The 53,576-nt window shown below is 70.6% G+C and carries 66 protein-coding genes (2 of these 66 cut by a window edge); 36 read left to right on the forward strand and 30 right to left on the reverse strand.

The window, feature by feature from the left end; all coding sequences use genetic code 11:
- Together ACQP10_RS38095 and ACQP10_RS38100 are read left to right on the forward strand one after the other, a co-directional pair.
- Positions 1 to 132 carry the 3' portion of a hypothetical protein gene (locus ACQP10_RS38095; RefSeq protein ID WP_433542103.1) on the forward strand. The gene continues 54 nt to the left of window position 1, outside the view, so the window shows 132 of its 186 coding nt (coding positions 55–186); the start codon falls outside the window, past its left edge; it ends in the stop codon at positions 130 to 132.
- Positions 129 to 536 carry a hypothetical protein gene (locus ACQP10_RS38100; RefSeq protein ID WP_433542104.1) on the forward strand — a complete coding sequence of 136 codons (408 nt, stop codon included), beginning with the start codon at positions 129 to 131 and terminating at the stop codon, positions 534 to 536. The genes ACQP10_RS38095 and ACQP10_RS38100 overlap by 4 nt, the downstream gene beginning before the upstream one ends.
- A gap of 4 nt (positions 537 to 540) precedes the next feature.
- Here the strand turns inward: ACQP10_RS38100 and ACQP10_RS38105 are convergent, their stop codons facing one another.
- The 6 genes from ACQP10_RS38105 to ACQP10_RS38130 all read right to left on the reverse strand — a co-directional run bounded on the left by ACQP10_RS38105 (position 541) and on the right by ACQP10_RS38130 (position 5,476).
- Positions 541 to 960, reverse strand: a complete 420-nt coding sequence (locus ACQP10_RS38105) for a hypothetical protein (protein ID WP_433542105.1) — start codon at positions 958 to 960, stop codon at positions 541 to 543.
- A gap of 69 nt (positions 961 to 1,029) precedes the next feature.
- Positions 1,030 to 2,547, reverse strand: coding sequence for a hypothetical protein (locus ACQP10_RS38110; protein WP_433542106.1), 1,518 nt, complete (start codon positions 2,545 to 2,547; stop codon positions 1,030 to 1,032).
- A 490-nt stretch (positions 2,548 to 3,037) separates the two neighbouring features.
- The gene (locus ACQP10_RS38115) at positions 3,038 to 3,286 is read right to left on the reverse strand and encodes a WhiB family transcriptional regulator (protein WP_433542107.1); all 249 of its coding nucleotides are present in this window, start codon (positions 3,284 to 3,286) and stop codon (positions 3,038 to 3,040) included.
- The gene (locus ACQP10_RS38120) at positions 3,283 to 3,609 is read right to left on the reverse strand and encodes a WhiB family transcriptional regulator (protein WP_433542108.1); all 327 of its coding nucleotides are present in this window, start codon (positions 3,607 to 3,609) and stop codon (positions 3,283 to 3,285) included. The genes ACQP10_RS38115 and ACQP10_RS38120 overlap by 4 nt, the downstream gene beginning before the upstream one ends.
- Positions 3,606 to 4,214, reverse strand: coding sequence for a hypothetical protein (locus ACQP10_RS38125; RefSeq protein WP_433542109.1), 609 nt, complete (start codon positions 4,212 to 4,214; stop codon positions 3,606 to 3,608). The genes ACQP10_RS38120 and ACQP10_RS38125 overlap by 4 nt, the downstream gene beginning before the upstream one ends.
- Positions 4,211 to 5,476: an AAA family ATPase gene (locus tag ACQP10_RS38130; RefSeq protein ID WP_433542110.1), complete on the reverse strand. Its 1,266-nt coding sequence runs from the start codon at positions 5,474 to 5,476 to the stop codon at positions 4,211 to 4,213. Before ACQP10_RS38130 ends, ACQP10_RS38125 begins: the two co-directional genes overlap by 4 nt.
- Positions 5,477 to 5,875: 399 nt before the next feature.
- Here ACQP10_RS38130 and ACQP10_RS38135 point away from each other — a divergent pair, with 399 nt between their 5' ends.
- Entirely contained in the window at positions 5,876 to 6,385 is a 510-nt protein-coding gene (locus ACQP10_RS38135; protein ID WP_433541977.1) for a hypothetical protein, read from the forward strand.
- Positions 6,386 to 6,555: 170 nt separating this feature from the next.
- Here the strand turns inward: ACQP10_RS38135 and ACQP10_RS38140 are convergent, their stop codons facing one another.
- The 7 genes from ACQP10_RS38140 to ACQP10_RS38170 form a co-directional block, all read right to left on the reverse strand.
- Positions 6,556 to 6,972, reverse strand: coding sequence for a hypothetical protein (locus ACQP10_RS38140; protein ID WP_433541978.1), 417 nt, complete (start codon positions 6,970 to 6,972; stop codon positions 6,556 to 6,558).
- A gap of 148 nt (positions 6,973 to 7,120) precedes the next feature.
- Positions 7,121 to 7,483, reverse strand: coding sequence for a hypothetical protein (locus tag ACQP10_RS38145; RefSeq protein WP_433541979.1), 363 nt, complete (start codon positions 7,481 to 7,483; stop codon positions 7,121 to 7,123).
- A gap of 89 nt (positions 7,484 to 7,572) precedes the next feature.
- Positions 7,573 to 7,992 (reverse strand): hypothetical protein, encoded by a 420-nt coding sequence (locus tag ACQP10_RS38150; RefSeq protein ID WP_433541980.1) that lies wholly within the window; start codon positions 7,990 to 7,992, stop codon positions 7,573 to 7,575.
- A gap of 15 nt (positions 7,993 to 8,007) precedes the next feature.
- Positions 8,008 to 10,542 (reverse strand): fibronectin type III domain-containing protein, encoded by a 2,535-nt coding sequence (locus ACQP10_RS38155; RefSeq protein ID WP_433542112.1) that lies wholly within the window; start codon positions 10,540 to 10,542, stop codon positions 8,008 to 8,010.
- Between the two features lie 86 nt (positions 10,543 to 10,628).
- Positions 10,629 to 13,445 (reverse strand): fibronectin type III domain-containing protein, encoded by a 2,817-nt coding sequence (locus tag ACQP10_RS38160; protein ID WP_433541981.1) that lies wholly within the window; start codon positions 13,443 to 13,445, stop codon positions 10,629 to 10,631.
- Positions 13,446 to 13,523: 78 nt separating this feature from the next.
- Positions 13,524 to 15,794 (reverse strand): fibronectin type III domain-containing protein, encoded by a 2,271-nt coding sequence (locus ACQP10_RS38165; RefSeq protein ID WP_433541982.1) that lies wholly within the window; start codon positions 15,792 to 15,794, stop codon positions 13,524 to 13,526.
- An 11-nt stretch (positions 15,795 to 15,805) separates the two neighbouring features.
- A complete protein-coding gene (locus tag ACQP10_RS38170) occupies positions 15,806 to 21,055 on the reverse strand; it encodes a hypothetical protein (protein WP_433541983.1) in 5,250 nt (1,749 codons plus the stop codon).
- Between the two features lie 22 nt (positions 21,056 to 21,077).
- Here ACQP10_RS38170 and ACQP10_RS38175 point away from each other — a divergent pair, with 22 nt between their 5' ends.
- Genes ACQP10_RS38175 through ACQP10_RS38190 form a run of 4 tightly spaced genes read left to right on the forward strand, consistent with a single transcriptional unit; the run spans position 21,078 to position 23,581 of the window.
- On the forward strand, positions 21,078 to 21,491 hold the full coding sequence (locus ACQP10_RS38175; RefSeq protein ID WP_433541984.1) for a hypothetical protein: 414 nt from the start codon (positions 21,078 to 21,080) through the stop codon (positions 21,489 to 21,491).
- Complete coding sequence (locus ACQP10_RS38180; protein WP_433541985.1) at positions 21,488 to 21,826, forward strand: hypothetical protein; 339 nt, start codon at positions 21,488 to 21,490, stop codon at positions 21,824 to 21,826. Before ACQP10_RS38175 ends, ACQP10_RS38180 begins: the two co-directional genes overlap by 4 nt.
- An 11-nt stretch (positions 21,827 to 21,837) precedes the next feature.
- Positions 21,838 to 22,548, forward strand: a complete 711-nt coding sequence (locus ACQP10_RS38185; protein ID WP_433541986.1) for a hypothetical protein — start codon at positions 21,838 to 21,840, stop codon at positions 22,546 to 22,548.
- A 19-nt stretch (positions 22,549 to 22,567) separates the two neighbouring features.
- On the forward strand, positions 22,568 to 23,581 hold the full coding sequence (locus ACQP10_RS38190) for a hypothetical protein (RefSeq protein WP_433541987.1): 1,014 nt from the start codon (positions 22,568 to 22,570) through the stop codon (positions 23,579 to 23,581).
- Positions 23,582 to 23,624: 43 nt separating this feature from the next.
- Here the strand turns inward: ACQP10_RS38190 and ACQP10_RS38195 are convergent, their stop codons facing one another.
- The 3 genes from ACQP10_RS38195 to ACQP10_RS38205 all read right to left on the reverse strand — a co-directional run bounded on the left by ACQP10_RS38195 (position 23,625) and on the right by ACQP10_RS38205 (position 25,159).
- Positions 23,625 to 23,759, reverse strand: a complete 135-nt coding sequence (locus ACQP10_RS38195) for a hypothetical protein (protein ID WP_433541988.1) — start codon at positions 23,757 to 23,759, stop codon at positions 23,625 to 23,627.
- Between the two features lie 77 nt (positions 23,760 to 23,836).
- Complete coding sequence (locus ACQP10_RS38200) at positions 23,837 to 24,442, reverse strand: hypothetical protein (protein ID WP_433541989.1); 606 nt, start codon at positions 24,440 to 24,442, stop codon at positions 23,837 to 23,839.
- A 129-nt stretch (positions 24,443 to 24,571) separates the two neighbouring features.
- A complete protein-coding gene (locus ACQP10_RS38205) occupies positions 24,572 to 25,159 on the reverse strand; it encodes a hypothetical protein (RefSeq protein ID WP_433541990.1) in 588 nt (195 codons plus the stop codon).
- Positions 25,160 to 25,421: 262 nt separating this feature from the next.
- On the opposite strand from ACQP10_RS38205, the gene ACQP10_RS38210 reads away from it, so the two are divergent.
- From ACQP10_RS38210 to ACQP10_RS38290, 17 genes are all read left to right on the forward strand, one after another.
- Complete coding sequence (locus tag ACQP10_RS38210; protein ID WP_433541991.1) at positions 25,422 to 25,733, forward strand: hypothetical protein; 312 nt, start codon at positions 25,422 to 25,424, stop codon at positions 25,731 to 25,733.
- Between the two features lie 87 nt (positions 25,734 to 25,820).
- Positions 25,821 to 26,186: a hypothetical protein gene (locus ACQP10_RS38215; RefSeq protein WP_433541992.1), complete on the forward strand. Its 366-nt coding sequence runs from the start codon at positions 25,821 to 25,823 to the stop codon at positions 26,184 to 26,186.
- A gap of 98 nt (positions 26,187 to 26,284) precedes the next feature.
- On the forward strand, positions 26,285 to 26,581 hold the full coding sequence (locus ACQP10_RS38220; RefSeq protein WP_433541993.1) for a hypothetical protein: 297 nt from the start codon (positions 26,285 to 26,287) through the stop codon (positions 26,579 to 26,581).
- A gap of 38 nt (positions 26,582 to 26,619) precedes the next feature.
- Positions 26,620 to 26,859, forward strand: coding sequence for a hypothetical protein (locus ACQP10_RS38225; protein ID WP_433541994.1), 240 nt, complete (start codon positions 26,620 to 26,622; stop codon positions 26,857 to 26,859).
- Positions 26,860 to 26,923: 64 nt separating this feature from the next.
- Complete coding sequence (locus ACQP10_RS38230; RefSeq protein WP_433541995.1) at positions 26,924 to 27,382, forward strand: hypothetical protein; 459 nt, start codon at positions 26,924 to 26,926, stop codon at positions 27,380 to 27,382.
- A gap of 55 nt (positions 27,383 to 27,437) precedes the next feature.
- Positions 27,438 to 28,097, forward strand: a complete 660-nt coding sequence (locus ACQP10_RS38235) for an Lsr2 family DNA-binding protein (RefSeq protein WP_433541996.1) — start codon at positions 27,438 to 27,440, stop codon at positions 28,095 to 28,097.
- Positions 28,094 to 28,333, forward strand: a complete 240-nt coding sequence (locus ACQP10_RS38240) for a WhiB family transcriptional regulator (RefSeq protein WP_433541997.1) — start codon at positions 28,094 to 28,096, stop codon at positions 28,331 to 28,333. The genes ACQP10_RS38235 and ACQP10_RS38240 overlap by 4 nt, the downstream gene beginning before the upstream one ends.
- Before the next feature lie 87 nt (positions 28,334 to 28,420).
- Positions 28,421 to 29,323, forward strand: coding sequence for a hypothetical protein (locus ACQP10_RS38245; protein WP_433541998.1), 903 nt, complete (start codon positions 28,421 to 28,423; stop codon positions 29,321 to 29,323).
- Between the two features lie 89 nt (positions 29,324 to 29,412).
- Positions 29,413 to 30,714 carry a DUF6884 domain-containing protein gene (locus ACQP10_RS38250; protein WP_433541999.1) on the forward strand — a complete coding sequence of 434 codons (1,302 nt, stop codon included), beginning with the start codon at positions 29,413 to 29,415 and terminating at the stop codon, positions 30,712 to 30,714.
- A gap of 185 nt (positions 30,715 to 30,899) precedes the next feature.
- A complete protein-coding gene (locus ACQP10_RS38255) occupies positions 30,900 to 31,124 on the forward strand; it encodes a hypothetical protein (protein ID WP_433542000.1) in 225 nt (74 codons plus the stop codon).
- A gap of 27 nt (positions 31,125 to 31,151) precedes the next feature.
- Complete coding sequence (locus tag ACQP10_RS38260; protein ID WP_433542001.1) at positions 31,152 to 31,427, forward strand: hypothetical protein; 276 nt, start codon at positions 31,152 to 31,154, stop codon at positions 31,425 to 31,427.
- Complete coding sequence (locus ACQP10_RS38265) at positions 31,424 to 31,642, forward strand: hypothetical protein (protein ID WP_433542002.1); 219 nt, start codon at positions 31,424 to 31,426, stop codon at positions 31,640 to 31,642. Before ACQP10_RS38260 ends, ACQP10_RS38265 begins: the two co-directional genes overlap by 4 nt.
- Before the next feature lie 86 nt (positions 31,643 to 31,728).
- Entirely contained in the window at positions 31,729 to 32,199 is a 471-nt protein-coding gene (locus tag ACQP10_RS38270; protein ID WP_433542003.1) for a 6-pyruvoyl trahydropterin synthase family protein, read from the forward strand.
- The gene (locus ACQP10_RS38275) at positions 32,196 to 32,489 is read left to right on the forward strand and encodes a hypothetical protein (RefSeq protein ID WP_433542004.1); all 294 of its coding nucleotides are present in this window, start codon (positions 32,196 to 32,198) and stop codon (positions 32,487 to 32,489) included. The genes ACQP10_RS38270 and ACQP10_RS38275 overlap by 4 nt, the downstream gene beginning before the upstream one ends.
- Entirely contained in the window at positions 32,486 to 33,046 is a 561-nt protein-coding gene (locus ACQP10_RS38280; protein ID WP_433542005.1) for a helix-turn-helix domain-containing protein, read from the forward strand. The genes ACQP10_RS38275 and ACQP10_RS38280 overlap by 4 nt, the downstream gene beginning before the upstream one ends.
- A complete protein-coding gene (locus tag ACQP10_RS38285) occupies positions 33,043 to 33,597 on the forward strand; it encodes a helix-turn-helix domain-containing protein (RefSeq protein ID WP_433542006.1) in 555 nt (184 codons plus the stop codon). The genes ACQP10_RS38280 and ACQP10_RS38285 overlap by 4 nt, the downstream gene beginning before the upstream one ends.
- A 166-nt stretch (positions 33,598 to 33,763) precedes the next feature.
- Positions 33,764 to 34,756, forward strand: a complete 993-nt coding sequence (locus tag ACQP10_RS38290; protein WP_433542007.1) for a hypothetical protein — start codon at positions 33,764 to 33,766, stop codon at positions 34,754 to 34,756.
- Positions 34,757 to 34,839: 83 nt separating this feature from the next.
- Here the strand turns inward: ACQP10_RS38290 and ACQP10_RS38295 are convergent, their stop codons facing one another.
- From ACQP10_RS38295 to ACQP10_RS38325, 7 genes are all read right to left on the reverse strand, one after another.
- Complete coding sequence (locus ACQP10_RS38295; RefSeq protein ID WP_433542008.1) at positions 34,840 to 35,079, reverse strand: hypothetical protein; 240 nt, start codon at positions 35,077 to 35,079, stop codon at positions 34,840 to 34,842.
- Positions 35,079 to 35,576 carry a hypothetical protein gene (locus ACQP10_RS38300; RefSeq protein ID WP_433542009.1) on the reverse strand — a complete coding sequence of 166 codons (498 nt, stop codon included), beginning with the start codon at positions 35,574 to 35,576 and terminating at the stop codon, positions 35,079 to 35,081. Before ACQP10_RS38300 ends, ACQP10_RS38295 begins: the two co-directional genes overlap by 1 nt.
- Before the next feature lie 79 nt (positions 35,577 to 35,655).
- Positions 35,656 to 36,657 (reverse strand): hypothetical protein, encoded by a 1,002-nt coding sequence (locus ACQP10_RS38305; RefSeq protein ID WP_433542010.1) that lies wholly within the window; start codon positions 36,655 to 36,657, stop codon positions 35,656 to 35,658.
- Positions 36,658 to 36,811: 154 nt separating this feature from the next.
- A complete protein-coding gene (locus ACQP10_RS38310) occupies positions 36,812 to 37,177 on the reverse strand; it encodes a hypothetical protein (protein WP_433542011.1) in 366 nt (121 codons plus the stop codon).
- Positions 37,178 to 37,247: 70 nt separating this feature from the next.
- The gene (locus ACQP10_RS38315) at positions 37,248 to 37,544 is read right to left on the reverse strand and encodes a hypothetical protein (RefSeq protein WP_433542012.1); all 297 of its coding nucleotides are present in this window, start codon (positions 37,542 to 37,544) and stop codon (positions 37,248 to 37,250) included.
- A 92-nt stretch (positions 37,545 to 37,636) separates the two neighbouring features.
- Complete coding sequence (locus ACQP10_RS38320; RefSeq protein ID WP_433542013.1) at positions 37,637 to 38,539, reverse strand: hypothetical protein; 903 nt, start codon at positions 38,537 to 38,539, stop codon at positions 37,637 to 37,639.
- A gap of 158 nt (positions 38,540 to 38,697) precedes the next feature.
- Positions 38,698 to 39,009, reverse strand: a complete 312-nt coding sequence (locus ACQP10_RS38325; protein WP_433542014.1) for a hypothetical protein — start codon at positions 39,007 to 39,009, stop codon at positions 38,698 to 38,700.
- A gap of 143 nt (positions 39,010 to 39,152) precedes the next feature.
- On the opposite strand from ACQP10_RS38325, the gene ACQP10_RS38330 reads away from it, so the two are divergent.
- The 6 genes from ACQP10_RS38330 (at position 39,153) to ACQP10_RS38355 (ending at position 42,733) form a co-directional block, all read left to right on the forward strand.
- Complete coding sequence (locus ACQP10_RS38330; protein WP_433542015.1) at positions 39,153 to 39,338, forward strand: hypothetical protein; 186 nt, start codon at positions 39,153 to 39,155, stop codon at positions 39,336 to 39,338.
- 57 nt (positions 39,339 to 39,395) lie between these two features.
- A complete protein-coding gene (locus ACQP10_RS38335; protein WP_433542016.1) occupies positions 39,396 to 39,593 on the forward strand; it encodes a hypothetical protein in 198 nt (65 codons plus the stop codon).
- Between the two features lie 56 nt (positions 39,594 to 39,649).
- Positions 39,650 to 40,159 carry a hypothetical protein gene (locus ACQP10_RS38340; RefSeq protein WP_433542017.1) on the forward strand — a complete coding sequence of 170 codons (510 nt, stop codon included), beginning with the start codon at positions 39,650 to 39,652 and terminating at the stop codon, positions 40,157 to 40,159.
- A 99-nt stretch (positions 40,160 to 40,258) separates the two neighbouring features.
- A complete protein-coding gene (locus tag ACQP10_RS38345) occupies positions 40,259 to 40,978 on the forward strand; it encodes a hypothetical protein (protein ID WP_433542018.1) in 720 nt (239 codons plus the stop codon).
- A 28-nt stretch (positions 40,979 to 41,006) separates the two neighbouring features.
- Entirely contained in the window at positions 41,007 to 41,783 is a 777-nt protein-coding gene (locus ACQP10_RS38350) for a hypothetical protein (RefSeq protein WP_433542019.1), read from the forward strand.
- A 155-nt stretch (positions 41,784 to 41,938) separates the two neighbouring features.
- Positions 41,939 to 42,733 carry a peptidoglycan recognition protein family protein gene (locus tag ACQP10_RS38355; RefSeq protein WP_433542020.1) on the forward strand — a complete coding sequence of 265 codons (795 nt, stop codon included), beginning with the start codon at positions 41,939 to 41,941 and terminating at the stop codon, positions 42,731 to 42,733.
- 18 nt (positions 42,734 to 42,751) lie between these two features.
- Here the strand turns inward: ACQP10_RS38355 and ACQP10_RS38360 are convergent, their stop codons facing one another.
- The 4 genes from ACQP10_RS38360 to ACQP10_RS38375 are packed head-to-tail and all read right to left on the reverse strand — an operon-like array spanning position 42,752 to position 45,369.
- On the reverse strand, positions 42,752 to 43,297 hold the full coding sequence (locus ACQP10_RS38360) for a hypothetical protein (protein WP_433542021.1): 546 nt from the start codon (positions 43,295 to 43,297) through the stop codon (positions 42,752 to 42,754).
- Positions 43,298 to 43,302: 5 nt separating this feature from the next.
- Complete coding sequence (locus ACQP10_RS38365) at positions 43,303 to 44,391, reverse strand: MAB_1171c family putative transporter (RefSeq protein WP_433542022.1); 1,089 nt, start codon at positions 44,389 to 44,391, stop codon at positions 43,303 to 43,305.
- Between the two features lie 7 nt (positions 44,392 to 44,398).
- A complete protein-coding gene (locus tag ACQP10_RS38370) occupies positions 44,399 to 44,881 on the reverse strand; it encodes a hypothetical protein (protein ID WP_433542023.1) in 483 nt (160 codons plus the stop codon).
- Positions 44,882 to 44,919: 38 nt separating this feature from the next.
- Positions 44,920 to 45,369 carry a hypothetical protein gene (locus tag ACQP10_RS38375; protein WP_433542024.1) on the reverse strand — a complete coding sequence of 150 codons (450 nt, stop codon included), beginning with the start codon at positions 45,367 to 45,369 and terminating at the stop codon, positions 44,920 to 44,922.
- Between the two features lie 492 nt (positions 45,370 to 45,861).
- Between ACQP10_RS38375 and ACQP10_RS38380 the strand changes: the two genes are divergently transcribed.
- Positions 45,862 to 47,436: a hypothetical protein gene (locus tag ACQP10_RS38380; RefSeq protein ID WP_433542025.1), complete on the forward strand. Its 1,575-nt coding sequence runs from the start codon at positions 45,862 to 45,864 to the stop codon at positions 47,434 to 47,436.
- Entirely contained in the window at positions 47,433 to 47,675 is a 243-nt protein-coding gene (locus ACQP10_RS38385; RefSeq protein WP_433542026.1) for a hypothetical protein, read from the forward strand. Before ACQP10_RS38380 ends, ACQP10_RS38385 begins: the two co-directional genes overlap by 4 nt.
- Before the next feature lie 67 nt (positions 47,676 to 47,742).
- On the opposite strand, the gene ACQP10_RS38390 is transcribed toward ACQP10_RS38385, so the two are convergent.
- Together ACQP10_RS38390 and ACQP10_RS38395 are read right to left on the reverse strand one after the other, a co-directional pair.
- Positions 47,743 to 48,069 carry a hypothetical protein gene (locus ACQP10_RS38390; protein ID WP_433542027.1) on the reverse strand — a complete coding sequence of 109 codons (327 nt, stop codon included), beginning with the start codon at positions 48,067 to 48,069 and terminating at the stop codon, positions 47,743 to 47,745.
- Positions 48,070 to 48,134: 65 nt separating this feature from the next.
- Entirely contained in the window at positions 48,135 to 49,118 is a 984-nt protein-coding gene (locus ACQP10_RS38395; protein WP_433542028.1) for a hypothetical protein, read from the reverse strand.
- Positions 49,119 to 49,468: 350 nt separating this feature from the next.
- Here ACQP10_RS38395 and ACQP10_RS38400 point away from each other — a divergent pair, with 350 nt between their 5' ends.
- From ACQP10_RS38400 to ACQP10_RS38410, 3 genes are read left to right on the forward strand one after another with little or no spacing between them, the layout of a single operon-like run.
- Positions 49,469 to 50,179, forward strand: a complete 711-nt coding sequence (locus tag ACQP10_RS38400; protein ID WP_433542029.1) for a hypothetical protein — start codon at positions 49,469 to 49,471, stop codon at positions 50,177 to 50,179.
- A gap of 11 nt (positions 50,180 to 50,190) precedes the next feature.
- Positions 50,191 to 51,198: a tyrosine-type recombinase/integrase gene (locus ACQP10_RS38405; RefSeq protein ID WP_433542030.1), complete on the forward strand. Its 1,008-nt coding sequence runs from the start codon at positions 50,191 to 50,193 to the stop codon at positions 51,196 to 51,198.
- A gap of 53 nt (positions 51,199 to 51,251) precedes the next feature.
- The gene (locus tag ACQP10_RS38410; protein ID WP_433542031.1) at positions 51,252 to 51,974 is read left to right on the forward strand and encodes a hypothetical protein; all 723 of its coding nucleotides are present in this window, start codon (positions 51,252 to 51,254) and stop codon (positions 51,972 to 51,974) included.
- 133 nt (positions 51,975 to 52,107) lie between these two features.
- Here ACQP10_RS38410 and ACQP10_RS38415 read toward each other — a convergent pair whose 3' ends face one another.
- Positions 52,108 to 52,953 carry a ribonuclease HI gene (locus ACQP10_RS38415; protein WP_433542032.1) on the reverse strand — a complete coding sequence of 282 codons (846 nt, stop codon included), beginning with the start codon at positions 52,951 to 52,953 and terminating at the stop codon, positions 52,108 to 52,110.
- Positions 52,954 to 53,046: 93 nt separating this feature from the next.
- Here ACQP10_RS38415 and ACQP10_RS38420 point away from each other — a divergent pair, with 93 nt between their 5' ends.
- On the forward strand, positions 53,047 to 53,576 hold the 5' portion of the coding sequence (locus tag ACQP10_RS38420) for a hypothetical protein (protein ID WP_433542033.1). The gene runs 16 nt beyond the window's last position; only the first 530 of its 546 coding nucleotides appear in the window; its start codon is at positions 53,047 to 53,049; its stop codon lies off the right edge, out of view.

The raw sequence follows: 53,576 nt of genomic DNA on the forward strand, positions 1-53,576 counted from the left end.
ACCGACGAGCAGCGCGCCCGGAACCTCGCCCTGCTGCAGGAGATCATGGGCGGAGAGCCCAACGCCGCGATGCTCGACCTCGTCCGCCGGCGGGACGAGGAGTTCGCCGAACGCCGTAGCCACGCCGCGTGATCGGCCGCGTTCTCGACAGCAGCGCACTCACCGCCTGGGCGCGACGTACGTCGCCGTTCGTCGACGCCGTGGTGTGGTCGCGCGCCGAGCACAGCGGATACGTGGTGCCGATCGTCACCACCGCGCCCGCGCTGACCGCGGCGCTCGCCCAGCTTCCCGACGAGGCCGTGCCCATCCTGGATGCGCTGCTCGGCATGGAGATCGCCGTCGTTGAGCACCTGACGCCCGGCAGTGCGCCGGGCGTGGCCGCCGTCTTGAAGAAGGCCGGCCCGTACGCGCCCGAGCAGCTCACCGCGGCCAGCCTCGTGCACGCGGCCCGGCGGCGCGGGCTGCCTGTGGTCACGGCCAACCCATTCCCCTTGACGGCCCTCGATCCCGACGTGGAGATCGACCCTATCCCGTAGCCCATCAGGCGGGCGCGTTCTCCTCGACGACGCCCTGGTCCTCCTCATCGAGGAGGACCAGCTTCGCCAGCCGCAGCGTCTCCACCTCGAACCGGCCCGGGGCGGCGTCCTTCCAGAACACGCGGTCCGCGCCGGCCTCGCCCGGGGTGCGGCGCGGGCGTGGTGAGATCCACTGCCCCCGCTCCTCGGTGGCCTGGCCGGTCTCGGCGATCACGAGGTAGCCGGCGACCTTCTCCGCCGGCGGCGCGGCGATCGGCCAGGAGCGGCCGCACCGCGGGCAGAGCACGCCCGTCAGCTCCCGCACGCCGGTGCCCGTGAGGGCCTCGATGTGCTCGTAGTCGTGGCCGCGGGCCCGGCACTCCTGGCGGCCCAGCTCGGTGCGCGCCTGGGCGAGGGTGTAGGTGGGGTCGCTCTGCTCGATCATCGCGGGAGTCTCCTCGCTGGTAGGGGAGGACCGACACCGGTCACCTGCAGACCGGTGTCGGGCGCCGTCTCATGAGCTGGTGGTTGCCGCTGCGTCGCTGAGGACCTGGGCGACCAGGTCCTCGGCGGCGGTTTCACCGCGCTGGGGGTTTCGGGCCTGCTGGATGCGGGTGCTGTGGGTGCGCTGCAGCGGGATCGCCTCGCCGTCCTCGGTGCGGCACGGCTCACCTACGGGGGCGGCGCACCGGCCGATGGGGCAGATGATCGTCAAAGCCGCCTGAGCGGCCTTCAGACGCTCCGTGGGTGCCGGGCGGCGGAACCGGGCCAGAAGATCCTCAGTCTCCGCGCTGCGGGCCACTGGGGGCTTCTGGGCGGGCTTCGGCGCCGGGCGGGGAGCGTCCGGAACGTCGGCGGGGGCCGACAGCGCCTCAGCGACCGTCTGGGAGTCCGCGCGAGGCCTCGGCACGGACGGCGCGGCGGCCGGAGCGGGCGCCGGGGGAGAACCCCCACCGTCCACCGCGGAGGCCCGGGGGGTGCGGGGCCGGGCGGCGCATGCCGTGCACGGCTCGCCGTCGTCCAGGCCGACGCCATCCTCGCACCGAACGTTGGCGCACTGGCGGCTCTGAAGCAGGGTGATGGCCAGCGCGACCCCGTCCGTGATCCGGCCGTGCGGGTTCAGCCGCTGCCAGCCCTCCCACCGCCGTTCGATCCGCTCGCACAGTTCGGCGATCGACCGGTTCCGAAGTTCGCGCTGCGCTACGGTCAGCACCTTGCCGGAGGCGTTGGTGCTGATGCGGGTCCGCACAGGTTCGGGGAGCATCTGGCACACCGTCAGCGCGGGGGAGCCCGCCGGGGCGTCGGGACGGTGGGGGTTCTCCCCGGAGGCAGGCTCCTGCCCGGTGGTGGCGGGTCCTCGTCGCAGGTTTGCCCTTCCGGCCGGAACGGCCGCGGCGTCCGGCTCCTTACGGTGCTGCACTCCGCCTACGGCGGGAGGAAACCCCTTTGTGTCTCTGTCATGTGTCTCTGTCTTGTTAAAGACGCCCGGAAAACCGGAATCCGGCGAACCGACGTCCGGGAAACCGGCGCCCGGAAAACCGGGGCCCGGAAACCTGTCTTCGGTGTCACCTGCGGATTCGTCGTCGATGTCGTCGATGGTGGCGGGGGTCGGCGGTGCGGGCTTGTCGAACCCGTCACCCGTGAGGCGACCGTCCTTGCGCTGCACCTTGAAGGTGCCGTCCTTCTGCTCGATCACGGTGACGGCGCCGCCGCCGGCTTCGGCCCACTGGGCGGCCCAGTCGGGCACGGGCTCCTCGCTGACCGCGGTGCCCATCTCCCACGTGCCGTCGCGGAGCTGGCGGCGCTCCAGCCGGTAGTATCCCTGCACGCCGAGCTCGCGCAGCGCGGTGCGGACGGCCTCGCGGCCTTCCTTGCCGTCAGCGGCGATCACCTCGGAACGCACGTCCCAGTCGTCGGGCATATCGAGCAGGTAGGCCAGGATGCCGCGGGCCCGGAAGCTCAGCCGCTTGTCGCGGATGGTGGACGAGGGGATCTGAACGAACCGGCTTTGACGCTTACGCAGCTTGCTCATGCGCTCATCACCAGGCGATTCGCGCCGTGGGAGGCGGTTTTTGCGGCGGGTGCCGGTATGGGTCTGCGGGCAGCGTTCGGTACGCTCACGGCGGTGGTCTCCTCATGGTGCTTAGCGGTGCGTGAGGTGGTCACCGTCCGGTCCAGCGTTGGCGCGCTGTTCCGGCGGCGCGGCGGCCTCGTGAGGGGCCGCCGTTTGTCGTTATGGGGTTGTTGATCACAACCTACTGCCGTTTGGCCCGGGGTATCACCATCGGCGTGAGCCGCCCAGCTGGGGCTGGTGGCGCGGGCCGTGTTGAGCATTGCACAGGTCCTATCGGTCGTGGGGCTTCCGATGCCCCGGGCGCGCGCCGTGTCCGTTGCGGTCGGACGCGGGCAGCGGGCCCGGGGGAGGCGGACCAAAGCACATGCGAAAGTTAACGTCCAACCAGCAAGATCATTAAGGGCGGGGTGGGAACCGTACGGCTCCCACCCCGCCCTGTTGTCCCTGGTCACGCGTCGTGCTTCCTCCGTGCCCGCTCCGTCTTGCCGCCCCACACGCCCGGCCAGTCGGACCCGTAGGCCAAGCAGTCCTCCCGCACCGGGCAGCCGTCGCAGATCCGGCGCACCTGAGGGGAGGGCCGCCCGCCCTCCTCGGGGAACCACGCATCACCGTCGGAGCCGACGCACGCCGCCCGGTCCATCCAGGTCAGTTCAGCGGCCCGGCCGAACAGCTCCTCGATCTGGAAGAAGGCGCTCATGCGGCCGCCTCCTGCTGCGTCTTGCGCTCAGCGACGCGGGCGTTCGAGGCGCGGCGCCTCCGCCGGCGGTTCTCCGCCCGCAGCTCCTCCTCGTTCATCCCGCCGCGGACCCCGTAGAAGTCCTTCGTGCTCAGCGCGTCGGCCAGGCACTCGGCACGGACCGGACACCGCTTGCAGATCCGCTTGGCCTTGGCCTCGTCGTACGTCGGCCGCCCGGCGTCGCCCTGCTGGGGTTCGTCGTCCTTGTAGAAGAGGTTGACGTCCTTGCCCTTGCAGCGGGCGCGCTCATCCCATGTCCGGGTGAGGAAGTCCTTCCGGCTCATGCCTGCTCGCCCTTCTCGATGCTCGGAGTCAGGCCCGGCAGCGCGACCGCCCCGGCGATGATGTCCATGGCGAGCTGCTCGATCCGCTCCGGCGCCAGAAGCTCGGCCATGAAGTCCTTGTCCAGGGACTTCGTCGGCGTCGGGTCTCCTTCGGAGACCGTCAGGCCGGGGACGGGCTCGCCGTACTTGTCGACCGCCGCCCCGACCTTGACGGCGTGCGCCTTCAACGCCGCCACCACGGCGGGGGCGAGGATCTCGATCGTGAGCACGTTGTGCCGGTAGTGCTCGCGCTCCTTCGCCCAGGCGATGAGCGCCGGGTGGTCGGGCTTGAGCGATGCCGTCTTCTTCGGCGCGTACATCTGCACGCGGCCGATGCGGTGGGGGCCGATGTACGCGCTCTCGCGATCCTCGACAGGCAGCAGCAGCGCGCCGTTCGCCGTGGTCGAGGTGAGGTGAGCGTCGCCGTAGGTGTACAGGGCCTTGGCCAGCTCCTCCAGGACGCGGCCGACCAGGTAGACGTGGCTGGCTCCAGCCCGGCCCAGGGCCGGGCCCGGGGCCGGGGCCCCCTGGACGGGGGCCCCGGTCGTCTCGTCGGGGGTGCTCATGCTCCGGCCTCCTGCGTCTCCTTGGCCAGCTTCACGGCCTGCTCAGCAGCACGAAGATGGGCCATGCGCGCCTTGTACTTCTCATACAGCTCGGAGCGCTCGGGCTCCCCAAGCTTGCGGGCGGCGATCGCGGCGCTGATGGTCTGGCCGACCGCGTTGAGCGCTGCGGCCGTGGGAGCGGCGTCGACCTTAGCGTTCAGCAAGGCGACGGTCGCCGGGTCGGAGACGATCACCTGCCGCGCCATGGCCAGCCGAGTGATCAGGTCACCGAGGGTTTCGTCCGCACGGTTCTCGTTGGTGATGATCACCCCGTGGAACGGCGTGGACTCCTCGTGCAGCTTGCGCAGCTGCTCCCAGCCGGTGGTCTCCAGCAGCGCCTCGTCGCGGATCTGCTCGGGGGAGCGGTCCGGCTTAGGCATGACCAGGTTCGGTACGGCGGTGTTGGCCGGGTCGAGCTCCATGAGGTTGAAGATCAGCCACTCCAAGTCCCAATCCGACTTGAGGATGGGCTGAGGGGCCTCCACGACCGCCTTGATGCTCTTGGCCGGGTCGGGGGAGCGCATACCGACGACCATGGGCCTCTTCTCGCGGTCGAGCCGCACCCAGCAGTTCGTCGAGTAGCCGAGACTCTTCTGGGTCTCCAGCGTGTACTCCTTCTCCTTGGTGGGCTGGCCCGCCCGGTCGGTGCCCGACACCCACTTGCCGCGTCCGGTCATCACGACGATGCCGGGGATCCGACGCAGCAGCGACACGAGGTTGGCATGCCGCTCGTTGGCGTCGTTCCAGTAGTTGCGGCCGGTGTCGATCTCGGCGTCAGGGTCCTCAGCGAGCTTCTTCTTGTTCGCCTTGCTGTTCAGGGCCCGGTTGTTGGCCCACATCGACAGCAGCCGCCACATCGCGGTCATCGAGTCGATGATCAGCAGGACGGGCTTGTCGCCGTTGGCGACGGCGTGCTCGGCGACCATGCGGACCATGTCGATCTTCGCCATGATGTCGCGGAACGACCCATCGTGTTCGATGATCTCGTAGTCCGCGCCGGGCACCTTGATGTACTCGTCCGAGTGTCCCTCGGCGAGGTCGAGAAAGAACGCCTGGCCGATCTTGTCGCTGCCCGACAGCTTGGCGCAGTGCCAGGTCTTTCCGGTGTACTCCGGCCCTTCGACGAGGATCAGCGGCCACGACGTCCTGCCGGTCGGGCGGCGGGTGGTGAACCCCTCAGGCCGCCACCGCTTCGCGGGGGCCTCAGTGGTGGTGCTGGTCACAGGGTGACTCCGATCTCCTGGGTAGAGCCGGGGTTGGGCCGCAATCCCTCACCCGGCGGTCGTACTGCCTGTGCCTTCGTGCGGGACGCGCGGGGCACGATAGGCCACATCCGCGCTAACCGCTCGAATATTACAGGTCATTTAGTAAGAGGGTAGTGGAAGACCGCCAGTAGGTCAACCAGCCCACCCGCCCGCCCGCTCTCCAAAAAACCAGCAGGTCAAAAGGGGTTGTACGGATACCGTGCAGAAGGAGGAGAGATAAGCCTTACGGATCGGCACGGAGATCTCTAACCTTGTGCCCGACGGAGGTTTTAAGCCCCGTAAGAAACCCAGCTACCAGGTTGCCACCCTCACCCGTTGGCTACGCACCCCACCGCGACGCCGAGGAGACCCATCCCGATGTCTGACCACCACCCTGACGACTTCGAGATCAGGCCCACCCCGTGCCTCACTGGCGGCCAAGCCGCCCACATCGGTGTCTCCAACGCCGCACTCACCCTGGCCGAACACTGCCTCATGCTGGTGCCCACCGCCGGCCACCGGCGCCGCGGAACCGCCGGCCTCACCGCCGCGGTGGTCCAGCTCCGCCGCATCCTCAACGAGCTCCAGGCGCGCGCCATCACCACCGACCTCCTCGACGGCGCCACCATGGCCGACATCGCCGGCGCCCTCGGCATGGACGAAGACCTCGCCTACTTCCAGCACGGTCACCTCGACTGGAACCACCTGGCCAACGACCCGCAAGCAGTGTGGGACGGCTTACGCCCCACCTGCGTCTCCCAGGTCCATGATTCCTGCGCCGCCGACCCCATCACCGCAGCCCGCCACCTCGACGAGCGCTACCGCAAGTACATCGACCCGCACGAGGCCGCGCCCGTCCCGCAGAACGCGGTGACCGCCGGTCTGTGACCCCCTGGCAATGAGAAAGGCCCGCCCCTCGCGCAGGTGCGGGCCTTTCAAGTTTCAGGAGGCGTGTGCGGGCGCTCGACCCGGATCAACGAGATTGCGGCTCTCCCCGGGGAGCGCCCTGCACACCATTGATACCCAGGAGGGAATCAATGCCCCCATGATGACACGGGTCAAACGATGCTGTGACCGCCGGCGCCCGAACCGGCGCTCGAACCGCCGCCCCCGCCCAGGTCCTCACCGTCGCCCTTCCGCGGCGCGACCACGTTGTAGCCGTAGGCGATCAGCGCCGCCAGGCCGGCCTGACCAGCAGCCAACCCCAGCGTCTTCAGGTCATCGCCCCCCGCGCTGACGACCGCCGCGCCACCGGCGACCACCACCGCCGACACCAGGTTCTGCCACCAGGAACGGCCCGCCCGGACCGGCGCCTCCGACAGGTTCGGCCCGCCGGCCGGACGCACCCGATGATGGAAGTACGCCAGCACCGCGGCGAGCGCCGCCTGACCACCGGCCAGGCCCAGCGCCCCCAGATCCGCGTTACCGCCCTGGCCCGCGGCCACGATCGCCGGGCCGCCCGCGATGACCGCCACCGACAGAGCGTTCTGAATCAGAGACCGGCCGGCGCGGATCCACGCCTCCGGAAGCCTCGGACTGCGGTGAACCATGGTTCCCCCTGTGAATCGATCGGACATGCGCCGTGCAGGGTGACCGGTTTTCCCGCTTACGTCTCCCTGGTGATCAACTGCCGCCGCCCAGCAGCTTGATGACCACGCCGACCACCACACCGAGCGTCGACACCCCGATGGCCACCCACGCCGAGAACCGCTTGGCCTGGTCGACGAGCGTCTGCGCTTTCGCCTGCTCGGCCGCCCGGCTCGTCTCGGCGGCCTGCAGACGCCTGTCGTGCTCCTCCAAGACCTCTGTCACCTTCCGGTGGTGCTCGGCTTCGGTCTTGGCCAGCTCCTCATGGCGCCGCTCGCCCTGCTTCAGCTCCAGCGCGATCACCGCGAGCTTGCCGTTGGTCTCGGTGAACCCGACCTCGACGATGCGCCGCACGTCGGCGAGCTGCCCCGCCAGCCCCGGCTGCTCCTGCTCGGCCACCCTGCACCCCCGCGCGTCCGGCCCTTGCTCTATCGAGGCGGCACCCTAGGCGTTTACGGAGATAGCGTCAGCCCGGGGCCACCAGCCGGCTACCGGTGCCACGCTCCGACCACCGCAATCGTCGCCGTCCCCGACGACACCTTGGCCTGCACCTCCACGACCTTCCGCGCCCCGAACGCCCACCCCTCCGCCAGGAACCCCTGCAACGTCACCGTCCCCGAGCTGGTCACGGTGGCCGCGGCGATCTGCGTTCCGTCCGCCCGTAGCTGCAGCTCACACCCCGTTCCCCCGGACACCGACACATCCACCGTCACCGAGCTGCCCGACCGGGGGAAGCTGGACCAGGCCATGCGGGTGAACGTCGTACTGGAGGTGCTGGTCGCGTCGGTGATGAAGAACACCGGCCGAACGCTGGCTTGCAGCTCCAGCGCCTTCACTCTCGCCTCCAGGGCCCGCACCAGCCCCGCCAGATCCAACGGCCGCAGATTGCCCGCGCTGTTGCCTGCCATCCCGCCCCCCTTCCCCTAGTCGACGGCGACGGTGTGCTCGCCGGTCGTGATCGTGATCAGCTCACCTTCAGCGGAGTCCGGCTCCACCCGCAGGCTGACGATCGTCATCGCCCGGTCCAGGCCGGCCGCACCGTCCGGCTTGGCCGGATACAGGTGGTCGCTGATCACGACCTGGGCGTTGCCGCCGAGCTCCCACTCCCACCACCGCACGTTCGGCGTCACCGCCAGCACGAACTCAAACAGCTGCTTCGGGCCCGCGGCCGCTGCGCTGGCCCGCTGCGTCTCGGCGTTCAACGCCTCCTGCGAGGTGACCCCGTCGAACTGGAACACGTCCTCCAGCAGCGGCCACCCGTCCACGTGCAGGTCGTCCTTCGTCACCGACGACAGCATGACCCCGCCGTCCGGCCGCCTCAGCTGCCCCCACGTCTTCGTCGCCAGGCCGCGCCGGGTGGAACGGCTGAACCGGCGCACGTTGCCCGGATATTCGAGCACGAGGCCCGTGTCCGGCGGAGTGTCCCGAGACACCCGGGTGAAGGTGAAGCGGGGCCGGTCGTTGACCGCGTCCCACGACGGTTTCACCCACCAGGTGAACCCGCCCGGCCCGGCCGCGACGTCGTTGACCTGGTCCAGGATCCGGGTGAACTCCTCAGCCCGGTATTCGCGGTCCACGGGCACGGTGCCGGCGACCCCGTCGAAGGTCAGCCACCGCTTATCGGCCGGGCTCGCGTTGTGCTCCAGCAACCACACGATCTCCGTGTGCGCGAGCGTTCCCGCCCGGGGCCCGGTGAACGCCACATAGCGGCGCGCGTAGATACCGGTGACCTCCTCAGCGGTGATCCGCAGCACTCCCGTTTCGCTGTCGTAGTCCTGAGGGTCGATCACCCGGAACCCGCCGACGAACTGCTCCCCGCGGAACACCAGCAGCATGGTGCGTTCCGGCAGGGTGGCCGCCTCGACCCGGCCGACCGTGTAAGCCTCGTCGTACAACGGGATGTCGCCGGTCAACTGCCCATTGCCTTCAAGGGTCAGCTCGAACGACACGTTTTGCAGCGGCAACGAGTCGAGCGGCGCATGGCGGTCCCAGTCGTACAGGACGTACTCGTACGGCGGCGCCTGCCCCGACAGGTCTTCCATGGTGGTCGCCTGGATCAGCACCCGCGCCGACCGGTTCCCGAGGTCGTCGGCGGCGTCGACGCCGAGGTTGTACGTCACCCCCGGCGTCAGCCCCGAGTAGGTGAACACCCGGGAGGTGATGTCGGCGATCCGCAGCGACCCGAGGTAGAGGCCGTAGCCGGCGACGCCCACGTTGTCGTCCGTGCTGGCCGACCAGGTGAGCGTCACCGACGTTTTGGACGCGGTCACCACCGCGAGCCCGGCCGGCGCGGTCGGCGCCGTCGTATCCGACTGCGCCTTGACGGTCTTGACGCCCTTCACCGACCGGTTGCCGAGCAGATCCAAGGCGTCCACCGCGATGGTGTAGACGGCGCCCGGCGTCAGGTTCGTCCACGTCTTCGTCTGCGCGGTCTGGTCGGCCCCCTGCTTGACGCCGTTGAGGTACACGCCGTAGGCGACCACCGCGGACTGGTCGTAGGGGCGTTCCCACGCCACCGTGATCCGCCCCGGCCCGAGCGACGTCACCCGCACCACGGGCGTCTCCGGCGGCGTCGTGTCGTTGATCGGCGTGACGGTGAACTCCGCCTTCTCCGACCGGTTACCTTTGGCGTCGACGGCGTCGACCTGGATGTTGTACGACATCCCGGAGACCAGACTCGAAAACGTCTTCGTCCGCGCCGACTGGTCGCCGCCGGCCTTGATCCCGTTCAGATACAGCCCGTACCCGGCCACCCCGGTGTCGTCCGTCGAGGCGTCCCACGCCACGGTCACCGACGTCGGCGTCATCCCCGTCAACCGCAGGTTGCTCGGCACACTCGGCGGAGTCTCATCCTCTGGCGGCCCGAACAGGGCGGCCCCCCACGCGTACGTCGTGCCGCCGTTGTTGACCACCAGCGCCTGGTTGATGGACACCGACGAACCGGGGAAGGTGTTGACCGCGGTGGAGGACCACACCCGGCGGGCCGTGCCCTCCACCCAGTCCCGGAGCCCGTAGCCCTTGTGGCTGAACCCGCTCGGCCAGCTCACTGAGGAGTTGTCGGTGCCGACCATGTACTGGCTGACCCCCAGCAGCATGACGCAGCCCGGCGGGATCGGCTCGTTGGCGCCGATCCTCAGGGACGTCGACGTACCGACCCCGCTCGCCGACCCGTAGTTCTCCGTCGCATCGGACAAGACGTAGATCCAGATGAACAACCGGTCCGAGGAGTTGCCCAACGACACGGAGAACGAGGTGTCCCCGCCGCTGGAGAGCTTGGTGTAGATGCGCAGCCCGATCGTGTTGGAGGCCCACTCCAGGCTGTCGTAGCCGAGCGAAACGCCCGTGACGCCGGCATACGACATCACGAACGCCACGATCCGCTCATCGGCGGCCGTCGGGGAGAACGTGATCGTGTGAGACGTCGATGGGGTCTGCGTCGTGTAGACCCGCTCCTGCACAATGCTCAATTCGGCCCCCCGGATGCCTGACAAAGCACCCGGGATCATGGCGAATCAGCCGGCTAACGTCCCCCCGGCGGGGGCGGTCACACCCAGGCGTCGAACGCCTCCACCGCCATGCGCGGCGTGCCGACCTGCCCGGCCACCGGCTCACCGGCCAACGTGAGCGTGTTGAGACCCGGCAGCAGGTGAAACCAGGCAGGCAGGTGGGCCAGCATGGAGCGGCCCGGCCGCGGCTCCGGCCACACCTCCGGCGGCACGTACGCCCACACCTGCCGGGTCGCCAAGTCCAGCCCAAGGCTGTAACTCGAGTTGGCCGGCAGCACCGTGCCGGGCATGGCCCGCATCACCGTCCCCGACTCCTCATGGGTGAGCGTCCAGTTCTGCAGCGGCCCGTACAAGCGGATCCGCGCGGGGATCTCCGGATAGGTGCCCGCCAGAGTCAGCGTCGCTGACGCCTGCCCAGGCAACGCCGAGATGACCGCCGTCGCTGAGACCGGGGCGACGGCATACCGGCGCGGATCCGCAGCGGACACGGTCAGCGACCAGGTGAACGCCCGCTCTCCCTCATCGGTGATCTCCACCCGGCCGACCAGCCGCACCCGGGCCTGCCGGGTATACCGGGCGTCCTGCACCCGCAACACCCCGACCTGCCGCGGGTGCAGCACGCCGGCGAGACGCTGCTTGGCCGCCAGCATCGCCGCCCGGGACGGGGCGATCGCCACCCCCTCCAAGGTGATCGTGCGTTTGCCGTACCGGCCCGCCGCCGGGTGCACGCCGTCGACTCCGCCCAGCGGCGCCGCGACCGGCGAGACCGGAGGAGACGACGACCATCCCTCCTCCCGCTGGACGACCCACTCCACGCCGTGCGCGTCGCGGACGTTGCCGGCCCACCCGCCCAGCCGGTAGAGCGGCGTCGCCAGCGGCAGGAACGGGGTCGGTGTCGTCTGCACGAGCTGGGTGTTGTCCGCCGACTCCTGGCCGATGCTGTCGACCGCGACGACCCGCACCGCATGCAGGGCGCCCGCATCCAGGCCGGTCACGGTGCGCCGCCGGGTGACCGGCCCGTCGACCGTATAGTCCACCCCCGGCGTCGACCACACGGTCACGCCGTTGACCCGCACGTCGTAGTGGGTGACCGCGAAGTCGTCGCCGGACGGCTCCCAGGCGACCGTGATCCGGTCCTCCCCGGCGGCCGCAGTGAACGCCGGCGGCGTGGGCGGCGTGTCGTCCAGCGTGGACAGGGTCAGCTCCGCAGGGGCCACCGAGCGCTGCCCGGCCGAGTCGACCGCCCAGATCCGAGCCGTGTGCTGCGTGTTCTCCCGCAAATCGGTGAACGTCGCGGTCATGGCCGGCTGGTTGGTGGCCACCATCTCGTCGTCGAATCCCACGTCGTAGCCGACCACGGAGACGTCATCGGTGGCCGCCGACCAGGCCACGCTGATGCTCGTGTACGTCACGTCGGTGGCGTGTAGGCCGGCCGGGGTGCCCGGCGGCCCATCCGGCGGGGTGGCGACGTTCAGCGTGGCCCGCGCGGATCGGTTGCCTGAGGTGTCCACCGCGTCCACCTCGACCACATAGGCCGTGTCCGGCGTGAGGCCGGGCAGGGTCTGAGCCAGCATCACCAGGTCCACGCCCTGCTTGACCCCGCCCAGGTAGGTGCCGTATCCGGCGACCGCCACGTCATCGGAGGCGGCATCCCACGCGAACGCGACGCTGTACGGCGTCACCTGCGTGGTACGCAGGTTGCCCGGCACAGTGGGGGCGAGCGTGTCCGGCGTGGTCTGTACGGTGATCTGCGCCCGCGCGGACCGGTTCCCAGCCCCGTCCCGGGCGTCCACCTCGATGGTGTACGTCTGCCCCGGCACCAGCCCCGGCAGCGTCGCCGCCAGGCCCGCAAGGTCCACGCCCTGCTTGGCGCCGTCCAGGTAGAGGCCATACCCGGCCACTCCGGTCAAGTCGTCGGTCGAGGCGTCCCACGCCACGGAGATGGACGTGTGGCCGATCGCCGTGGTGCGCAGGTTGCCCGGCACGGTCGGCTGCACCGCGTCGGTGGTGACGACGATCTGCGCCCGCGCGGACCGGTTGCCGGCCCCGTCCCGGGCGTCCACCTCGATCGTGTAGCTCTGGCCGACCGTCAGCCCGGTGAACGAGTAGGTCAGGCCGGCCTGGTCGGCGCCCTGCTTGACGCCGTCCCGGTAGATGCCGTACCCGGTGACGCCGACCTCGTCGGTGGAGGCGTCCCACGCCACGTCGATCTGCGTGCCCGTCACCGCCGTGGTGCGCAGGTTGCCCGGCACGGTCGGCGCGGCCGTGTCGGTCACACCGTAGGCGATGACCGCCAGCAGCGACCGGTTACTCGAAGCGGTCAACCCCGACACGGTGAAGGTCCGCGAGCCCGCGGCGGGAAGCGGCCCGTGCGCGAACGCCGAGTTGCTGCTGGTACCGGTCGGCGCGAAGTGCCGCGCCAGCCCCTGATTCCAGGTGGTGCTGGCCGCTGAGGCGGTCGGGGTGTTGAGGACGCCGAACACCCGGCCCGTGGTGATGTTGGGAACGGTGGCGGTGGCGCTCACCGACGTCGACGTGGCCGTCGTCTCACCAGAGCCGACGAACAGCCGTGTGGGGCAGTCGTCTCGCTCGTGCAGCACCGCATGGGCGATGCCGGCGCCGGAGAGGGTGAAGGCGACCGACGTCTCCGTACCCGCAGCGATCTTGGTGAAGATGTAGAGGAAGTTGTAGCCCGTCACCACGAGCTCTTGCGTCCACCCGGCCGGCGCCGCCGTGACGCCGTTGTACGACGACACCAGCAGGATCAGCCGCGCCCCCGCCGTGGGAGCGGTGAAGCTGACCGTGTGGTTGGTCTGCGACGCGCCGTTGTACGTCGCCGCGATCCGGTTCGCCACTGCGTCCCCCTGAAACCCCCGCCGGAACCCCGCCCCTCGGGGCGGCATCCTGCCGAGATGAGCGGTTAACGTCCCCAGTCAGATCCAGGAGTCGATGGCTTCGGCCACCATGCGCGGCACGCCCACCTGCCCGGCCACCGGCTCACCGGCCAAGACGAGCGTGTTCGGGCCCGGCTGCAGGAAGAACTGGGCGGGAAACACCGCGAGCAGGCCCCGGCCCGGCCGCGGCTCCGGCCACACCTCCGGCGGCACATGCGCCAGCACCAGCCGGGTCGCCAGGTCGATCTCCACGCTGTACCGCGAATCGGCCGGCAGCACCGTGCCGGGCTTGGACCGGATCACCAACCCCGACTCCTGATGGGTGATCGTCCAGTTCCGGATCGGCCCCCACACCTGCAGCCGCGCCGGGATCGTCGGATAGTCGCCGGACAGCGCAGCGGTCATCGATGCCTGTCCGGGCAGCGACGTGATCGCCGCTTCCCGCCAGATGCCGCGCACGGCCTGGCGCCGCGGGTTCGCCGCCGACACGGAGATCGTCCACTCGAACACCGTCGCGGACCGGTCGACGATCTCCACCTGATCGGATACCCGCACCTGGGCCTGCCGGGACAGGTGCGCCTCGACCACCCGCAACGTGCTCACCTGCCGCGGGTGCAGCGCGGCCGTCAAGCGTTCTTGCGCGGCCAGCATCGCCACCCGGGACGGGGCGATCGCCACCCCCTCCAGCACCACCGTCCGCTGCCCGTAGGTGCCCGGCCCGGAGAAAGCACCATCACCGCCGTCGAGGTCGGCTTCCAACGGGATCGGCTCCGGCGTCGACGACCACCCCTCCTCACCTTGGACGACCCATTCCACGCCGTGCGCGTCGCGGACGTTGCCGGCCCACCCGCCCAGCCGGTAGACCGGCGATTCGATCGGCGTCCAGGACGCCGCCGCCGTGGCCACCTGCACCGTCGCCGCCGGGCCGCGGCCGCCGCCATCATCGACCGCCCGCACCGCGACGTCGTAGACGGTGCCCGGGTCCAGTTCCTCAATGACATAGCCGAGTGTGAGCGGCGCCGTGGCGGCGATCACCTCCCCGCCGAGCAGCACATCATACCGGGCGATCCCCAGGTCATCGGTGGCCGCCGACCAGGCCAGGGTGATGGTCTCCTGCCCGGCCGTCGCCGTCAGCCCCGGCGGCTCAGACGGCAGCGTGTCAGCGAGCGTGGAGAACGCCAGCTCCACGATGGGTGAGCGGTGCCCGACCGTGTCGACGGCGTCCACTCCGACCGTGTGCGCCGACCCTCGGGCCAGGCCGGTCAGGGTGCGCTCCAGCGCCGTCTGATCGGTGCCCTGCTTGGCGCCGTCGAGGTAGATCCCATATCCGGCCAGGGCGATGTCGTCGCTCGCCTCATCCCACACCACCGTCGCCGAGGTGTGCGACACCCCGCCCAGCCGCAGATTGGCCGGAGGGCTGGGCGGGGTGGTGTCGGTGACCGCCAGCACGTTGATCGACGTCCGCGCCGACCGGTTCCCGGCCGCGTCCCGGGCGTCCACCTCGATCAGGTACCACTGCCCGGCCGTCAGCCCGGACAGGGTGGAGGTCAGGGCGGTCTGGTCGGCGCCCTGCTTGACGCCGTCCTTGTAGATGCCGTACCCGGTGACGGCCGTGTTGTCGGTCGCCGCATCCCACGCGATCGAGATCGCTTCCCCGGTGATCGACGTGGTGCGCAGGTTCGGCGGCGAGCTCGGCGCCGTGGTGTCGGTGGAGCCGTAGCCGACCACCAGCAGGACGTTGGGGTTGTTGCCGGCCAGGTCCGTCCCGGACACGGTGTACGTCCGGTTGCCGGCGGCGGGCAGGTTGCCGGCCGCGAACAGGCTGTTGCTGCCGTCCCCCGCCACAGCCCGGTACTGGGCCAGCCCCTGGTTGTATGTCACCTTCGGCAGGGCGATCGCGTCCGGGGCGTTCAGCACCAGGAACACCTGGCCGACCGCCAGGTTGGCGGGCACGGCCGCCACGATCGACAGCGGAGGATCCTCCGAGGAGGTCGCCCCCTGGAAGCGGCGCAACGCGCAGTCGTCGCGCTCCCACAGCACCGCATGCACCCGCGTGTCGCCCACCTCACCGGTGGTCGTGATGGAGACCGACGTCTCCGACCCGTCGGCGATCCTGCTGTAGGCGTAGCAGTGGTTCCAGCCGTCCGCGACATGGTCCAGAGTCCACCCGGCCGAGACGCCGACCACCGAGTTGTAGGAGGAGATGAGCAGGATCAGCCGCGCGCCGGCCGTCGCCGGGGTGAAGGCGACCGTGTGGACGAGCTGGCCGCTGGTGCTGCCGTCGTAGGCCGCTGCGATTCGGTTCGTCATGACGCCCCCTGTCACCGCACCCGCGCGGCGATCCGCCGCGCAGCCGCATCACCGATCTGGTGCTCGTCCTGGCCCGGCTGCGGATTGACGATCACCGTCACCGGCGCCGCTCCACGCTCACCTCCACCTGGCCGGGCCACCGCCCGCGCCGACGACCGCGCCCCCCGATACAAGGCCGCCACCCCGCCGCCCTCGTTCAACGCCTGCACCGCGCGCGGCCCGCCCAGCGTGGCCACCGCGCCGGGGGTGAGCACCCACTCATCGGTGCCGGTGCCGTTGAACACCCGGGAACGACCCGGCGGCAGCACCCCGCCACGGTCCCGGTTGAGCTCGCCGTCCTTGGCGTCGAGCTTGGCGATCACCTGGTCGATCATCTTGCTCGGTACCGCCGCCAGCAGCCGCTGCAGCGCCGTACGATCACCGATCGCTGCGGCGACCGCCTTCTTGAGCGGAGTCAGCGCGACCCGGGCGCCCGCGCCGAGCCCCTTGGAAAACAGCGCCTTGAACTTGGCACTGACGCCTGACAACGCCCGCTCCAACGGCGACTGCTCCGGCTTCTTCTTGCCGCCCGCGCCGCCCTTCCCCGCAGCCGGGACGGTGCCGCCCTTCGCGAACGCCAACCCGCCCGCGGCGAGGAACCGGGCCGCGCCGGCGACGCCGCCGGTGCGGGCCGCCCGGTTGCCGCCGTCCACCCATGAGGTGCCGAGCGCCCGCGCCAGCTCGGGCCGCAGCCACGCCTCCCCAGGAGCGACCGCCGCGAGCATCCGGTCTCGGCCCGGCGAGTAGCCGGGCAGCACCCCGTAGCCGCCACCCGGGACGACGCCGCCCCGCGCGAACTTCAACACCGGCAGCTCGGGCAGGTGCACGGCGCGAGCGATGCCGTTCCAGACCTCAGCGATCTTGCCGTAGGCGGTGTTCACGATCCACGCGATCGGCGCTCGCAGAACGTCGGGGATCTTCGCCCAGTGCTTACCGATGCCCTCCTTGGCCGAGCCGAACGCGTCCTGCATCGCCTTCGTGGCCTTCATGACGTTGGTCTTCGCCGCTGCTAGTCCGGGGTCGACCCCGGCGGAGATGTCCGACCAGGTTTTCTTCGTTGCGGCCGGCGCGTCCTTCCCCAGCTTGAGGAACGATCCGCCGCCGGCCCGAACGAACGCATCGATCTTGGCTTGAGACGGCTGCCGCCCGGCGTCGATGTCACGCTGGATGTCGGCCCACATGCCGCGCAGGTGCGGCGGCGCATCCCGCCGCATGCTCAGGAACTTCGCGCCGCCGTCCGCGACGAAGGAACCCAGCTTGAGAGCAGCCGCACCCAGTCCGGCCGTCAGGTCCCGGTTGATGTCGCCGAGCGCGGCCCGCACTGATTCCGGCGCACCCTTACGCAGGTCCAGGAAGCGGCCGCCGCCAGCCGCGATGAAGTCGTCGATCTTCTTCTGCGCGACCGGCACCCCGGCGTCCAGGTCCCGCTGGATGTCGGCCCACAGCCCCCGCACATGCGCCGGCGCGTCCTGCTTCAGGGTCAGGAACTTCCCGGACGCGGAGTTGGTGAAGGCGCCCAGCTTGTTGGCCGCCTGCGAGGTGAAGGTGTCGATCCCGGCCGTCACCCCGGCCCAACCGGTCTTCAGGTGCGCGGGCGCGTCCTTCCCCAGCTTGAGGAACGATCCGCCACCAGCCTGAATGAACGCATCGATCTTGGCTTGAGACGGGGTGATCCCGGCGGCCAGATCCCGCTGGATGTCGGCCCACATGCTCTGGATGTTCCGCGGCGCGTCCGCTGACAGCTCGACGAACTTGCCCTTCGTGGTCGCGAGGAACCCGCCCAGCCGGGCCGAGGTACCCGCGGCGCCGGTCTCGGTGCCGTGCTCCACGCCCTTCCACACGCCCGCCCACGCCTTGCTGATGGCGCCCTGCACATCGGCCATGGCGCCGGGCACGCGCGCCGCCCCGCCCTTGATCATCTCGCCGATCTTCTCGGGGAACGCGACGGCCTCGATGATCGACCCGATGCCTCCGAACGACTGGTCGAGCGCATCAAGGATGGCTGCGGCGCCGAGGTCCTTCCGCGGATCCGATCCGGACCCCCGTAGTACGCCCGCGCTCGCACCGATGCCGCCGGCGAGCAGCGCGCCGAGCGGGCCGAGCAGCGCGCCGATCCCTGCCCCGGCCGATCCGGACCGCAGCGCTTCAGCGCCGGCCGCGCGGCTGCCCTTCTTCTGGCCGCCCTGGATCGCGCTGGCCAGGCCCTCGACGTCGATGAGGCTGCCCAGCCCGCCAAGGAGACCACCCTTGCTACTGGAAGGCTTGCGGTGCTTGCCGCCGCTGCTGCTGCTGGAAGCGGGCTGTTTGGAGGACTTGGAAGTGGAGTCCTTGGAGGTCTTCGAGGTCTTCGAGGTCTTCGAGGTTTTGGAGGTCTTAGAGGACTTGGAGTCCTTGGGAGCCGGCCGGTTACTCGACGACCCGCCGCCCTTGCTGCTCTTGCTGCCCTTCTTGCGGCGCCGATCAGAATCCCCGCCATCACCGCCGCCGTCACCGCAGCAGCATTCGCAGTCGCCGCCGTGCCCCTTCCCGCTACCCGGCTTGCTATCGCCCCCGCCGCCGAACAGCTTCGAAAGGCCGGTCAAACCCGCCAACCCCTTGCCCGCCTTGGCCAGCAGGCCCAATCCCTTGGTGACGGCGGACAGCTTCGCCGCGAGCGTGCCGAACACCGCGGCGACCAAGCCGACGATCAGCACCCACTTGGCGATCTCCCCGATCGCGGTGTTCTGCGTGATCGCATCCAGCCAGCCGACGACGTCACGCAGGAAAGCGATGAAATCGGTCAGGGTTCCGTCATCCACGACGGCCTCGACCAGGTGGCCGAGGAACTTGGCCACGTCCGAGATGAGCCCACCGGCCTCGCGCATGAGCGGCACCAGCTCGTCGAAGAACCGCTTCAGCCGAGCCTGCACCTCAGGCTGGTTGGCCCACCGGTTGAACTTCTCGGCGGCCACGGCGAGGTCTTCCAGCAGGGTCCCGCCGGCGGGCGCCGCGGCTTTGCCGATCGCGAGGATCGCCCCGCCGACTCCCTTGATGATCCGCCACAGCTTCGACGCGGTCTCCCACGCCCGATCGAAGTACTCGCGCATGGAGCCGTCGCGACGGGCCTTGCCCGTCCACTCGTCGAACGTCTTGGCCAGGTCCTCGACCTTGCCGGCGAACTTCACCACGAGCGGGGTGGCGACCACCATGATGTTGCGCAGCCCAGAGAGCGCCGACACCCCGGCCCGGCCGAATGAGCCGACCGCCTTGGTGTTCCCGGCCATGATGGTGCGGACATCGAGGTTGAACTGCTTGCCAGACAGCAGCGACGCCAGCCCGGTCTTCGGGTCGGAGAGCACCTTCCCGATCTCGCTGGCGGTGTCGGTCAGCCCCTCCTTGAGGGTGCCCAGCAGCGGCATCGACTTCTCGACGGCGGTTTTCAGGTGCGGGGCGAGCGCATCCTGCACGTCCCACTTCAGGTCCCGCAGCGCGGGCCGCACCTCGGAGTGCAGATACCGGACGAACTCCCGCATCTTCGGCGACAGCTCGGCCAAGGCCTGCGCCGCCGGATCCACCCCGCCACCGCCGCCCTGGTCGGCGGCGGCCGCCTTGCGTGCCTTGACCAGCTCGGCCTGGGCGTCCTTGAGCCGCTCGGCGGCGAGCATCTGATCCCACAACGCCTCACGGACGCCGCGGGCCGCCCGCAGCTGCGCCTTCTGGGCGCGCTTGACGTCGTCCTGCGCCTCGGCCACGCCGCGGATCGCCTCGGAAACGCCCTTGTTGGCCGCCGCGATCGCCTTGGCGTTGTCGACGGCGGTTTTCGCTTCCGCCTTGCGCGCCTGAGCTAGTTCATACTCGGCGTCCTGCTGCGCCTGAATTGCGGCGGTTATTCGCTCTTTAGCCGCTTCGACTTCTTTGGAGCCTTCGACCCCGCGAGCGTTGGCCTCAGCCTGCTCCTCGTTCAGGTCCCCGTTTCGCTCACGGACCTCATCCAGCCTGAGCAGCGCCTGCTTATACGCAAGCTGCGCTTCGCGTTTGTCCAGGTCAGAGGCGAACGGGTCCTTGAGGGTCTTCTCCAGCCGCTCCTTGGCCCGCTCGATACCGATCTTGGCGCCTTCTTCGTCCAGGGCGCCGCCCCGCACGGCCAGGGCCAGGTCTTCAAGGCGCTCCTGGGCCTGCTTGCGTGCCTCGGTCAGCGCCTCGGTTGCCCGCTGGCTGGCACGCTGTGACTCGGCATACCGGCGCTCGGCCATCTCCACGCGCCGTGCCGCCGCCTCCTGCCGGTCGGCTGCGTCGGCGGCGACCTCGGCCGCACGATCACGTGCCTCCGCGACGCGGGCGATCGCCTCAGCGACCCGCTCCTCGGCCGCCTTAACGGCCTTGGCCGCCTCCACCTGGGCGTCCCTGGAGTCGGCCACCCGTTCACCTGCGAGCATCCGCGCATGCGTCGCATCCCGGATCGCCCGCTCCGCGTTCTTGATCCTCTCCGCAGCCGCCTCGCGCGCGGCCGCCGCAGCCGATGCCGACGCCCCCGACGCCTTGTCCGCCTGCCCCAGCGCCGAGTAGGCGGACCCGACGCCGCTGAACCCCACCAGCAGCGTGGCCAACCCCTGCACGCCGGCCGACGCCACCCCCGGCAGCACGCTCAGCACGCCGATCGCCTGCGACCCCGCCGACGCGACCGCGAACAACCCGCTCGCCAACGCCCCCGCCCCGGCCGCGACCAGAGTGAAGCCGGCCGCGGTCGCCCCGACCTTCCCCAGGGTGGCCACCAGGTTCCCGGCCTGGCGGACCGCCGCCTGGTCGACGCGCACGTCCAGGTTGACCCGCTGGCGGCTGCTCTCCTTGGTGAAGCGGCCCAGCTCATCACGTGCCTGCGTCGTGGACGTGTGCACCTTGACCGTGGGCTCACTGTCGCGGGCCGCCGCGTCCATATCGGTCTTCAGCCGGTCACGATCCACCTTCGGGGTGACCTTCACGTCGACCCCGCCGCCCGCCGCCGCGTCCCTCAACGCGCCGGCCAGGTCCTTCTTCAGCTCAGCCCGGTCGACGGACGCGCGGACCTTGACCGCCTCCAGCGTCTGAAGGCGCCGCGTGTCGACCTCAGCCTCGATGCGCGCCTTCGCGCCCTTGATCTTCTTGTCGATCGCCCGCTGCAGCTTGGTCCGCTCCAGCGCCGACAGATCAGCGACCACATCGAGATTGATGCGGCCGCCGTCAACCCCCCCGAGTTCCTCGGCCATCCCCCACCCCCGGCGGGGCAGCGTGGCGAAAATCGGCGCTTACGTCCTGCTGGGACGTAAGCCGCGCATCCTGGCATCATCCGCCGATGTGACTGCCGCGAATCTTCCTCTGTTGATCGAGCAGGGCGCGACCTTCGAGCACGAGCTCGACGTCGAAGACGATGGCGGCCCGGTCGTCCTGACCGGCTATGCCGCCCGCATGGACATCCGGCCCTGCGCAGGGTCGGCGACGCTGCTGCACCACCTGGACACCCGCGCTGGCGGAATCGTCATCGATGGCCCGGCCGCGCGGATCACGCTGCTCATCCCCTCCGCCGTCACCGCGACGTTCGCCTGGTCCAGCGCCGTCTATGACCTGCTGCTCACCGCGCCCAGCGGCCGCGAGCAGTTCCTCATCGAGGGCCCGGTCATGGTGAAACCCGGGGTGACGCGGTGACCGATCCCGTGATCGTTCGCGTCACCGAGCAGCGCACCGTCGTCCGCCTCACCACCCGGCCCACGACCGTCCGCGTCGGCGTGCCCGGCCTGCAAGGACCACCCGGCCCGGCGGGGGAGCGCGGCCCGGCCGGGCCCGGCGGCGGCTTCCACATCCACCACCAGGACGTCCCGGCGAAGGAGTGGGCCATCCCCCACGACCTCGGCCGCCGCCCCGCCGTGGCCGTCGAGGACGTCGACGGCCACGAGATCGACGCGAACGTGTTCTGCCCGGACACCGCGACGGTGATTGTCACCCTCGGCGCGGCGACCGCCGGCCGAGCCCACCTCAGCTAAGGAGCACCGCTATGGCCGTGAAGAAGATGCTCGCCGGCGACTACGATTTCGCTGGCGGCAAGCTCACCAACGTGGGTGACGCGAGCGCCGACACCGGCGTCCCCTCCTGGGGGCAGGTCAAGACCCTCATCAACGGCGCGATCTCGTCCCTGGACTACAAGGGGTCGGTGCGGGTCGCCTCCACCGGCAACGTCCCGGTCTCCGCGGCGCCGGCCACTCTGGACGGCGTCACCCTCGCCGCCGGCGACCGGCTGCTGCTGAAGAACCAGACCGCGGCCGCCGAGAACGGCCTGTACGCCTTCGCCGCGGCCGGGCAGCCGCTCACCCGCACCGCCGACGCCGACACCGGCACGGAGGTGACACCGGGCCTGTGGGTCACCGTCGAAGAGGGCACCATCCACGCCGACACCGCGTGGTGGATCACCACGGACGGCCCCATCACGATCGGCACCACCAGCATCACGTTCTCGCCGTTCCCGCTCACCTCCGGCGGCGGCGCGGCGAGCCACGAAGCCACCGGACCCGCCGCCACGGGCAACACCTGGACCATCACCCACGGCCTCGGCACCAAAGCCATCGTTGTGCAGGTGTGGGACGTGGCCACCAACGAGGAAGTGGACGTCAAGAAGGTCGCCGCCACCGACGACACGGTGACCCTCTCGGCCGGGGTGCCGCTCACGCAGAACGGCTACCGGGCCGTGATCATCGCCCACACCGCCTGAACCTGAGGGGAGGTGTCCGGTGTCGCGTCATCTCGTTCCGCTGGAGCTCGCCCAGCTTCCCACGCCGCCCACGCCGCCGGCCGGGTGCATCGCCGTCTACGCCGGGGCGGACGGGCGGCTGCACCGCGCCGTCCCGGGCGGCGCCGCCGGGCCGGTGTCGCCGTGGCGGCACACCATCCTGCCCGCCGACGTGACGGTCCCAGCCGATAAAAACTACGCCGATGTGCCGGGCCTCGGAGTGGACGTTGAGCCGGGCTTGCACCAGGTGCAGGGCGTCCTCACCCTCACCGCGGTCGCACCCGTGCGCGTCGCGACCGGCGCGCAGCTCCTCGGGCCCACCGCGTCGCTGGTGGCCATCGATACCTGGCTGCACTACTTCAGCGGCTTCAGCGAGATGCACCCCGCGTTCTACTACGGCAGTCTGCTGGGCGACCTGTGGTTCTGGCTCAACCCCGGCGAGGCTTTCCGAGTCCACTTCACCGGAACCGTCACCGTGACCGAGCCAGGCACGCTGAACGTCCAGGCGGGCGGCATACCGGAGACCTCCACCTGGCCGTTCGATGCAGAATTCGAGGTCTACGAGTGGCAGGTCAACGGCGGGGAGATCGCCCACACCGACACCGTCCCGCAGTCTGGGGGCGGTGCAGCGCAGGTCACCCCGGACGGTGTCACCGAGACGGTGACGTTCGGCCAGCGGATGCCCGCCGTGCCCGGCTACCAGTACCGGGCGGCCGCCTGGCTGCAGACGACCGAACCGTGGGCGGACGCCGGATTCGCAGTCCGCTGGTACGACGGCAACGGTGACGTCATTCGGGAGGACAGCGCGGTCGGCGCGATCGAGGCGGGCGTGTGGGTCCAGCGGATCCTGGACGTCGCCGCCCCGGACGGGACGGTGGAGGCCCACCTGGAGGCCCGCATGGGCGGCACTCCGCCGGCGTCGACGGTGCTGTACGTCGACGATGTCACCTGGGCGGGGTTCGGCGGCGTCGTCCGCGCGTCCGCCGGGTCGTTCATCGCCGCCGCCCCCATGTGACAGCGGGCCCGGGTACGGCTCACCGCTGTACCCGGGCCCGCTGTCACGTGATGGTCTTCGACGTCGCCATCATGATTCCGAACGCCCGGTCCATGCCCGTCTTGCCCTCCGGGCCCGACAACCAGGATGGACGTTTCACCGTCCGCGGCTTCTTCCTCCGGAAGTCGGCCGCGAGCACCCCGACCTCCTCGATCAGCTGGGCGAGCAGCTCATCGGTGCGGTTCCACGGGTTCGCCCGCTGCTCCGCCGTCGTCCTTATGAGGGCATCGTCGGGGAGTCGCTCGACGTAGGCGAGGAACCGTCTGGCTCCGAGGAAACCGGGGTCACCGGGTCGCCGCCAGACGCCGTTGAGGTCGACTCCGAAGTGGTGGCGGAAATCGGTGTCGAGGTCGTCCCACCGCTCAAGGTGGCGGAGGACGGCGAGGACTTTCCCGAGCTCATCGAGTACTTCTTCGCCAGGCCCTTGATCAGGGCGCCGCCGTCCTGCAGAGACGGGCGGGCCGCCACGAACTTCTCATAGCCGTCCGCGCCGAGGATCCGCCGCCCCATCTCCTTGACCGCTTCGACCAGCTCGGCGGGCAGATCCGGGTTCATGATCACCAGATCGACGAGCATGTCGACCAGCGCCGCGGTCGATTCGGCCTCATCGCGACTCTTGTAGGCGTCCATCACGGACCTGAACAGCAGCGCCGTATCGACCTTCACCCGGGTGATCGGCTCCAGCACGTCGATCGGCAGCTCCGCCGGCAGCAGCGCGATGACCTGCCCGCCGAGCCGCACCGGCTCCGGGCCGGCTTCCTCCCCGCGGGCCGCCCGGGCGGCCTCCATGCGCTCGTTACGCTCGGCATCCAGGTCCAGCATCCCGTGTCCCCCATCGTTGTCGGTGCGGGGCGCAAGGTAGACCAACCGGCCGTTTACGTCCTGGCGGGAAACACAGGAGGGGCGGGGACCATGCAAGCCCCCGCCCCTCCCGCCACGTGACGGCCTGCGCTACGCGGGGTTGGGATCGAACGCGGCCCACGAACCGGCGATCATGTCGTAGTACGGCGCCCCCACGTCACCTCCCAGCACGCTCAGGCGCAGCGGCAGCGTGGACGCGGAGGTCCGCTCGAAGTTCTGCTCCACACCCTCGGCCTGCTCACACCGGGGGATTATCCGCCGCAGCCGCTTGGCGCCGTCACCGAGCTCCAGGCACGCCGCCACCTCGGTCCTGGAACCGATGGCGGGCGGGGTGAACCGGAAGTACGCGGCCGGCGCCGGGTCCCCGGTCGGCGTGACCTTCTCGATCACTCCGCCGCCGTAGACCGCGCGGAACGACTGGAGGGACCACTCCATCAGGTCGACCTCCAGGGTGGCGGCGTCCTCGGTCTGCCACCTGCGCACCGGGTAGTTCGACTGCGCGGCCTTCGCTTCCTCGAACTGCGGATCCGTCGCCCAGTTCAAGCTGTCCGGCGTGAACAATCCGATGTCGTACCAGCCGGACGGCATCGCCACGAGCGGCCCGTCCGGCGCGGCCGTACCGACCGGCGCCAGCCAGATGCGCTGTACCTGAGCGACGAACACGTTCTCGGCACCCATGAGGGTCCCCTCCCTGCCACGTCAACCCGCCCCCCGACAGGGGTTGGGTGGTTGGGTTGGGGACCCTCAGCCGCGCAACGTAGGGCAATCCGCGCCTTACGTCCTGGCGAGACGTAAGCGACGCAATGGGCTACTCACTGCGCATGGCCACGCGAACGCACACACGCCACGCACCGCCCACAGCGCGCCGGTGTAGCGGGATCCGGACGTGTCCGACAGCCGGGGCCCGGCAGGCCGCCGAGGCGGCGCACCGGGTGCGGCCGTGACCGGCGGGGCACTGATCGCCGTCAACGTTGCCTGCACGGCCCTGCTGGCCGTGCTCGCGCTGCGCATCGGCGTGCAGGCCGGCCGACGGGCCGCGGCGCGGGAGACCGCGCGGCTCCGCCAATGCCTGGGGACGTTCACCCACGTGCTGGCGCCGCTGCCCGACGCGGCGCGCACCGACGGCGTCTACTTCCTGTACGGGAGCGACCTCGCGATTCTCGCGCTCTTGGTCACGCACGGCGGCCCCGAAGCCGATGGGGTGGCCGACCTCGAAACCCTCTTCCGGGATGCGCCGCCGAACGCCCGGTAGACACCGAATTAAATGACCTGTATTATTGAGTCATCGGTTCGAGGGATTGCGGCCCTCAAGCCGGTTCAACCCAGGAAGGAAACCACCTTGTACGAGTACACCGACCAGGTCGCCCGCTACCTCACCCCCGCCCTCGGCGACCTCGGATTCGCAGAGGGACGGCGCGGCGGCGACAACTTCGGCGACCTCGACCCGTTGAGCACCCGCGTGTTCCGCCACGAGAACATCGAGGTCGCCGTCAACGAGGACACCGGCCAGATCGCCCTCACCGGCCACGGCCTCGACGACCCCAACTTCGAGCGCGGCTACCTGTGGCGCGCCAACTTCACCCTCGACGCCCCCACCGAGGTCATCGCCGGAGCCGTGAACGTCGCTCTCGCCCAGGCCGCTGAGAAGCGCTCCATGGACCAGCTGCGCGCCTCCATCGACCGGCACTACGCCCGCGTCGCCTGACCCTCTGAGCCGGGCCGCTCCTGCCCCGCCCCCACCCGGGGCAGGAGCGGCCCCCCTCGGCGACACCGACTTCCCCCCTTGCTCCCACCGAGGAAACCGTGAACGACCAGCACACCCCGGCCGACGACATCCAGGCGTACGAGATCACCGACGACAAAGGCATGCCGCTCGACATGACCTGGGGCGACCTCCTGAAGGTCGCCGCGAAGCAGCCCCGCACCGCGAAGGTCGTCCTCGCCAGCGACAGGGAAGGCAACTCCTTCCACCCGCTCCACATGGTCGGCGTCAACGCCTTCTTCATCCGCGACCCCAGCCCGTACGGCGACGAGCACGAGGTCACCGGAAAGCCCCGCCCGGACGGTGCCCCCTGCATCGTCCTGTGGCCCTCCAGCTAGCCCACGCCGGACCCCTCACCGACCATCCGGAGGACGACATGGCCGACAAGCCGAAGCGCTTCCCCGCCACCCGCCGCGTCCACGAAGACGGCTCCACCTGCACCCACAAGATCACCAGCAACGGCAAGCCCGCCGAAGGGCAGGACTGCCCCGGCCCCACCGGCTACGTCTTCACCTGCCCCCCCGACGGCTGCGCCGACGCGTACGAGGTGAAGGCCGGTACCCGCGCCTACGTGGACGAGCGCCGCCGCTACCACTTGCGCAGTTCCCACTTCTGACCACCCCTGGGGCGGCGCGCCCACGCGCCGCCCCTCGGTACCCCACGACCTGAGGAAGGCACAGATGATCGTCGAAACCCACGACGGCCGGGACATCGACCTACACGACCTGGACGACCTGGACGACCACCGCGACCCCGAACCGCCGGACCCCGAAGAGGAGCAGCCCCCGGTCGACCTCAACGCGGTCACCGTCCGCCTGAACCACGTCACGGCCCTCTCCCTGACGGAGCAGCTGCCCCCCGAGGCGCAGCGTGCCCTGCGGGAACTGCTCTGCGACGACTTCCCCGGCATGGTCGCCGAGCTGGAGGAACTTCGCGAACGGGTCGCCTACTGGCGCAGCCTCCCCATCCAGGAGGAGTACGCCGTCACCGAGGGCGCCTACCCCGGCCAGGCGCCGACAACCTGGGTCAAAACCTCCGACCACGCGATGAGGCTGGCCAGGCGTCCCGGCCGTACGGCATGGGTGCGGTCCAACAGCGTGCACACCTGGCAGCCGTTCTCCTCCGAACCGCCGTTCTGACCAACCCCGGGGCGGCGCACCCACGCGCCGCCCTCTCCCAGAAGGACCCTCCGCAATGCCGACTGCTCTGCACGCCGACCACGCCCACGCCCTCGCTCTGCTGGCCGAAGGCAACACCGCCCAGCACGCCGCCGCTGAGACCGGCCTGAAGCTCGCCACCATCGTGCAGGCCGCCCGACGCCAGGGGTGGACCGTCCACCCCACGACCGGCCTCGCGGCCGACCTGTCGAAGGACGACGGCAAGCCGGCCCTGCCCGCCGACGTCGCCGCCATCGCCGCGACACGGACTCCTAAGCCGCGCATCGTCATCACCACCACCGGCGACCCCGTCGATGAGCTGCTGGCTAACGCCCGAGTCTGCGACGACAAGCACGTCCAGGCCGCGCTGAACCGTGCCGAGGCCGCGATCGGCAAGCTCCGCGACACCTACGCCGGGGTGGCCGAGCGCCGCGCCGCCGAGGAGGCCGCGGCCGCCGCCCGGCAGGCCGCGCTCGACGAGGTGGCCGAGCTGGAGCGCAAGCTGGCCGACGCCCGGCAGCGCGCGAAGGCCGCCGGAGCCACCATCCGCGCGACCCGCGGCACACAGAACGGCGCCACGGACGCCGATATCCGCGCGTGGGCGCTCGGGAAGGGCATCGAGTGCAACCGGATCGGCCGCGTGAGCCGCACGGTCCGCGAGCAGTACGAGAACGCCCACCGGCCGGTTGCCGTATGACCTGGGCCACGCGCGGTGCCTGCCGCGACACCGACCCTGAGCTGTTCTTTCCGATCAGCCACCACGGCCCCGCCGGCGAGCGCGACACCGAACGGGCCAAGGCCATCTGCCGGGCCTGCCCCGTCCTACCGGCGTGCCGGGCCGACGTGCAGGCCAACCCGCCCAAGTTCGGCGTGTGGGCCGCCACCACCCCCGAGGAGCGCCGCTGGCTCCGCGCTCCCACCCTCACCCGCTGACTCGCGACCGAACAAACCACCCCTTAGGCGGCCTGGCCACCGACCGGTCGCGCCGCCCTGACTACCGAAGACTCCCGGAGCACCACCATGCCTCGAATCTGCTACGTCCCCAAGGACTTCAACCCCACCCACCGGGACATCATCGACAAGGCGAACGCCATCTGCGCCGCCTACGCCCGCCAGGGCTTCGATCTCACCCTGCGGCAGCTGTACTACCAGTTCGTCGCCCGCGCCTGGATCGAGAACTCCGACCGCTCCTACAAGCGGCTCGGTGCGATCATCAACGACGCCCGCCTCGCCGGCGCGATCGACTGGAACTACATCGTCGACCGCACCCGCAACCTGCGCAGCCTCGCCCACTGGGACAACCCCGAGCAGATCGTCGACGCCGTCGCCCAGCAGTACCGCACCGCCCGATGGGCCAGCCAGCCGCACCGCGTCGAGGTGTGGATCGAGAAAGACGCCCTGGTCGGTGTGATCGCCGGAGTGTGCGAGCGCAACGACGTCGACTACTTCTCCTGCCGCGGCTACACCAGCCAGTCCGAAGTCTGGGGCGCCGCCCAGCGGCTGCGCCGCTACGTCGACGCCGGCCAGCAGCCGGTCATCATCCACCTGGGCGACCACGACCCCTCCGGGGTCGACATGACCCGCGACATCACCGACCGGCTGGAGCTGTTCGGCGCGAAGGTCGACGTCGTCCGCCTGGCGTTGAACATGGACCAGATCGAGCAGTACAACCCGCCGCCGAACCCGGCGAAGATCACCGACTCCCGCGCCCGCGGCTACATCCGCGAGCATGGCCACTCCTCGTGGGAGCTCGACGCGCTCGACCCCACCACCTTGGACGGGCTGATTCAGGCCGAGATCGACGGCTGGCGCGACGACGACCAGTGGAGGCGCGACACCACGGCCATGGAGCAGGAGCGGCGTCTCCTCACCACCGTGTCCGAGCGGTGGGGCGACGTCGCCGAGTACGTGTCCGCCTCATGATCGGCCCGCCTTGCACATAACTAAATAGTCTGTAATATGAGATCCGCGCGGGGAATTGCGGCCCTTGCGCGGATCTCCGGAGGAACCCCTTGACCACCCTCACCACCACGACGACCCCCCTCGACCCCACCCCCGTGGTCGTGATCGTGCCGTGCGGAGGCCGCAAGGCATCCACCGACACCCCCGTGCCCGCCGGCGAGCTCTACACCGGCTCTTACCACCGGGCCGCACGGCGCGCGGCCGACGTGCTCGCCGGGGAAGGCGGCCGGGTGCTGATCCTCTCCGCGCTGCACGGCCTGGTCGAACTCGACCAACTGCTCGCCCCGTACGAGCTGCGGGCCGGGCAGGCGGGCACCGTGACCGGCGAGACCCTGCGCGAGCAGGCCGCCGCCCTCGGCATCACCGGCGCCAACGTGACCGTGCTCGGCGGACGGGCGTACGTCGACCTGGCCCGCAAGGTGTGGCCCGCCCTGACCGCGCCGCTGGCCGGGACGCGCGGCATCGGCGAGCAGATGGCCCGCCTCGCCGCCATCTACAAGCCCGCCCCCGCCCGGCAGGCTCCCGCCGCTCCGATCGACCGTGAAGCGCTGTGGCAGTCCTGCCGCGAGCACGCCGAGGCCCGCCACGCCGAACGGCTGGCGAAGGAGGCCCGTCGCCGCGCCGCCTACGTCACCGCCGACACGCTGCGCATCACCGGCCGCCGGGCGTCGGTGCGGTTCACCTTCCCCACCGGCTCCGGCACCGCGAAGGCCGCCGCCCGCCTGCGCGCGGCCCGCCGGTTCGCCGCCGCCAACGGCGTCACGGTCACCCAGCTCGACACGGTCACCCTCCAGGCGCACGGCACCCCCGAGTGGGTCGCCCGCTTCGCTTCCGCGCTGCCGCGCCTGGTCGAGCTGGTCGAGGGCTACACCGCGCTCGTGGTCCGCCACTACGGCCGCTGGGAGCGTCACTCCTCCGCCGCCCGGCACCTGGACGGGGTGAGCGAGGTCGAGCGCCGCGCTCACCTGCGCGCGTTCCGGGCCCGTGCGTTCGACGTCATCGTGGCCACTCTGCTGCGCCCGGACACCGAGCCCGCCCCGCAGCTCGACGGGGACGCGCCGCTGTGGGAGCAGGCCGACGCCATCGCCGCCCAGTACGCCGAATACGGCTGGTTCGACGTCACCGGCAAGGCCGACGCCGAGGAGGTCGCCCGCCTGTTGGGGGCGGCGATCGTGCAGACCGCCGCCCCCGCCGTTCCGGCCGCGCCGACTGGTCGGCGCCTGCTCACCCCCCGACCGGCCCGCCGTACGGCGGTGCTGCGGGGCGCCCGCAGCGGACTGCGGACCACCGCCAGGCCCGAACCCGGAGCCGCCCCGGAGTTCGACCAGCTCGACCTGTTCGCGGTGGCGTAGACCCACCCCTGTTGCTTCTGAGGCTCCTGATCCTTAGAAATCTACGAAGTAAACACGGCGGGGCTGATCATGCCTCTCAGCCCCGGGGAACAGACAGCAGCAGCCGGCCCGGAAATCCCCGGAGTGGCCGCCATTTGCCATGCCGCTATGCCCCACACGTAACAACCCGTGGGACCATAGACCCCGTGGCCCTCGCAGACGCACCCATCAACCCGCCGCCCGGCGTCACCGACGTGACCGCCTGGTCCTTGGCGTGCGCCACCCGCAACCACAAGGCGTGCAAGGGCTGGCGCATCAACCCCGACCCGCGGCCGGCCCCCGACGCCACCACCCTCCCGTGCGAATGCACCGTCTGCGTCCACCAGCCCAAGCGCCGCGGCCGACCCCCCAAGCAGCCCGCCGGGACGTAAACCCCGCGCCCTGCTACACCCGGGGGCATGAACACCCCCATCTACGACGAGCTGGCCGCCAAGTACGCCGAGCGCGCCGCCGCCCCCGAACTGTTCGCCCCCTTCACCGCATCCGGCGACCTCACCGACGAACCATCCGCAGGCGACCCGGCCGGCCTTCCCGAGCCCGCCGACGTCCCCGGCCCCGCTGGCGCTCAGACGCTCAAGGAGCCGGCCCCCCGGAACTGGTTCGCCCCGGCCTGCCCGACCGCCCCCGCTCCCGTCGTCGACCCGGCGGCCGAGCCCATCGGGGCCGCCGTATGACCGCCACACCCAGGCCCGAGCAGCGGCCCGCCGGACAGTCCAACGGCGCGATCGCCTTCGCCCGCTCCGTGCAGCTCACCACGATCGGCGCCCTCGCCTGGACCGTGGCCACCACGAGCAGCGGCACCCTGCAACTCCTCGCCCTGGCCCTCGCCGGCGTCCACGCCGTCGCGCTCATCATCGCGCCCACCGCCCGCCCCCGAAACCGGGCCTGACCAGGGCCGAAGACGCAAACCGCGGAACATGCCACACTCCGCGGGCTTCCCCACGTTCTCCACTAGCAACAGGAACCCCTAACCACGTGTTCACCGCGACCCTCCGCCACAGCTTCGACGCCGCCCACCGCCTGCCCCACCTCGGCGGCAAGTGCGCCAACCTCCACGGACACACCTGGAAGGCCGACATCACCTTCGGCGCCGGCTACCTCAACAACGACAGCACCATCGTGGAATTCGGCCGCTTCAAGAAGCTGATGCGCGCCTGGATCGACACCCACCTCGACCACGCCACCCTCCTCGGCGCCGACGACCCGCTCCTCGAACCCCTCCGCGCTGAACGCTGCCGCGTCTACGTCTTCGGCGCCGACTTCCCCGAGCAGCCATGGCCGACCGTCGAAGCCGTCGCCCAGCTCCTCGCCCACCACGCCCACACCTGGCTACGCCAAGCCGCCGACCGCGTCGACGCCGCAGTGCTCCGCGTCGACGTCGCCGAGACCCCCACCAACACCGCGTCCTGGTACGCCACCACCTACCGGCCCGGAGCCTTCCTATGACCACCCCGCCGATCAAGCAGATCATCCCCGCGGACGGCTGGCGCATCGCCTACACCGGCATACCGCTTCCCTGCCCCATCGCCGCCTGGGCGCTCCTCGAAGACGGCACGGTCCTCGCCCTCGTCCCCGTCCAAGGCGCCCGCACCCTCATGCCCGCCGACCAGGCCGGCCCCATCGGCTCCTACCTACCGCCCGGCTACATCACCCCCGAGGAAGCCGACCACGCCGCCCGCCGCATCGATACGACCAGGACGACCAGGACGACCATGGCCACCCGGGGACGGCTGTGAACGGCCCCCGCAAGGTCGGCCGGCCGACCAAACTCACCCCCGACCTTCAAGGCCGCATCCTCACCCACCTCGCGACCGGCCACACCACCCGCGCCGCCGCCGGCCTCTGCGGCGTCAGCGAGTCCACCGTCCACCGCTGGAAGCAGGAACACCCCGCCTTCAGCGCCGCCATCGACCGCGCCCGACGCATCGCAGACGAAACCGCAACCGACATCCCCGTCCAGCCTCGCCCGCTCGGCAACCTCGCCCGGGAGGTCATCCGCCAGCACCCAGACGGCACCCTGGAGATCGAACGCCACTACACCCCCACCCCGCCCACCCCCGCCCCGGTCGCCGCCCCGCAACCGCCCACACGCGACGCCGCCGACCGCGAACGCATCCTCACCACCCTCCGCGCGTCCCCCCGCGGACTCCCCAGAACACGGCTCGACCACATCGGCGGATCCCCGCGCCGCACACAGACCCTCCTCCACCACCTCGAACTCCTCGACCTCGTCACACGGCACGGCCGAAGCACCGCCACCACCTGGCACGCCACACGGAAGGACACGCTGTGAGCGACACAGAAGCCCGCGGCCCCGGCCGCCCCACCAAGCTCACTCCCGACCTCCAACGCGACCTCGTCAAGGCCCTGGAGAACGGCCACAGCATCGCCTCAGCCGCCGCACTCGTCGGAGTCTCCGACCGCACCGTCCACCGATGGATGGAACAAGGCGAAGCCGACGACGCCACCGACGAAATTCGTCAGTTTCGTCAGGCCCTTACGCAGGCGCGCGCGACGGCCCGCGACATCCTGATCAACGCCGCGTTCCAAGACGCGATCGGCGGAGTGGAGATCAAGCGGGAGACCCGCCCGGACGGCACCGAGGGCGTGCAGACGACGCCGCCGAACGGCCGTATCGCGCTGGAGCTGCTGGCGCGGATGTTCCCGGAGGAGTGGCGGCCGGTCAAGGCGGTCGAGGTGTCCGGGCCGAACGGGGGGCCGGTCACGCTGAACCATCAGACGGAGATTGAGAGCAGTCTCGCGAGGCGGATCGCCGAGGTGAAGGCCCGCCGTGCCGCGCGAGCCGAGCAGGCCGGCCAGGAGCCGGGCGAGGCGGAGGGGTGACCGCTGTGGCGGAGGAGCGGTATTCGTGGCTGGCCAGGTCGCTGCACCGGAAGAGCATGTCCGAGCCTGCAGCAGCACTGGGCGTAGGTACACGCACCCCAGAGTTCGGCCGAGCTGCTTTCCCGTAAGTCCACCTATGTCGGCATAGGCGGACTACGGTATCCCCGTGCAGATCAGGAGTGAACGTCAACTCAACGAGGTCGCCGACGAGGTGTCGGCCATCACCGCCGTGGTTCGGCCGATCCTCATCGGTATCCTCTACTCCCTCAAGGGGGACGTCGTAGCCGAAGCGGGAGGACGAACCGGGGTCAAGTTGAAGATGCTGCCCCGTCTGCGGCGGCCGGGAGACGGTGACACAGGTATCTGTTTCGAGTACGCCGTGCACGACGCGATCCGTCGTAACAACCCGCACGTGGTTGAACGCGCCTACGATGCGCTTGCGCAGTGCAAGGTCAAGGGTGAAAGTGTCGCATCCATCCTCTTTGGAGCAGAGAAGGCGGGCTCGCAGCAGCTCATCGACACCGCCGGAGAGGTACTGACTGATCAGTCAGTACTCTTGTCCGGTTCTCGGGGGCGCCCCGTGAAGCTGAAGAAGGCTCTCGCCAGTGCGTCGGCGGCCTTCAGGAAGAGGGGAGCCGGCTCGGAGTTGCCCCAGAGCATCAGCGGTCTATGGCGAGCTGATCTCTTCCTCGGGCGTATAGATAGTGACTCCTGGGTGGCGACCACCGTGAAGATCAACCCCTCCGCGTTGAAGGGGTATCCGGGACTCCGCGTGGGTATCGTGCCCGCAAGCCATGGCGGTTCCGACAAGATCTACAAGGACGACAAGCGCAACTTGATTGTCTGCCCGATGCCTTACGACGGCAGCTTCGTTGAGACCTTCTTCAAGGCGTGGGAAGTTGTCGTGTCCTTCCTCACTGCTGACGCACAGATCCCTAAGGAGGCCGCTTTGCCCCGACCAGCCTCCCGGACCGTTGCCCGTTACCTGGCCGATCGCCGTGAGTTCCCCGTGCTGGATGTAGTTGAGGCGTTGCTTCCACTGTCGCAGCCGGAGCTCCTCCAGACTCGGACTTCGGAAGCTGATCTTGTCCGAGCAGGCGGCTCTTCGGCGGCCGTTGAGACTACGTCTGTTGTCGCGCCTGTCCCGACCTTGTGGTGATCTGACCAAAGACGGTGACCTGGGGGCTCGATACATCCACCGAGCCCCCAGGAAGGTAGAGCAGGGCAGGAAGCTGATTGCGGTCAGCAGCCCTTACAGCCGGGCTTCCGGCAGCGGACGGCCCGGTACAGGTCGTCGGCCAGCTCTGCGAGCGTCAGGCACGGCTGGGAGCCGTCCGGCAGGGGGCGGCACACGATGTAGATCACGTCGGGCCCCCATACGTCGGCCGGGGCGGGGTGCTGCATGTCGTCGCGGACCTCCTCGACCGGTGCGTCGCACCCGTCGCAGGTGATCACCTCTCCGCTCGGAGTCCGGGCGACCATCACGCCTCCCGTCCGTCGATCAGCGCCAGCACGGCCGGGTCGGTCGGCTCGACGTAGGCGACGCCGAGCCTGGCGGCCCGCTCCTGGGCCTCCTCGCGCGCCGAGCCCCGGACCACGACGCAGCCCCGTACGGATGGCTCCTGTCCGGGCTCGTACTCCATGAAGACCAGGGCGTTGCTCATGGTCTCGATCGTGAGGCAATGGCGGGTCGGCCGGCCGGTCTTCCTGGCCAGCTCGTCGCAGTGAGCGCCGCCGATCCGGTCGGCGTGCCGGACGGCGCGCATCGCCCGCTCGATCTCAGCGGACGCGTCGGCGTAGTCGGTCGGGTCGAAGTCGCCGTGCAGCTCACCGAAGTTGTCCAAGGCGAGGTCAGCGAGGGCTCGGCGAGCGTTCCGGAGCGCCTCGTGCGCCTCGCCGAGGTAGGTGAGGAAGCGGTCGCCGGCCTTGGCGAGAGCGGCATCTCGGGCGGTGAGCGGCGGGTGGGTGTCGGTGTTCATCGGTGGTGGCTCCATGGGGCTGAGGCAGGGCAGGGGAGGAGAAGCCGGGGCGGCCTGAAGGAGGCCGCCCCGGCGCGGGTCAGCGGAGTCCGGAGCAGGGCAGGAAATCGACGTAGTCGAGCGCCTCGGCGGCGGTCATGGAGCCTTCGTCGATGAATTCCTGGTTCAGCTCGGCGGCGATGGCGTCGCGGGTCTGCGCTGCGACGGGGAACGGGGCGGCGTGCTGGGAGCGGCCCAGGTGCTTCAGGTCGGCGCATCCGGCGCGGTGCACCCGGAAGTTCCCGGAGGTGGACAGGACGGCGACACGGGCCGTCTCAGGTTCCGCGGAGGCGATGCGGGACGGCCGCGCGGGGGCGAGGTCCGCCCAGTTGCCCAACAGGAGGTCCTGAGCCTCCTGGAACGCGATCGGCGTCCCCGTCCCGTCCGCCGAGACCCGCCACGCGCTCTTGACACTCTTGCTGTCCTGCTCCGCCCAGATGGCCAGCCGCACCCCGTCGTAGCCGGGCGTCGGCCGCCCGCCCGCCCGGCGCAATGCGGCGCTGTGGTCGCCGGTGTTGGAGTTGCGCGCCCACCACCCGAACGGCTCAAGATCGGCGGCGAGCGACCGGCCGACCTCGGTCGAGGGGGTCTCAGGGATCGGGCACAGCCACACCTTGCGCGAGTAGCGGACCCGCCGCCCGGTGCCGTGCACGGCGACCTCGAAGCGCACCGCCATCCATTCCAGGGCCCGGCGCGCGGTCGCCGCGTCCACCTTCATCCTGCGGGCGACCTCGTGCGGCGCCCACGTCCGCGTCGCCGGGGCGCTCCACAGCACCCGGGACACCCGGCGGGCCAGCTCGTAGTCCTCATCCGTCGCGGCCGGGGCGACGCCGGCGACGTCGGCGACGAACACCCGGTGACGCCGGGACTCGGTGTACATGGGCTCGATCTCGAAGGTCGCCATGATGTCGAGCCATCCGAGTCCCTCCCCGCGGCTGTCGGTGTAGTCGAGGACGTAGGCGTCGGCGTAGACCTCACCCTGGTGGGTGGTGATGGTGACCCGCTGGCCGACCAGGGCGCCGGGGTTGTCGAACACGCGCATCGGGGTTCCTCCTGGGAGTCGAATAGAGGGCCGCAATCCCTCACTTGCAGATCAAATATTACAGAGCATTTAGTTCGGTGGCAAGGGGAACCCCGGAACGCCACGCGCCCGCACCGGCACGCGGCCGGTGCGGGCGCATCGACACGAGCACAGCTCACCAGTCGAGCAACGCCCGAAGGTCCACCGTCGAGTCCACCGCGGCCAGCTCGATGGCCGCGTTCACGAACGCCTCACGCGCGGCGTCGTAGGCGTCCAGCCGCCGCTGCACACCCGGGTTCGTGCCCGCCTTGACCATGGCCAGCCCCTTGACCGTGGCCGTCATCGGGTGGCCGGCCGGAACACCGATGCTGACGCGCAGGCTCCGCCCAGCGGCCAGCAGGTCCTGCACCGCCACCCGGACGGCGACCTTCGCCTCCCAGATGAGGAAGTCGGGCGTGGGGCTGCCGTCCGGGTTGGTGGAACCCGTGTAGGTGCCGGAGTCGAGATCGAGGATGGCGGCGAGATCCGCGCTGAGATCCATCGTGCGGGCCTTTCCGAAGAGTCCGAAGAGGAGAGAGGCCCCCGGGCCGGGCGGCCCGGGGCAGAGCTGGTCATCCGATCCACAGCAGGTGGCACTCACGGCCGCCGATGCTCACCGCCCCCTCGCGGTCGTCACGGGACAGGGTCACGTTCATGAACCGGGCGGGGCGGATGCTCACGTCGGGCAGGCCGGCCATCTCCCGCAGGGCCGCATCGACCCCTTCGGGGGTGGCCTGGTAGGTGCCGACCATCCGCCGCACGTCGGCGATGCTCACGAACGACAGGCCGGGGTCGTCGGCCAGCAGGTTGTACGCGATGCGGATGCGGTCCGTCAGGGGAAGCGGAGCGGGGGAGGTCTGAGCGTTCATCGTCGGGTGTCCTTCGCTGTAGGGCCACGCAAGAGAAGGGGGCGCCCCACCCGCCTGGATCGCGGGCGGGCGGGGTGCCCGGGGGAGTGTGCCTAGTTCAGGCAGTTACGGCGCTGTCCGGGCTCCCGGCGCTGCCGGGGCTCCCGGTGCCGCGTGGCCCACACAGCCGTGCCGAGCAAGGCGACGAGTCCGACGCCGCCGAGCGTGGCCAGCACGACCAGGACCGTGTCAGGCTGCGCGGGGGTCGTCTGGTAGGCGACCGGCGCGGCTTCCACGGTCGGCACCACGGACGGCGCCGCCGGGGGCTGTGCCGGGGCGAACACCACTTCCGGCTCCTGCGGGTTCTCCGCAGGCTGGTTGACCACGACCTGGGGGACCTGCTGCACCGGGGCCGGGGCCTGGACCGGGTAGGTCGGCGCCGCCGGGCGCAGGGTGACCGTCCGCGTGACCGTGGGCGCCGGAGTCGCCTTCGCCTTGCCGGTCGGCTTCGGCGTCGGCGTCTTGGTGACGACCACCGTCTTGACGGCGGTCGGCGTCGGGGTGACCGTGACCGTGGCCGTGGCCGCCGGGGTCGTCTCCGACGCGGTCGGCGTCGGCGCCAGCGTCGGGGCCGGGGTCGGGGTGGCCGGTGGGGTCTCCACCGTGATCACCACCTCCGACAGGGTTCCCCCGGTCGCGTCGGCCAGGACCACCGTGTGGGTGCCCGGGGTGTCCGGCACGTAGGTGCCGCCGAACCCGATCGGCCCGCACATGGTCCCGGCGTCCCCGACCGCGACCTTCACCAACTTCGCGTCAGGGGTGCGGACGCGAAGGACGGGGTCACAGGTCCCGTCCGTGTTCGCGACCACCTTGACGCTCTGCCCGAACGGGACGGTGCTGCCCTGCACGGGGTTGGTGATGGTTCCGTCGCCCGCCGCGAACGCGGGTGACGGGGTGACGATCACTGCCGTGGCCACGGCGGCGATCGTCAGGGCGAATGCCCGAACTGCTCCCATTGGGATCCTCCTGGGTAGACAAGAGCGAGGGCCGCAATTCCTTCGCTCACTTCAAATATTACAGGAGATTTAGAGCGGGGGCAACGCCACCCAACGCACCGCCCCCGAACAGTGCAGAAGGGGCCACCCGAACCGGGCGACCCCTCCCCGCACAACCACTACCCGCGCGGCCCCCACCTCTCCAGCTCGGCCGTGATCCGCTCCACCTCACCCCGCACCCACGCCTGCCGCTCCGGCGCGCCACCCGCCCGCGCCTTGTCCAGCAGCCGGCGCCTCTTCGCGTGCAGGCCGGCGACGTGCCGCCGCGCGCTACGCCCGTGCTGGGCCAGCGCATCCATCACCTGCGCGACCTCGCGCGGCGACAGCGTCACCACGCCCCCGCCCTGCGTGCGCAGCGTCACCGCCCCGGCGGCGTCACCCACGGCCACGCTCCCGCCGCCCGCGCCCTCGATCACGGTCGGCTCGTTCATGACGTCCATGGCTCCTCTTTCGGTGAGTGCCGGGCGGCGTGTCCGGCCCGGCGTTGCCACCATACTAAATCCCCTGTAATATTGGAGCTACCGGCAAGGGATTGCGGCCCGAACCGGTAGCCGAACCACCCCAGGAGGAACCCATGATCCACACCACCCACGGCGCCATGACCGCCAGCGACCTCGCCGACCAGGCCCGCGAGGCGTACGGCGCCTGGCTCGACACCCTCACCCCCACCCAGCACGACAACCTGGAGTGGTACGGCGACCCCTGCGGCGACATCAACGGCATCGACGGCCCCGCCGTCCCCTGCACCTGCCGGAACTAGCCGCCCCAGCGGCGCCCGGCACCCGGGCGCCGCTGACCTCCCCGGGAGAACAACCCCGTGACCCTCACCACCCTCGCCACGCCGGGCACCCACCCCGCGTGCGTCGCGTGCGCCGACCCCGACCCGAGCATCAGCGACGACGGCCTCACCGCCTGCTGCGGCGACAACCCCGTCTACTGCCCGTGCCCCGACTGCGGCGCCCCCGTCCACTACCTGCCGAACGGCACCGTCCCCGACTACTGCCCCAACTGCTGAACCCAGCACCCACGCCCGGGGGGATTGCGGCCCCCCGGGCAACCCCAGGAGGAAACATGCACGCCGCCGACCTCGTCAAGGCATACGAACGCGCCGACAGCGCCACCCGCCTGGCCGCCGACCTCGCCACCATCCACCCCGGCAACCCCGGCGTCTTCCCCACCATCGCCCTGACCGTGACCGTCGCCCGCGACGCCTACACCACGTGGGCCGACGTCATGGGAGACGACTCCGTCGCCGCCGAACTCCGCGAACTCGGCCGGATCGCCCGCGCCTGGATCGACACCCTCGCCGACGAAGCGGTCCGCTACATCGCCAACCAGCTCGGCTTTCCCATCGCGCTCATGGCCCACGTCTCGACGTCGTCCCTGCGCTTCTGGATCAACCCGGCCTATCCCCTGGAGCACGAGAAGAAGCAGCACATCACGCAGGTCGCCAAGGACCGGTTCGTCCACGACTACGGCGCCGCCTCCCTGGCCGCCGCACTCGCCCAGAGCAACCCCGTGCTCGTGGCCTTGCCCGACGGAGTCCGCCCCGCCACCACGTTCCTGCCCACCACCCTGTAGCCCCCTCCTGCCCCGCCCCTCGCGCGGGGCGGGGCCCGGAGCACCCTTCACCTACTCCCGGCCCATCGACCGGGGCCCTCACCTGGAGCACACCACCCCATGGCCGTAACCGTTGCCCGGTTCCGCGACGCGCTCACCGACTACATCGACGACGACCCGCTGCCCGTGATGATCTCCAACCCCTACGGCAGCAGCGCTTATCCCCTTACCACCCGCATCGAGATCGGTTACTTCAAGTCGGCCACATCGGAGTTCTACGACAGCAGCATGATCGGCCGCATCACCACCCGCCCCGGCGACGGCACCCGCGTCGCCGTCCTCATCACCAGCCGACCCAAGCACGACGACCACGCCGACCACGCCGACATCGAGAAAGCCGCCACCACCAGCGCCCTGGCCAAGGCCCTGGACAACGTCGCGCACATCGACCCGGACATGCCCGTCGTCGTCCCCCTGCACGACTCCGCCCTGTGCGCGCCCCTCCACCCTCACTTGGAAGTCGAGTACTACGGCCCCGACGCCGAGCACTACTCCGGCGTATGGGGACTCGACCCCACAGACGGGATCGACGTGCTCGCGCTCTGGCCCGCCCTGCACGAGGAGTCCGACGAAGCCCCGCAGGACAACGAGGAAGACGAGCCCGCCGAGCCGGAACCGGTCCTCGCGGACCTCTCCGCGATCCTCGACGGCCAAGGCCCCGTTGAGATCTGCAGCAGCTGCGGCCACTGGATCACCGAGTGCGACGGCAAGTGGTTCCACCTCATCAACCCGGCATTGACCGGTACCGACGACCACACCGCCCACCCCGACGACGAATAACCCCACCCAGGAACAGGAGCACCACATCGTGATCACCGACGCAGAGAACACCGCCTGGCACGACGCTGCCACCCGCGCCGCCGCCAACGCCCGCGCCCGCATCTACGACCAGCTCTCCGGCGTCCCCCTCGACCAGGCCGACCGGGTGTTCATCGCCCGCACCGCCCGCGACGGCGACCCCACCGCCCTGGCCACCCTCCTCGCCAAGGTCCGCGCCACCGACATCCCGCCCGGCACCACCGCCGACCGGTTCGAGGTCGACGGCAACACCATCCCCTACGACCACACTTACGACCCCGACCGGCGCGTCTACGTCGAACGCCGCGAAGGCAGCGCCGACGGCTGGATGATCTGCCCCTACACCACCCTCGGTGAGCCCGTGTGGAACTACGAGAGCGGCGACTGGGATCACCCCTACGCCGACGACTTCTACACGCCCGAGCGGTTCGAGCGGCCCCGTGACGAAGCCATCGCGCAAGCCCGCCGTATCGTCGGCCTCGACGACCAGGACACCAACACGACCCGCCCGGAACGCTCCATGATCACCTGGGCCGACAGCGCGGACGGCAGCGTCGGCTACGTCGGCACCCGGCGCCTGTTCGTCATCAGAAACGCGGGCAGCGCCACCGTCCAGCCCATCGACGCCAGCGGCGCCCCCGTGGGCCCGCCGCACGTCAACCCCCCGTACACCCTGCACGCCATGGGCGACTACTACGCGCGGGCCGACTTCCTCGCCGCCGCGAAGGAAGCCGCCACCCAGTTCTGGACCGACTTCCTCGCCGCCACCGGCCTCAACGCTCGCTGACTGAACCGGCCCCGCAAGGCCGCACCGGGCGCCCGGCCGCACCCCTTCCTCCTGGGGGTGCGGCCGGGCGCCCGACCCGTTCCCGGCAGGACGTAAGCGCCGTAACCCGGCAGCATGCCCCCGGCACAGGCACCCGCGCCCCTGGGAGGCACCGCATGGGCATCGATCTGATCACCCGCCGCGAATGGAAGGCCCGCGCCCCGAAGGGCGCCTACACGCCCATCAGCAGCACGCGCGGCGTGAAGGTCCACTACACCGGCGGCAAGGTTCCGGCCGACCTCGCCGACCCCGGCAACCACCACAAGTGCGTCGAGCTGGTGCGCGGCTTCCAGAACCACCACATGGACGGCAACGGCTGGCTCGACCTGGCCTACTCGATGGTGGCCTGTCCGCACCGGAAGGTGTTCGAAGGGCGGGGGCCCGGCCGGCTGACCGCCGCGAACGGCGCCGGCCTCAACAGCCAGCACTACAGCGTGCTCGCCCTGGTCGGCTCCTCCGGGCTCACCCACCCGAACGACGGGGTGCTGCACGGCGTGCTCGACGCGATCGACTACCTGCGCGACCACGGCCGCGCCGGCAAGGAGATCAAGGGCCACCGCGACGGGTTCTCCACCGACTGCCCCGGCGGGCCCCTGTACGAGTGGGTACGCCGCGGCGCTCCCCGCCCCGGCGGCTCGGCGCCGGCCCGGCCGGCGACGCCCAAGCCCACGCCGGCCAAACCCAAGCCCAGCGGAGGCTGGCCGGGCCGGTACCTCGCGTACAAGCCCGACGCCATGATGACCGGCGAGGACGTCGCCGCCTGGCAGCGCATCCTCAAGCGCAACCACCACACCATCGACGTCGACGGCAAGTTCGGCCGGATGACCCGCGCCGCGACCGTGGTGCTCCAGCGCGAGCACGGCGAGGTCCCGGACGGGATCGTCGGCCCCCGCACCTGGGCGCTCGGCTGAGGGACCGCTCGTGAGAGGTCAGCCGAGCAGGGCGAGCGTCACCCACGTGGCGGCCCCGCCCGCGGCCGCCCCGGCGGCGGCCTGGGCGGGCGTGTGGTCCCGGATCCTGGCCCGGGACCAGCCGATCACCACGACCAGGAGCACACCCACCACGTAGACGGGCACGGCCGGGAGGATGCGCGCGAGCATCACCACCGACCCGCCGGCGACGGCCGTGTGGAACGAGATCTTCCAGACCAGGGTGATGGGGCCGACCACGGCGAGCGTGGCGAGCATGATGGCCACGCACACCACCATCACCCGCGGCGCACCCAGTACGGCGAGCAGGGCGAGGGCGGCGACGACCAGGGCGGCGATGACGCCGACCAGCCATGGCCGCTGGGATCGGTCGGTGAGGTGCCGATTACCGAACCTCCCCGACTTCACGCCGACCGCGATGACCCCGGCGGGGATGCCGCCGCACAACCCGGCCGCGACCGCACCCCACGCCAGGCCCGCCCACCCGGACGTGACCGCGCCCACCACCAGAGGCAGACCGATCACGAGGTGCGCGGGCGCGAACACCTCGGTCAGGACACGCGCGACCCGCGCGCCCGGCTCATCCCGCTGTGCTGCTTGTACGCTGCCGCTACCTGTCGTAGCCACGCCAACTCCCTGCCCATGTCGCCGTGAAAGTCCGGTCCCGGGACGACCCCGGACGGCTGGCCCGACCCGGCGCCGGCGGCCGCCCCCTCCAACGCCTCCGCCACCCACGCCGCGACCCGTTCCGGGGTGCCGTCCGCGGGCGGCTCAGCCACGGAGGTCAACGCCAGCATGCCGTCGCGGATCTCGATCCCCCGCCGGTACAGCCGCACCCGCACCGGCCCGGCCATACCGAGCGCGATGTCCGGGTACTGCCGGGTGAGCGCCGCCCACAGCGGCCGCAACTCCCGCAGCGCGGCCCGCTGCCGCACGTGGCCGACCACGGCGGGAACCCCGGCGATCGACGTGCCGAGCGCGATCCCGACGACGGTGACGACGATCGTCACCCCGTGGAACAGGCCCCACTCCCTCAGCCCCCATTGGGGGAACAACAGGTTGGCCAGGTTGACGACCATGACGTGCCCGCGGTTCAGCACACCGGCCGCCATGCTGACCGCCGAGATGACCATCCCGACTTTCAGGAGCGTCGGCGCCGTTCGGGAGAACCGGGCGAACATCACCCCGGCCATGCCGAGGCAGTAGATCAGCCAGGAATCGAACACCAGCAGATAGATGCGGCCGGCGGTGGCGGTCTCACCCGGCTGCCCGGCCACCCAGTAGATGCGGCCGCCGCGGATCGCGAACAAGGCCACCAGGACGCCGACGACCACGGCGGCCGCCGGCCAGATCCACCGGGCCCGCGACCGGCCGGCACCCCGGGTGATCGCCTCGACGAACGCCAGCAGGCTCGCCGCCGACAGCAGCCCGCCGAGGTGGCGCAGCAGGGTCGCCCACTCCCGGCCCGTCAGGTCGATGGTCCACTCCACCACCGGGTTCGCCGAGAAGACGCGGGAGATGGCCAGCGCGGTGAACGCTCCCCACAGCATGCGGTGCTGGTAGGAGCGCAACGCCGCAGGCAGGCGCCAGATCGAGATGCCCCACAGCACGACCAGTAGAACCCAGTCGGCCACGCTCATGCGCAGATCACCACCGTTCCGGTATGCCGTATCCCATGACGTTTTCAAGCATCGACAGCCCGTCGCCGGTCTGCGCCGGCTCACTGGCCCGTGTGAGGATCAGCGTGGCCAGCATCTCGGCGTGCCGTTCCTCGGTGCTGTCGTAGCGGGCGCGTACGCCCTGGGTGTTGCCGCCGCCGTGCAGCAGCCGGGCCAGAGCCGCCGCGGCTTCGTCGGCCCGCCCGTGGCCGAGCAGCATGTGACTGATCTCGTGCAGCAGGATGTTGACGCGGAGCACACCGGTCGCGCCGGGCGCGACGTAGATGTGGTCGGCCTTCTCCGTCGCGAGCCACAGCCCGCAGATCGCGCCGGCCGCCGTGGCGGGCAGCTCGTGCAGGTGCACGCGCCGGCCCCGGACCCGCTGAACTTGACGCATGTACGCGTCGAGGTCGAAGGGCCGGGGGATGGGAACGAGTTCCAGCGCGGCCAATACGGCGGGGGGAGCCTGCATGTCACAAGGGGCCTTTCCGGGCTGTGAGCCCGGTCAGACTACCCTTGATCATCCGGTGTTTGAGATCCCTGCCTGTCCAGGCCCTCGGCGATCCGGGCCGCTTCGATGATCTGCGCGATGGCGGACAAGCTCAGCTCGGATAGGCCCACGGTCCGCTCGGCGAGATGGTGGACGCCCAGGTCCTCCATCTGCTGCCTCACCTCAGCTTCGTCGGGCTCTTGGCCGCCGGCACCTGTCACCCGAGCGGCGACGGGCTCCCGGCCGGTGGGCTCTTGGTCGCCGACCAACCAGCCGACCGTCGTGCCCAGGTAGTTCGCGAGCGCCGTGAGCACGTCCAGGTTCGGGTTGTCCGCGTACCCGCGCGCGAGCTGCCCGATGTAGCCGTGCGAGATCCTGAATCCGGCCGCGGTGATGTCGCGCGCCGCTTTCCGGTGCGAGACGCCTCGTGCGGCCAGTGCCTCGGTCAGACGCTCAGCGAACGTCGCCACCCGAATGCACCTCCTGACTCATGGTGAGCGGATCGGGGCCAACCCCTAGCACCGCGAATGGATGCCAAGAGTACACACATTTCCCCCGGTGTCGCCTGATCCTTGACAGAATGCTCAGCAGCGGACAGTATCAACGCCCGCCAGTGGATACTGGCGCTAACCACACAACGGAAGCGGCGGCGAGTCCTCGTGCAGACGCTCCGACAGCCAGACGACTAGCCACCATCTCATTGAGGGAGCTCAGTGCGTTGAACCCCGAAGCTGACGCGGCCGCAGACCTGTTCCTGGCCCTGTATATGGCTGCAAGCCACGTGGCGGCCCATCCCGAACGACGTCTTCTCTGAGCGCGCACCCGAGTGCGTAGGCGGCGCCGGGAAGCTCCCGCCCCGCTGAAGCCCGGCGGCCAGGCGGGGTACCCGCACACCTGCCCGGCCGCCACCCGATAAGCACAGCCGCATCGCAGCCCGCCAGCGCCGCCGCCGAGGAGTTCACATGACAAGCGACGACCCCGAGATCCGCGAGCACCGGGTGATGCACCCCCGCGGTCTTGGCGCCGAGGCGGTAGACCACCTGCTGCAGCTCCACCTGGAGGGGATCCAGAACCCCGACGACCCGTTCGAGCTGTGGCGGGCCGTTCAGCGGCGACTCGCCGCCAACGCCGCTGAGCGGCGAATCCTGGAGCAGATCCACGACCTGGAGATCGCCCGGCTTTACGACCTGCGTGACCCGAACACCGGGGAGCGGCTGTACCACCAGAAGAACATCGCCTCCCAGACCGGCAAGAGCGTGCCGTGGGTATCGAAAGCCAAGAGCGCCGCCGACGCCGGCAAGCTCGTGCTCCTGCTCCAGGAGGAGATCGATCGGCTGCGTGCCATCGCTGACGACGACCGTGTTCCGCCCGTCGTACGTATGGGCATGCAGACCCGCGCCCTGACACTGACGGTCGCCCTAAGACGATTCGCTGGCCGCGTGCTCAGCAGCGCCGCGGCCGCTCTCGGCGGTTTCTGGGTTGTGGGCGCGTGGGTGAAGTCGCTGACCGGCGGCGGCGCCGCCGGCGGGACCACCCTGGCCGCGGGCACCACCCTGGCCGCAGGTGGCGGCACCGGCCTGGTGGCTGGAGGCAGCATCGGCGTGGGGGCACTCGGCGTCGGCGGCGGGGCGGCGACCGTGTTCGGTTCCGCTGTGCCCGCCGTGGTGCAAGCCGGCGTGCTGGCGGTCAGCACCTACGCGATCGGCGCGCCGATCGTAGAGGTCATCACCCCGCCCCCGGTGCGGGCGGCCGTCGCCGACGTGCTCGACGCCGACGTGCTCGGCTTCACCGACCCGGGCGCCGACACGACCGCCACACTGGTGCCCACGCCGTCGCCGTCCGCGCTGGAGACGACCCCGACCGCGGAGCCCACTTCGTCCCCGTCTCCGTCGGCGCTGATGCCCGGGGCGGTGACGCAGTCTCCCACCCCCGCTCCGACCTTCGCCCTGCTCCCGGGGAAGAAGTCCCGCCCGGCCGTCACCGTCACACCGACCCCCACACCGACGTCGACCACCTCGCCGGCGCCCGCGCCGATGCCGACCACCTCCCTGTCCACGCCGACTCTCCCCCCGGCACCGACCGCCTTGCCGACGTCTGAGCCGACGTCGACCACCACCGCTACGCCGCAGTCCTCCGCGTCGCCGACGCCGCAGCCCTCATCAACGCCGGTGCCGGTGCCGTCCCAGTCCGCCCCCGAGCCGACGATCGCGCCTTCCGAGTCGACGACCGCGGCGCCGGAACCGACCGGCACGACACCCCCCGAGCCGACGATCGCGCCTTCCGAGTCGACGACCGCGGCCCCCGAGCCGACCGGCACGACACCCCCGGAGCCAACCGGCCCCGCCGCCCCCGACCCCACGGGCGCGCCGGACACTCCGCAGGACCCGCCGCAGCCCACCACCAGCACCCCGGACACGACCGCACCCGCCGGCCAGGCCATCGCCGGGATCGCGTGGGCGATCCCCTACGCCCCCGACCAGCCCGGCATTTCCCAGCTGGCCGACTACCTCACCGCCGACCCCGTCCCCTGGCCATGACATCCCTGCCGCACTGGTCCGGTGACCCGCTCATCGATCAGGACGAGCACAGCCCCCAGACCGACGAGCGCGACATCATCGCCTCCGCCCACGCCGGCCGTGACCTCTACCCGGCGCTGTGCCGATGCGGCCGCATGCCCCCCGTGCTCGTCGAGGACGGCTACAGCCTGTTCACCGCCTACGACGAGCACATGCGCGCCGAGCAGACCGCCGCCCGCGGCCCGGCCGACACCGAGTAGCCGAGCGTCGAGCCTCCTGCTTGATCGCGCTCGTTTGGGGCTGGTGACACGTCTCTTACCGGCATCCCTACCTGTCTGCTTCGGCCGCCGCGCGCACCATGGCGACCTGCTCCTTGGTGGCCTCGAAGTCGATCACCCATCTCGTCCGGAACCCGCGGGGGTGATCCGCCGCTGAGTAATCCTCGGCGGGCACTACGAACACGCTGTGGTCGAACAGGCGGGGGTCGGTCGTTTCCTTCAGGGCACTGTCCACCTCAGCCGGGTATGAGATACCTGCGTCGCTCAGGTGGGCCCACTTCGCTGGGGTCGGAGGGTACGTCCGGCCGTTGTAGTCGTTGAACCAGGCCACCGTCACGGTGATCTTCTCGCTGTACTCATCATCTGAAGTGATCATGCATCCAGCGTAAGGAATCGGCTTCGGAAAGTTGTAATGGTGGGCTAGGGCCTGCGCCAGGGAGATCACTTTCCTGGCTTCGGCGTGCCCTGGACCTCGCGTAGGGCGGCGTTCTCTGCCTCTAGGCGCTCGATGAGCTTGCGCGCGTCGGCGGCCGCCGCCTTGGCCGTGGTGGCCGCGGCCTTCAGCGCGGTGATCTCGCTGCGGTGCGCGCCGGCCAGGCGCCGTAGCTCCGCGGCGTGGTCGCGGTGCGTCCGCTCCAGCTCCGTGCGGAGGTCGGCCTCGGCCTTCCGGGCGGTGGCCGCCTGCTGCTCGGCGTCCCTGGCCGCTTGCTGCGCCTGCTGGATCTTCGCCGCGTTGTCCGCCCGGACGGCCTCGATGCGCCGTTCGGCGTCGGCGGCCTCCTGCGCTGCGGCCTGCCGGGTTGCGGCCAGCTCGGCGCGGGCTCGCTCGGCGTCGGCCTCGGCGGTCTCGGCGTCGGTCAGGGCCTCGGCCGCGGCGGCGTGCGCGTGGTCCCGCTCGATGAGTGCCTGATCCCGGGCCTGCTCGGCGGCCAGCCGTTGCCGCTCGGCGTCACCGGCCTGCGCGCGGGCCTCGGCGATACGCCGCTCGGCCTCGGCATCGATCGTCTCCAGCTCGGTCTCGGCGGCGGCGGGGTCGGTGAGGTCGGCGAGGGCCTGGGCGACCGCGGCGAAGCGGGCGGCGGCATCGCTGATCGCGGTGACCGCGTTGTCGGCCGCGCCGCGCGCCCCGTCCAGCAGGGAGGCCGCGCGGAGGCGGCTGGTGGTTACCGGCCGGCCGGGCATCTCGGCGGGCAGCTCCTCGACGGCGGGGGAGGGCAGGCGTCCAGCTTGGGCGGCGGCCCACCGGTTGCGGGCGTTGTGGATCGTCCCGGTGTCCGGGTCGGGCTCTCCGCAGTACTCCGGCCGCCGGCCGGAGCCGCCGGCCTTGCCCGGCGGCGGTGTGCGCGGGCATCCCGTGGGCCAGATGCAGGTCCTCGCGCCCGGCGCGGGGGAGGGGGCGGGCGGGGCGGCGGTGGGGTGCTCCATGGGGCTGTTGTAGCAGTCGGCCGGTTACGTCGCGGCCTGGCGGATGGAAAGAGACGGAAAGAGGCGGAAGGTTAGATGGATAGTTTGAAAGATAGATAGATCGATAGACGGATAGAGAATCTGTCGGGTCCGGCACCGTGAAAACGGGGGCGCTGAGATGCGCGCTGCCGGGCGAACGCGGAGTGGCGCGGGTGATCGGTCGCATGGAGCCTTCGGGTGGCTCTGCGTGGCTCTCAGGGCATCGGGGTGGCCGGTTGTTCCGCCCTCGGAGAATAGGTAACGGGAATGCGCGTTCCCGGAACCTATTGGTAGGATCATGATTCCACCCCGCCATCCGGAGGCCCCACCCCATGAGCACGCCGCTCACTCTGCACAACGCAGAGATCACCACCGCCACCGTCGAGATCAAGACCCTCACCGTCAGCGGCAAGCAGGTCACCCTCGCGGTGTTCCGCCAGCTCCAGGAAGCCGCATTGGTCAACGACGACGGCACCCTCAACGGCACCCCCTGGGGAACCGTGAATTACCACCCCGACAAGTGCGCCGACACCGCCGAACACCTGCACATTGTCTGGCAGGACGGCCTCGATCTGCGCCGCGCCCGCGTCGACCGCGTTCCCGCCTCTGACCAGCCCGGCTCACAAAAGACCGGGTTCCGCCACCCGGCACTGGACCGGTTCCTGACCGCCCAGGTACGTGAATGGGCCCACGGCCGCCTCACCGAGCCACCGCTTGAGAAGTACACCCAGGCCAGCCAGATCCCCGGCTGGGAGCACTTCGTCCTTATAGACGATGTCCCACCCTTCGTGGCTAGAGCCTCTAAGGCCGCGATCGGCGTCACCGACGACGGATGGTCGACCGGTTTGGCATGGGAATGGTGGACCAGTCAAGAGGAAGCCCTGGCAGCACTGAACGAGGAAGTCACCGGCTGGGGTATCCCGTATCACCAGATCCTCGAAGACTACGAGGACGTCATCCAAGCAGAACAGCAGCGCCGCCAGCGCCACCGTGACACTCGTGCCAAGCTCGCCGAACTGCCCCAGCTGTTCATCGCCGTGTGAGGCCCACGCTGATGTCCCTGCCTACGCCACTCACTCCGGCCGACGCGGGCGGCGAGCTGCTGCTCGCCGTCCAGGCCGACCCGATCCGCAACCCGTACCGGGCCTACCTGGACCAGCTCAAGGCCGGCGACTCCCACCGGAAGATGGCTACCGCGCTGGACCGCATCGCCCGCCTCATCCGCGGCGCCGACCTCGACGACCAGGCGGTGACCGGCGCGGATTTCCCCTGGCACCGGCTCAGGTATGAGCACACCAGCCGGATCCGGGCCCGCCTGGTCGAGCTGGAGCTGTCGCCGGCCTACACCAACCAGCACCTCGTCGCGCTGCGCCGCGTGCTGAAGGAGGCATGGCGGCTGGAGCTGATGACCGCCGAGGACTACCGGCGGGCCGCCGACATCTCCAACATGCGCGGCACCCGGGAACCGGCCGGGCAGCACATCCCCGAAGACGTGATCGACGCCCTGTTCGCAGTGTTCGACGACGACACCTCCCTCATCGGCGCCCGGGACCGGGCGCTGCTGGCGGTGCTGTACTCGACCGGCGTCCGCCGCGAGGAACTGGTCAAGGCGACGGTGTCGAACTACGACAGCGGCGCCCGGTCGCTGCGGGTGCGCGGCAAGGGCGACAAGGAACGCACCGTCTACCTCACCGAGGCGGCGCGCGACATGGTCGAGGCATGGCTGGCGCGGCGCGGCCGGACCACGGGCGCGCTGTTCCCGCCGATCCGGCGGGGCGACCACGTCCAGATGAACGGGGCCCGGATGGCGCACATGACCGGCCAGGCCATCCGGAAGATCGTCATCAAGCGGCTTGCGCAGGCCGGGGCGTCCCCGCGGACCCCGCACGACTTCCGCCGCACGTTCATCGGCGAGCTGCTGGACGCCGGGGTGGACCTGGCCACGGCGCAGGACCTCGTGGGGCACTCCTCCCCCACCACGACGGCCCGCTACGACCGGCGCCCGCACCGTAAACGGCGCGAGGCGGTGGACCGGCTCCGCGCGCCGGGCAGCGCAAAGTGACACACTTATAGAAGTACCCCTTGAATTATCTGGGGTACCTCTATAATCGAAGTATGGCCGACGACCGGGAGTTCCCCACCTTCGACACCTTCAACGACGCCCGCTCTCACCTTCTCGCTGTACTCCCCCAGGTACAGCACCTACCAACCCTCTCCATGCACGCCTCCTCCTGGGCACCGGAGTCGGAAATCTACTTCGACTCCGCCACCGCCACCAGCTACCGGATCCGCTCCGGGGGGCCGGCCTCCGAGGAGTCCTTCGTCATTGACACGCTCCCCGGGAAGGAACTCCTCTCGGGGCTCGACAACGAGATCACCAGCGCGGTCGTGTACTTCAACGACCCCATGGCCTACCTCGACGACGCGGACATTGACGAGGCCAACCGAACGTTCCGATTTCACCGCGACAGAGCAACAGACCTTGCCACCATCGACGAGGCGAACGCCGTCGAGCTCGCATGCATGCGAGTCGACAACGAACGCCGCAAGGAAGAGTACGACGCCGACCCTGGCCCTTTCAGCGATGGCAGCAGCGACTACGACCCCATCGCAAACATCGAGTTCCAGCTCAGGATCCGGATCGAAGAGACTCGCGCCGAGATGACCCGTCTGGCCATGGCCCGTGCCATGCACATGCGCAATCTCCTTAGCGAATACCCCAACCAGCACGGAGCCAAGGCCGCGCTCGCCCGCCGTCTCAGGATCCCCGCCCAGTCCGTGCACGACGCCCTCAGCGCCGACGCCCGACGACGTGTCGATCCGAACCAGCAGCCCTAAACCGAGGTCAACAGACAGCCGCCCGCCCCGGTGAGCCGTGCGGCTCGCCCTCTATCCACCGGAAGTGAGCCCGGGACCCCGCCAGGGGTTCCGGGCTCAACCACTCCTAGACCACGGGTACTGGCCGATGCCGTCAGGCAGCTACCAGGCGGGTGTGCCAGACCCGCAGAAACGCGTCGACCACCCGCTCCGCGCGCATGGTCGCGTCGACGGCGCGGCGGCGGGCGATCTTCGCCAGCGAGTCCGCGGCCTCGTTCAGCGGATGCCCGGAGTGCCCCTTCACGTGCTCGATCCGCAGCGTCGGCAGGGCGGCCAAACGATGGGCGAGGCGCACCAGCGCGGGCTCGCCGCCGTGCAGGCGCGGCCGCAGGCTGTACCCAGCGGGCATGCGCGTCACGTGCCCGGACTTCCAGCCCCGCAGGTAGCCGATCGCCGTGGTGCTGTCCACCAGCAGCAGGGACAGCCGGGCCGCGTCGTCGCCGAGTTCATCCAGCATGAGCGCGACAGCCCGCAGCTCAGCGACGAGGACCTTGGACGGGCCGGTCGGATCTGGCAGGTACCGCGTGCCGTTCCCGAAGCGGCGCCGCATCCCCCACCGGCCGTCGCTGACGAGGTACCCCATCCCGCTGCACGCGCCGACGTGCGCGGCGTCGGTGGCGGCGACCAGCGGGCCGGGCCGGTCGAAGCCGGGCACACGTCGGCTGGAGCGCCCTGGGTTCCGCGGCTGGGAGACGCAGTCGGCGGAGTCACGCTCGGCGGCGGCCACCAGCTCGGCCTGCTCGATCATCTCCTGCGCGGCGGCCTGGTCGCCGACGAAAGCCGCATCGAACGCCAGCCATACCAGGTCGCGGATTCGCCGGCAGGATGGGCACGCCCGCCAGGCGAGGGTGTAGTCCCGCATCGCCTGGACACGGTCACGTAGGTCGGTGGGGAGCGCGTCTGCGCAGGCGGCGAAGGTCGAGGAGTCGCGATCGGTCATGGGCGGAATGTAGGGACATCCGGGGTTAACGGCTCCGGGACGTAAGCGGCGGGATCCTCTACGGTGCCTCTCCCCACAAGGAGAGGACCCCCTATGCCCCCATCCTCCGCGCAGCCCCGCCCCACCTACACCATCCCTGCGGGCACCACCCCTGAGGAAGCGCATCGCCTGGGGATGCTCCAGTTCCTGGACAAGCTTCGCAACGGCCTGTGCCCGCACTGCGGGGATGGGTTGCAGCGAGCGGTCGGCGATTCCAGGCAGACGCCCGGCACCGGGCTGCCGTGGCTGGAGTGCGGCACCTGCCCGTGCTACTGGCAGGTCGACCTTGAGAGGCAGGAGGTGACGTGGGAGCAGGCGTGGGCGTGGCAGGGCATCGACCCGTTCCGCCCCAGGTACCTCGATGAGTCGCCGCTCTACGGGTGGCCGGACAGCACCGAACCGGAGCCTGAGCCGGAGACACCCGAACCTTCCGCCGAGGGGATCACCGGTGTTCCGCTGGCCAGCAGGATCAGGCGCCTGCAGCCCCGCCGGTACGCCGGCGTCGCCCGCCGGTACTTCCGGGCGAACCCGCGGCGGTGCTGGTGGGCGCTGGCCGTATGGGACGCGATCCGCGCCGACCTTCG

It is taken from the genome of Streptosporangium sandarakinum, from assembly GCF_050942225.1.
Taxonomy (GTDB): Bacteria; Actinomycetota; Actinomycetes; order Streptosporangiales; family Streptosporangiaceae; genus Streptosporangium; species Streptosporangium nondiastaticum.

What these genes read in the sequence shown, in the direction of transcription:
- ACQP10_RS38105 (WP_433542105.1), bottom strand. Translation starts at nt 960, where the DNA reads ATGATCGAGCAGAGCGACCCCACCTACACCCTCGCCCAGGCGCGCACC.
- ACQP10_RS38110 (WP_433542106.1), bottom strand. Translation starts at nt 2,547, where the DNA reads ATGAGCAAGCTGCGTAAGCGTCAAAGCCGGTTCGTTCAGATCCCCTCG.
- ACQP10_RS38115 (WP_433542107.1), bottom strand. Translation starts at nt 3,286, where the DNA reads ATGAGCGCCTTCTTCCAGATCGAGGAGCTGTTCGGCCGGGCCGCTGAA.
- ACQP10_RS38120 (WP_433542108.1), bottom strand. Translation starts at nt 3,609, where the DNA reads ATGAGCCGGAAGGACTTCCTCACCCGGACATGGGATGAGCGCGCCCGC.
- ACQP10_RS38125 (WP_433542109.1), bottom strand. Translation starts at nt 4,214, where the DNA reads ATGAGCACCCCCGACGAGACGACCGGGGCCCCCGTCCAGGGGGCCCCG.
- ACQP10_RS38135 (WP_433541977.1), top strand. Translation starts at nt 5,876, where the DNA reads ATGTCTGACCACCACCCTGACGACTTCGAGATCAGGCCCACCCCGTGC.
- ACQP10_RS38150 (WP_433541980.1), bottom strand. Translation starts at nt 7,992, where the DNA reads ATGGCAGGCAACAGCGCGGGCAATCTGCGGCCGTTGGATCTGGCGGGG.
- ACQP10_RS38165 (WP_433541982.1), bottom strand. Translation starts at nt 15,794, where the DNA reads ATGACGAACCGAATCGCAGCGGCCTACGACGGCAGCACCAGCGGCCAG.
- ACQP10_RS38170 (WP_433541983.1), bottom strand. Translation starts at nt 21,055, where the DNA reads ATGGCCGAGGAACTCGGGGGGGTTGACGGCGGCCGCATCAATCTCGAT.
- ACQP10_RS38185 (WP_433541986.1), top strand. Translation starts at nt 21,838, where the DNA reads ATGGCCGTGAAGAAGATGCTCGCCGGCGACTACGATTTCGCTGGCGGC.
- ACQP10_RS38200 (WP_433541989.1), bottom strand. Translation starts at nt 24,442, where the DNA reads ATGCTGGACCTGGATGCCGAGCGTAACGAGCGCATGGAGGCCGCCCGG.
- ACQP10_RS38205 (WP_433541990.1), bottom strand. Translation starts at nt 25,159, where the DNA reads ATGGGTGCCGAGAACGTGTTCGTCGCTCAGGTACAGCGCATCTGGCTG.
- ACQP10_RS38225 (WP_433541994.1), top strand. Translation starts at nt 26,620, where the DNA reads ATGGCCGACAAGCCGAAGCGCTTCCCCGCCACCCGCCGCGTCCACGAA.
- ACQP10_RS38230 (WP_433541995.1), top strand. Translation starts at nt 26,924, where the DNA reads ATGATCGTCGAAACCCACGACGGCCGGGACATCGACCTACACGACCTG.
- ACQP10_RS38235 (WP_433541996.1), top strand. Translation starts at nt 27,438, where the DNA reads ATGCCGACTGCTCTGCACGCCGACCACGCCCACGCCCTCGCTCTGCTG.
- ACQP10_RS38240 (WP_433541997.1), top strand. Translation starts at nt 28,094, where the DNA reads ATGACCTGGGCCACGCGCGGTGCCTGCCGCGACACCGACCCTGAGCTG.
- ACQP10_RS38245 (WP_433541998.1), top strand. Translation starts at nt 28,421, where the DNA reads ATGCCTCGAATCTGCTACGTCCCCAAGGACTTCAACCCCACCCACCGG.
- ACQP10_RS38260 (WP_433542001.1), top strand. Translation starts at nt 31,152, where the DNA reads ATGAACACCCCCATCTACGACGAGCTGGCCGCCAAGTACGCCGAGCGC.
- ACQP10_RS38265 (WP_433542002.1), top strand. Translation starts at nt 31,424, where the DNA reads ATGACCGCCACACCCAGGCCCGAGCAGCGGCCCGCCGGACAGTCCAAC.
- ACQP10_RS38275 (WP_433542004.1), top strand. Translation starts at nt 32,196, where the DNA reads ATGACCACCCCGCCGATCAAGCAGATCATCCCCGCGGACGGCTGGCGC.
- ACQP10_RS38295 (WP_433542008.1), bottom strand. Translation starts at nt 35,079, where the DNA reads ATGGTCGCCCGGACTCCGAGCGGAGAGGTGATCACCTGCGACGGGTGC.
- ACQP10_RS38300 (WP_433542009.1), bottom strand. Translation starts at nt 35,576, where the DNA reads ATGAACACCGACACCCACCCGCCGCTCACCGCCCGAGATGCCGCTCTC.
- ACQP10_RS38305 (WP_433542010.1), bottom strand. Translation starts at nt 36,657, where the DNA reads ATGCGCGTGTTCGACAACCCCGGCGCCCTGGTCGGCCAGCGGGTCACC.
- ACQP10_RS38310 (WP_433542011.1), bottom strand. Translation starts at nt 37,177, where the DNA reads ATGGATCTCAGCGCGGATCTCGCCGCCATCCTCGATCTCGACTCCGGC.
- ACQP10_RS38315 (WP_433542012.1), bottom strand. Translation starts at nt 37,544, where the DNA reads ATGAACGCTCAGACCTCCCCCGCTCCGCTTCCCCTGACGGACCGCATC.
- ACQP10_RS38320 (WP_433542013.1), bottom strand. Translation starts at nt 38,539, where the DNA reads ATGGGAGCAGTTCGGGCATTCGCCCTGACGATCGCCGCCGTGGCCACG.
- ACQP10_RS38325 (WP_433542014.1), bottom strand. Translation starts at nt 39,009, where the DNA reads ATGAACGAGCCGACCGTGATCGAGGGCGCGGGCGGCGGGAGCGTGGCC.
- ACQP10_RS38330 (WP_433542015.1), top strand. Translation starts at nt 39,153, where the DNA reads ATGATCCACACCACCCACGGCGCCATGACCGCCAGCGACCTCGCCGAC.
- ACQP10_RS38340 (WP_433542017.1), top strand. Translation starts at nt 39,650, where the DNA reads ATGCACGCCGCCGACCTCGTCAAGGCATACGAACGCGCCGACAGCGCC.
- ACQP10_RS38345 (WP_433542018.1), top strand. Translation starts at nt 40,259, where the DNA reads ATGGCCGTAACCGTTGCCCGGTTCCGCGACGCGCTCACCGACTACATC.
- ACQP10_RS38355 (WP_433542020.1), top strand. Translation starts at nt 41,939, where the DNA reads ATGGGCATCGATCTGATCACCCGCCGCGAATGGAAGGCCCGCGCCCCG.
- ACQP10_RS38365 (WP_433542022.1), bottom strand. Translation starts at nt 44,391, where the DNA reads ATGAGCGTGGCCGACTGGGTTCTACTGGTCGTGCTGTGGGGCATCTCG.
- ACQP10_RS38370 (WP_433542023.1), bottom strand. Translation starts at nt 44,881, where the DNA reads ATGCAGGCTCCCCCCGCCGTATTGGCCGCGCTGGAACTCGTTCCCATC.
- ACQP10_RS38380 (WP_433542025.1), top strand. Translation starts at nt 45,862, where the DNA reads ATGACAAGCGACGACCCCGAGATCCGCGAGCACCGGGTGATGCACCCC.
- ACQP10_RS38385 (WP_433542026.1), top strand. Translation starts at nt 47,433, where the DNA reads ATGACATCCCTGCCGCACTGGTCCGGTGACCCGCTCATCGATCAGGAC.
- ACQP10_RS38390 (WP_433542027.1), bottom strand. Translation starts at nt 48,069, where the DNA reads ATGATCACTTCAGATGATGAGTACAGCGAGAAGATCACCGTGACGGTG.
- ACQP10_RS38395 (WP_433542028.1), bottom strand. Translation starts at nt 49,118, where the DNA reads ATGGAGCACCCCACCGCCGCCCCGCCCGCCCCCTCCCCCGCGCCGGGC.
- ACQP10_RS38400 (WP_433542029.1), top strand. Translation starts at nt 49,469, where the DNA reads ATGAGCACGCCGCTCACTCTGCACAACGCAGAGATCACCACCGCCACC.
- ACQP10_RS38405 (WP_433542030.1), top strand. Translation starts at nt 50,191, where the DNA reads ATGTCCCTGCCTACGCCACTCACTCCGGCCGACGCGGGCGGCGAGCTG.
- ACQP10_RS38410 (WP_433542031.1), top strand. Translation starts at nt 51,252, where the DNA reads ATGGCCGACGACCGGGAGTTCCCCACCTTCGACACCTTCAACGACGCC.
- ACQP10_RS38415 (WP_433542032.1), bottom strand. Translation starts at nt 52,953, where the DNA reads ATGACCGATCGCGACTCCTCGACCTTCGCCGCCTGCGCAGACGCGCTC.